Here is a 57,671-nt window from a genome sequence, read left to right on the forward strand (position 1 = left end):
ACATTTACCACACTCTGGGGTATACAGTGGAATCACATGATCGCCCACGGCAACTGACGTTACGCCCTCACCCACCGCTTCCACAATACCACCGCCTTCGTGGCCTAAAATAGCCGGGAAAATGCCTTCCGGATCTTCACCCGACAGGGTAAAGGCATCCGTATGGCACACACCGGTGGCGATAATTTTTACTAACACTTCGCCTTTTTGTGGTGGCATTAAATCCACTTCTTCAATCGATAAGGGCTGGCCTGGGCCCCAAGCCACGGCGGCGCGGGTTTTGATCATTTGCATGTTGTTATCCTTGTTAGCGTAATAGCCTGCATTGTTATGCCCTAAGTGTAACCTGCTTTTTATCTTTTCCATATCAGTATGAATAAGGCTAAAATACAAATCAGTTTTTCATTATTGCAATAATACTGGGGCGTTGACATTACACTGAGCAAGCAGTAATGGATTTCTCCGCAAAGGGCTAAATATGAAACAATGGACCGGCATTAGCGAATTTGTGGCCGTCGCTGAACAACAGAGCTTTACCAAAGCCGCCAAGCAGCTGGCGATGTCGGTCGCACAGGTGAGCCGCAATATTGCTGAGCTGGAAGCCACCCTGGCCATTAAGCTTTTGTATCGCAGTACCCGTAGCGTTAGCCTGACTGAAGAGGGGGATTTATATTTACAGCACTGCCGGCATTTAGTCAGCAGTTTAGAGGAGGCCAATCGCACCCTGGCCAATTTATCAGCTACCCCGCGCGGTTTAATTAAACTTACGGCACCGGTTTATTATGGTGAAACCCATATAGCGCCACTGCTGCATCAATTTTTGTTGCAGTACCCCGACACCGAGCTAGAGGTTCATCTTACTAACGATAAGCTCGATTTAGTGCAAGGCGGCTATGATTTAGCCATTCGGCTGGGCACCTTAGAAGACTCCAGCCTTATTGCCCGTAAATTAACTCATCGTACCCAGTATATCGTGGCCTCCCCCCAGTATTTGCGCCAGCATGGTACGCCCTCCCAGCTTAGTGATCTCACCAGGCTGCAATGCCTGACCGGCACTGTGGGGTTTTGGCGCTTGATGCTAGATGGCAAGCTAATCAGTTACCGGCCGCAAGGCCGCTTAATCTGTAATAGCGGTGTCGCCCTGCGCGATGCCGCCCTACAAGGCCTCGGCTTAGTGCAACTGCCAGACTATTATGTTGCCGATTATCTGGCGAATAGCTCGCTGCACTCGGTATTGGATACCTTTCGCCAACCGGATGAGGGCATTTGGGCACTCTATCCGCAAAACCGCCATTTATCCGCCAAGGTACGGCGGCTGGTGGATTTTTTGGCCGAGCAGCTGCCAGCTGGCCGCCGAAACGCCTAGCGCCATACGCTTGGTTACAATTTTGATTAAATTTATGATTGTGTCTGCAACGTCACTCTGCTTATGATAGTTAAGCTTCTTGGGCTATTTTCAACCTAAGCTATTTATCACAGGAATGCTTTTAATTGAAAGTGTCTCTTTCATAACCATGTCGTTTATTAAACAGTAAAGGATTTCAAATGTTTATTACCAATACCGAAACCGTCCCTGGCAAAAATATTATTGACTGCTTTGGCGTTGTCTCTGGCAGCACGGTGCGCGCTAAGCATGTTGGACGCGATATTATGGCCGGCATTAAAAATGTGTTTGGTGGTGAGCTACGTGGCTATACCGAATTATTAAATGAATCTCGCGATGAGGCCATCAACCGTATGAAAGCGCAAGCCACCGAAATGGGCGCTAATGCCATTGTTAATGTCCGTTTCTCTACCTCTTCGGTAGCGGCTGGTGCCGCCGAAATTTATGTTTATGGTACTGCAGTTAGGGTGGAATAACGCATGATCCCTTTTATTGGCTTTTTAACGTTACTGCTCTTGGGTTATGTTTTTGGCCGCTGGGCCGAGCAACGCCATTTTCACAGTATCGCGGCGCGCGAGCAGCAGTGGGTAAGCCTGCCAAACAGCAATAACCGCGAGCTGCTTATTCCTATGCAGCAGATAGACAAAGCAGAGCTAGTCTGTGGCAGTGTGGTGATCTCCATCGATTACTTTAAACGCTTGCTGGCGATGTTACGCAGTATTGTTGGTGGTCCGGTAGCCAGTTACGAAACCTTGTTAGACCGAGCCCGACGCGAAGCGCTACTGCGGATGAAAGAGCAATGCACCGGTGCAGTACAAATTATTAATATTCGAGTTGAAACCTCAAGCATTCATAATGCGGCCGGTAATGGTATTGGCTCAGTAGAATTACTGGCCTACGGTACCGCAATCTATGGCAAAGCCGTTGATGAAGTGCAACAACTGAGCGCCCTGACCAGCGCTGCCAACTAATACGGTCACAGATCAATATAGCGAATGTAAAATATGGCCTATCAACCCAGGTTACCCAAAACCAACCCGAACATTGGCCGGCAACGGCCTTTGCAGGATCTATTGCTTATCGGTAGCGCCTTGCTGGCGCTGCTATTTTTGTTGTATTGGTTACTTGGCTTGGCTATTGATAAAGCCATTAATCAGCTGTCGCCTGAACTAGAGCAGCAGTGGTTTGCAAACTTTGCAAGCAAGCCTGAACCCAGCCCACAACAAGCCTATTTACAGCAACTTACCCAAGACTTGCAAAAATGCAGTACCGTACCCTATCCGGTTAATGTCCATTTTATTGATAAAGCCATCGCCAATGCCGGCGTAATGCCCGGCGGTACTATGCTGCTGTATCAGGGCTTACTGGAAAAGCTCGACAGTGAAAATGCCTTAGCCTTTGTGCTGGCACATGAGCTAGCCCATTTACAGCATCGGGATCATTTACGTGGTTTTGGCCGGGCCCTGGTGTTGGCGGTACTGACCAGTACCCTAACTGGCAGCAGCAACGCTGGGCAAGTGTTTCTGCCGGCCACGGAACTTGGTATGGCGCAGCATTCACAACAACGGGAATTCGCTGCCGATGCTACGGCTTTAAGCCTCTTACAGTGTTACTATGGCCACACCGGCGGCGCTGAGGTGTTTTTTCAGTCGATGCTGCAGCAAGAGAGTAGTAAGCTACCAAGCTGGTTTGACAGCCACCCCAAGTTACAACTGCGGCTTGATGCCTTACAGCAGCAACGGCAACAACACGGCTATCCACTTGCTGCAGTAACGCCACTACCTTTATTTACAGCTCAGTAAGTGCGCAAAAGAGCCAACTTTTTGTTACAGTTTTTTGCTTTAATATGTTGCGCTAAACAGGTTTAATTCCGACCAAGCGATAGCCGTAACCATTAGGACAAAGCCAATACAGCTGACCTCTTCGCTGCTAAACAACGGAACTGATATGATCTTAAAAAAGCTTACCCCTCCTGTTATTGCTGTGCTGCTTGCCTTGGCTTTGCTGCTTTGGCTAGTGCTGGGTACCCAGTATCAGAGTAAAACCGAAGCGCCCGCGGCAACAGCGCGAGTACCAGCCGGGCTTTTCACAGTACAAAGCCGTGTTAGTGCAGCAAAACCTTACCCGGCGATGCAAAAACTCCAAGGTCAATTGCAAGCCTGGCATAGTATTGAACTACAAGCCCAAACTACAGGGCGTATTACCAAGTTAGTACGTGATCAGGGAGATACGGTTCAGCAAGGCGATATCCTGTTAGAACTCGCAGACGAAGGCCGCAGTGCCCGTTTAGATCAGGCTAAAGCCCTACTCGCTTTGCGGCAAAGTGAGCTAAACAGCGCTAAAGCGCTACAAAAGCAGCAATTCGTATCAGAAACCGAATTAAGCCGGCTCACCAGTGAACTGCGCAATGCCGAAGTAAACCTGGTCGAGGCCCAATTAGCCCTTACCCATAGCAAACCACAAGCGCCTTTTAATGGTATCCTGGCCAAACGGCTGGTAGAGCCAGGCAGCTTTATCCAAGCCGGCACGGCGCTGTTTCATTTGGTCGACATTAGCCAACTGAGAGCCACAGCCCAGATCCCGCAGCAACAATTACCGCAACTAGTGCTGGGACAAGACGTCAAAGTAAAGCTGTTGGACGGTCGTGAATTGCCAGGCAAGTTAAGCTTTATCAGCCCGGCCGCTGAGAGCACAACTCGCAGCTACTATATTGAAGCAACCGTTAGCAACTCCAACTTGCTGCCGTTAGCAGGTGCCAGTGCGACCTTACATATCAGCTTAGCGCCGGTACAAGCCCATGCCCTGTCACCGGCCTTACTTAAATTAGATAACGCTGGGCGCTTAGGCGTATATGCAGTGGTTGCCGAAAAGGTCGTGTTTTACCCGGTAACGCTGCTTAGCGCCGATAATAATCAAGCCTGGGTCAGTGGCCTACCCGAGCAAGTAGAACTGATTACGCTAGGTGCAGGCTTTGTCGAGCCAGGGCAACAGGTTAATGTGAAACCAGAGGGCGCAGAATGAGAGCCTTGATTGCCGCTGCCATTGCACGCAGCAGGGCGAGTTTAATGTTACTGCTGTTTTTATTTGCTGCAGGTATTAGCGCTTATCTGGTTATTCCCAAAGAAGCAAACCCCGATGTCGCCATCCCTATGATGTATGTCTCTATGTCACTGGATGGTATCAGCCCGGAAGATGGTGAACGCTTGTTAGTGCGGCCGATGGAACACGAATTGCGCTCGCTGGAAGGCATTAAAAAAATGACCTCAACCGCCAGCGAAGGCCATGCCTCGGTGATGCTGGAGTTTGATGCCGGTTTTAATGCCGATAAAGCCTTGGCCGATGTACGGGTAAAAGTCGATGCCGCGCGCGCCAAGTTACCTGCCGAAGCGAAAGAGCCCACCGTAAATGAAATTAATGTTGGCCTGTTCCCGGTGTTATCGGTTGGGTTATCCGGTCCGGTTCCCGAGCCGATGCTGGTGGCCATTGCCCGGCAGCTAAAAGAGCAAATTGAAGGTATTCCGGAAGTGCTGGAAGTGGATATTGGCGGCGATCGGGAAGATGTACTGGAAATTATCGTCGACCCACAAGTGCTGCAAAGCTATGGTTTAGATTATCAGCAACTCTTTACCCTGGTATCCAACAATAATCGGCTGGTTGCTGCGGGCAGCTTAGATACCGGCGCGGGGCGCATGGCGTTAAAAGTACCCGGTATTATTGAAAACCTGAAGGACGTGCTTTCTATTCCGATTAAAGTTAATGGTGATACCGTTATTACCTTTGCCGATGTTGCCACGGTAAACGCCAGTTTTAAAGATCCCTTGGGCTTTGCCCGTATTAATGGCCAACCGGCATTGGTGCTGGAGATTAAAAAACGCAGCGGTGCCAATATTATCTCCACCATTGAACAAACCAAAGCCTTGCTCGAGCAAGCTTCAGTGCTGTTTCCGGAAGGTATGCAAATTAACTACATTATGGATCAGTCAAAAGAAGTCGAGAATATGCTCTCTGACTTACTCAATAATGTATTAACTGCGGTGGTCTTAGTGCTGATCCTGATCTTAGCCACCATGGGTATGCGCTCGGCGATACTCGTTGGGATCACCATACCCGGTGCCTTCTTTGCTGGTATTTTAATGATTTGGATGATTGGTTTTACCATGAACATCATCGTGCTGTTTTCATTAATACTGGTGGCAGGTATGTTGGTCGATGGCGCTATTGTGGTCAGTGAGTTAGCCGATCGAAACGTGCAGGAAGGACAAGATCAAAAAACCGCTTGGCTAAATGCCGCAGACAGGATGTCCTGGCCCATTATTGCCTCTACCTGCACCACCCTCGCCGTTTTTGTACCCTTATTGTTTTGGCCCGGCATTGTTGGCCAGTTTATGAAATATCTGCCAGCAACCGTTATTCTCTGTTTGCTGGCTTCCTTACTGATGGCCTTAGTGTTTTTACCAGTAATGGGCAGTTTGGGTAAACCACGCTCTGAAGCTAGCTGCACGCAACCACATCGTGACGGCCCTAATCGCCTTACGTTGGCTTATCGCCAGCTACTGCATCGCTTATTACGTCATCCGGGCTTAACCTTAGCCGGGGCGCTTGGCGGTGTGGTGTTGGTCTATTTTGCTTATGGTAAATTCAATCACGGATTAGAGTTTTTCCCGTCGGTCGAACCAGAATCTGCGCAGGTTTGGGTGCGGGCTCGCGGCGATCTGTCGGTGTATGAAAAGGATACCGTATTACAGCAAGTCGAGCAGCGTTTACTGCATTTACCCGAAGTTAAAGCCCTCTACGCCCGCAGTATGGCCGCAGCTAGTGGTGAGTTAACTGCCGACGTCATTGGCACCTTGCAATTTCAGTTTATTGACTGGCATCAGCGCCGTCGCGCCAGCGAAATTTTGGATGAGATGCGCCAATTAACCGCCGATATCCCGGGCGTTGTCTTGGCATTTCGACAACAACAAGAGGGCCCTGCCGCAGGTAAACCCATAGAGCTGCAAATCAGTGCGCAAGATCCGGCCCTTACCGAACAGGCAGTAAATGCCATTCTACGGCAGATGAGCAGCATGGACGGCTTTGTCGATATAGAAGATGATCGTAGCTTACCGGGTATTGAATGGCGCTTAGAGGTAGATCGCGCCGCCGCCGCCCGTTTTGGTGCCGATGTATTAACGGTGGGTAATGCCGTACAACTGGTAAGCAACGGCTTGTTGTTGGCCAAATTTCGGCCAGTGTATGCCAGCGATGAAGTGGATATTCGGGTACGCTTTCCCGAGAGCTGGCGCTCGCTCAGTCAGTTAGAACGGCTTACCGTAGAAACATCCCGTGGCCAGGTGCCGCTAACTAACTTTGTTACCTTACGCCCGGCCGAAAAAACCAGTGTTATTCGCCGTATCGATAGCAACCGTGCGGTTACCATTAAAAGCGACCTGGCCCCCGGTTTCCAGGTTGCTGAACGTTTAGCGGCATTAAAAAACAGTGGCATTACCCTGCCCGAGGGCGTAATGCTAAAAACTGCCGGGGAAGATGCTGATCAACAAGAGGCGATGACGTTTTTAGTCAGCGCCTTTGTAATTGCCATCTTTTTAATGCTGATGATTTTGCTGGTGCAGTTTAACAGCTGGTATCAAACGCTACTGATTTTATCTGCCATTGTGCTTTCCACAGCAGGTGTTTTATTAGGGCTTTTGATTAACGCCCAACCCTTTGGCATCGTGATGGTCGGCATGGGCATTATTGGTCTGGCAGGTATCGTAGTAAATAACAATATCGTGTTGATTGATACCTACAATCAGCTAAAAGCGCAGGGGCTAGACAGCATTAACGCCGCGCTGGAAACCGGTACCTTACGCTTACGGCCAGTGCTGTTAACCTCCATCACTACAGTGCTGGGCCTAATGCCGATGGTACTGGCGGTTAATGTCAATTTGCTAGAACCCAGCTTGGGCTTTGGCGCTCCATCCACCATGTGGTGGACACAATTATCCAGCGCCATCGCCGGTGGTCTTTCTTTTGCCACCTTGCTCACGCTATTTTTAACCCCAGCACTACTCGTGCTAGGAGACAAAATGCTCAAGCGGTAAGCTTTAATTAGCCAGGGCGTGTTGAAAAACTCAGCCCTTCGCAGCACCATACAACTGTTCAGCTCGCTGAAATAAAATCCAGCTGGTGAGGATATATTTATCCTCAGATCGTGGAATACAGCCCCTGTGGGTATGAGTAAAATAGGCCGGTGCGATCACCATACGCCCTGTTTTAGGTTGGACAACTTTGTTTTGATAATAAAACTCCGTCTGGCCCCCCTCATTTACATCATTCAGATAGAACATGAACAACAATGCGCGGTGTAACGCCTCATTATGAGGTTGCTCAGGGTAGACTTCAGAATGCCAATAATTATAGTTGCCTTTAGCGACATCGTATTTTTGCATTTGCACGGCACCGATGCGAAACAAAGCACGCATGTAATCGGCTACTTTATTGCTGCCTATCTCAGCAAAGTTATCGTGTGTTAAAGCAACCGGCTGGCCGGTTTCGGGATGGCGAATAGTCAGTGCTATCGGTCCAATCAGGGCAAAATGGTATTGTCGAAAATACTGCTCAGCGCACCTGGCGGTTGCTGCAATGATGGTGGCAAGGTGCGACTGAAATGCGGCATGCTCGTTTAAATATAAATCTGTGCTTATCTTTTTGCTGGGATCCACGCCACCACCTGTTCGACCTGGTTGCTTGTGCGCGCTTTTTTCAAAATCAGCGATCAGCTGCTGGCAAAACACAGGATCTAGCGCATTATCGTAAACCTCAATAAAATCAGTCATAGCACACTCGTATTTTGTTTACAGAACTAAGGTCAAAGTCTCTGACCCTTTGATTTCCTCGATACCGCTAATGCAACTGCTTACTGATTTACCTGCTGATAAAGCGTCTCAGTCTGTATCAAAAAGGCTTCAGTACTGGTTGGCGTGGTGATTAAAAAGGCGGCAGGCAACAATTCAGCTTGATACGAGGGTTGTAAAGTGGGCGTAATTGACTGCAGATAAGGTATCGACCAATAGCTGCTGGTTAACAACAGGGTAAGTACCAACTGCACTGCTTTACGCTGCACTCCTGCCAACTTAAAACCATACCAAAACAAAGCTGCCAAAATCAGGGTTGGAATGATTGCCTGCAACGCAATAAATAGCAAATTATTGCTAAAATTAAAGCCAAGCCAAAGCTGTAACTTCTCCCATAACAACCATAAAAGTAAAACGCCAAAGGTTAAACTCACTTGCTGCCTAAAGTGCGGTTCATACGAGCGGAAACGAGCTAATAGCGCCAGAAACGCCGGCCAAAGCAGAAAAAGCATTAAAATAAATGGGATCAGCACCAGTTGTCGATGCCAGCGCTCTGCATTTTCGCCGATAGCCGACAACCAGGTATTATAGGCAAAATCAGCTGAAACCAGCACTAATAAGGTAATAAGCAATGGTAAGGATGCCAACCAGCTTAAACTTTGCCAGCCAGTGGCTACAGGCAGGGTTGGTGCCACTACCGTATCACTGAACAAGATGCGTAATCGTTGCTTACCTAGGGTAAAGGTTTGGCCTTGCGCAGCGATGGGTACCATTTCTACCCGCTGACCCTGACTATTTAGCGTACCATTGGCAGAGTTAAGATCGCGAAGTAGCCATTGTCCGTGTTCATCACGGCTTAAAATCGCATGCTCGGCACAGCTGTGTGGATCCAGCAGAATCACATCATTATCGTAACTACGGCCGATGCGAATATCGCTTTGGCTAAATTTATGGATCCCCGTACTCTGGCCCTGGCTATTTAACAGCTCAATAATTATTGCCATACTACCGTCTCCATAAACTTGCGGGTTAAAGCATCAGCGTTTTCTTTACTCACGCCGGAGAGTGAAAAGCGGCTAATAAAACCTTGTTGTTGACGAGACACTGTGGCTGCTACGTATACCACATCATAAAGCCCGCTATAGGCTTTATAACCCCGCACACAATAAACTACCCGAGTCGCGCGTTCATTTAGCTGCACAACATCACTGTGGCAGCTAAATTCTGTGACATCTTTTGCCGTTGCCCGGTTTTCAGAGCGTGAATTTGCTATTTTTTGTGCATAATGATGGTTAAACTTTAACAGGGGCAAGGCTGAACCATCTAGCCACTCAAACTGCATCTCGATAGAGCCGGTATAAAAATCACGGCTTAAAAAAATCTGTTCTTGTAAGGCACAAGACGCTCTGGCAGAGCGTAGCTCATTAGCGGTTTGACTGGTGTTAGTATGGCCCCAGCAGGTCATAAATGGCGCAATCGTTTCTGGTACCTGACCACGGCCCAGGGCTTTCATCAGCCAATCCGATGCTAAAATAGGGGCCAACATGTTTTGTTGGTTTTCGAGCAGTTGCTCGCGTACCAGCTCGGTAAATTCGCTGTTTGCCGGCGCAGTTTCTGGCGCTACGCCAATTAATGCGGCTACTTGCGCCAATGGCACCACAAAGGCCACCTGATTACCGCGGGTGGCAACGTTGACGCCTACCACATCACCGGCAGCGTTAACGCTGGGACCACCACTCATACCCGAGTTCAGCGAGCCGGTAACATGTAATCGTGGATAGAAGCTTTGCTGTTTTAAGCCGTTATAGGTACCCGGTACAACCACCATACCTAAACCATGTGGATTACCTAAACTAAACACCGCCTCGCCCTGCTCTGGCAGCTTTTCTGCCAGACTAAAAAGCAGCCCTTTGTGCTCGGGGGCTTTCAGTAACGCCAAATCATTAACCACATCTACCGCAATCACTTGCAAAGGATTAAGCGTTTCGCCCATTTTGGCTATGAGTTGGTAACTTTCCGGGGTGTCTAAAAAACTGGAGATCACATGATAATTAGTGACCACCAGCTCAGGCGCAACGTAAAAGCCACTACCAAAGGATGACTTATGTTGGCTTTGTAATTCAACGACTTGCACTTCCATTAAAGCATCTTGGTACTGGCTAAAAACCTGTTGTGCCACATCAGCGCACACAGCTAAAGCCATGAATAGTAAGCAACAGCAGAAACTCCGTAATAACATCCTGACAACTCCCTATATAACAGGACTTTACCTTACCACTAGCGCTTTTAAATACAAAGTCTAATCCACTATTTATTCTGTACTTGCTGCGTTACGGCGATCCCTGGCCCGCTGTTCAAGCTCACTAAAAAAAGTGACTTGTTTATTAACACAGTCAGATGGCGTCAAACGATCCCCTACGCTTGTCGCCAAGCTAAGCTGCAGACTTTGCATCTGCGCAGGAAAATCGACATACAGCCTTGCCAGTATCCTTTCGTATTGATGTTTTGCTGCTTTAGGTAACCCATTAAATGAGGGTAAAGAAATAGGATTTTTGCTACGCGCCTGTTCAATGATGTGTTTTAGTTCGTCAAAATATTGCGGAACTTTGTTAGTGGTTGTTGAGCTGAAATAATGACTTAACGCCAAGGAGAAGTCGGTTCTTGATGTAAAGCTTAAATAAGTATGAGAGGCTGATAAATCGCCGTGCTCAATACCGTAGGCAACATAAGCCATTATTCTGTGCAGGCTAGCCTCTATTGCCGCATTAATAACACCCTGCTTTTTGTATTCCATTTCAGCGTGAATTAACTCATGGATCACTAAATGTGATAGCGCATTGCCAGTGTGCCCTTTTGTAACTAAGCGCTGTGCTATCTCCTGTCGCTGTGTCAAAGAAATTTCGTCACGCGATAACGCTAACAACATAGCGAATTCATTATCAGCACGGATTTGGGAGAGAAGCTCTGCTTTACTGGCGTCGATATAAGGCAGTATATATTGCCCCAACTCATCCAAAGGCAAATCAGGCAGCCAGGGGTGCGGTAACCGAATTTGTCCTCTGGTTAACGCCCAGTCGTTAAGCTCACGTTGATAATAGGCAAATTCATGCTGATCCAGGTCAACAGCGGCAATACACCAGTCGTCTTCAAAGCGCATCTTTTGCTGGACGTTAGGGGCCCTAGCTTCTGGAAAACGACTTTCTACATGATGTTCACTATTTTGCGCTGAAGCCTCCAAAGCATGGCGAGATAATTGTAGCGGCTCAGGCGATTCAATCGCCAGAGAGGGTATCTCTGGCGAAAGCCTTTTAGGGCTTAGCGTAGTTCTATAAAAATAGCTACTGAGGAAGAGCACGCCTATTAACAATAACAAGCTTAAGCTGCCGATGATGATACGCAGCCTCATTTTATTCTCACCCCAAACGCCTAGTTTGGCCTCATAACCCGGTAACCGACGACCGGTAATGCATCGACACCACGACAGCTGGTACGTTTGGCTATTTGCTCTAGCGCACAGCGCCCTTCTTTATTTTCTAAACAGAATTCAAAGCGCGTTTGCGTTTTAACTGGTGTGGTAATGAGCCCTGCTGGCACACTTTGCCACTGCCACTTCTGCAACGCTTGTACCGCTTCTCTGGCAAAATAGCGTGCTGAGGCATCAACAATCTGTACCTCGGAAATTTGATAGTCCGGGGTAATCACATATTCCAGCGTAGCACAGCCGTCTTTGCCATCACGGGCCCCCTCAATAGGATAGCGAGTTTCAATCCGATCCAAAGATTGATACTGGGCTGTCGCTAATAGCCCCTCTGTAACAGCAAGCTCAGTGTATTTTGAGGGAATGGCTGTCGATGCTGACTGGCAAGCAGTTAGTGTGAGTAGAGCAGAGAAGAGTGTTAATTTACCTTTCATGTGATATCCCTATGTTTTTTTATCATTAAACTTACAACTTCTCATTAGATCACCGTTCAAACCCAAATTCGGTAAAGCCAATAAAGTCATAAGTTTACCCCCTAACAGACCAGCACGCAACGCTATATTTACAAAAAACCATTTCGCGTAAAGAAATCTATTTACAATAAAAAACCCGGTTTCCCGGGCTGTTTAACGCAAAGGCTACCGAGCAAATGGCCCTTTGAACGCTCTTTAATCGCTTTAATCGATTGAATTGGAGTTAACGCATGGCGACCAACATACTGCTGGGTTGCTCCAGATACTGCTTCCAAAGATTGGTAAAGCGAGCAATGGTGCCACCGTCAATAATACGGTGATCGCCAGACCAGCTGATTTGCATAATTTGCCGTGCCACTACCTGAGCGTTCGCATCAAAGCGTGGTAAGGCTTGTACCTTACCCAGCGCCACTATCGCCACTTCCGGTTTGTTGATAATGGGCGTCGCCACAGTACCGCCAATGGCACCGATATTACTGATGGTAATAGTACCGCCTTTTAAATCGGCTGGGCTTACCCTGCCCTCGCGTGCCGCTTCGGTAAGCTTGGTCAGGGCATTAGCAATTTCGACAATAGACTTTTGCTCACAGCCCTTCACATTAGGTACTAACAAGCCCACTTTAGAGTCGACCGCGATACCAATATTATGGGCGCTAAAATAAGTCAGCTCGGTGCAATCAGCATTCGGCTGACTATTCATTACCGGGAATTCGTTAATGGCCAGTGATAATGCTTTCATAAAGAATGGCATCATCGTCAGCTTAACACCCTGCTTGGCATATTGATCTTTCAGTTGATTACGCAGGGCAATCAGTTCAGTTAAATCAATTTCTTCGCAGTAGGTAAAGTGTGGGATGGTGGCAACCGAATCACTCATTTGCCGCGCCATGGCCGCTTTAATACCGCGGATTGGCTCAACACGATGGGTGCTGTTTGCGACAGCCACGCTGCTTGTTGCGGCAGAGGTCGCTGTAACCTTCGGGGTCAGATCATTAACCTTCGGGGTCAGATCATGATCTGACCCCGAAGGTTTGGCAAAGGCATGTACGTCGTCTTTAAATACCCGGCCTTTGTCGCCAGAGCCTGGCACTAACTGAATATCGATACTGAGTTCGCGCGCTAAACGGCGTACCGCTGGGCTAGCTAAGGCTTTAACGCCTTTGGCTGCTGCACTATTTGCTGCAGCCTTATTGGCAGCACTGCTGTTAGTGTTTGCTGCGGTATTCGTAGCGGTATTGCTAGCTGCGGTGCTCGTTGCAACAACTTGGGATGTTACTGCGCTTTGCGCTGTAGCTGTTGGGCTTTGCTCGTCGCCCTGACGGCGAATAGCAAACAGCGGTGCATGTACCTTAGCAATATCGCCTTTGGCATAATACAGCTTGCTGACCACACCGGCGTATTTGGCTGGGATTTGTACCAAGGCTTTGTCGGTCATAACATCACAGACCGGCTGATCTTCTTCGATGTTATCGCCTTCTGCCACCAGCCATTCAACAATTTCGCACTCAACAATACCTTCGCCGATATCCGGCAAAATAAAGTCTTCGGTAATATCACGCGATACCGAAGTGCTCTTGGCTATTGTTGCTGTGCCCTCAGTTACGGTTGAACTGATCTGAGGTACAGTGTCTGAAACCGTTACCGGATTTGACGAGCTGCTGTTGTCCACTGTCAGATGCATTTCAAATAACGGTGCATGCACCTTAGCGATATCGCCTTTCGCATAATATAGCTTGCTAACAACACCGTTGTGCACGGCCGGAATCTGCACCAGCGCTTTGTCGGTCATGACATCGCAGACTGGCTGATCTTCACTGATTAGCTCGCCTTCTTTGACCAGCCATTCAACTATTTCACACTCGACAATACCTTCGCCGATATCGGGTAGAATAAAATCCTGTTTCATCGAAAACTCCTTAGAAATTAACCGAACGCATAATGGCTTCGAAAGTTTTCAGATGATCGGCCACGTATTCTTTCTCAAGGGCCAACGGATAAGGTGTATCTAAGCCACAGACCCGCTCAATGGGGCTCTCTAAATGTAAGAAACACATTTTCTGAATGGTGGCAGCAATTTCGCCGGCAAAACCACCGGTTAACGGCGCTTCATGGTTAATGACTAAACGGCCGGTTTTCTTTACCGAAGCGGCTACGGTGTCGGCATCCCACGGCAGAATACTGCGAAGGTCAATCACTTCGCACGATACGCCCTGTTCAGCGGCCATGTCCACGGCCTTTTGCACGATTTCCATCTGCGCGCCCCAAGCTAATACGGTAACGTCTTTACCTTGTTGCAGCACTTCAGCTTTACCAATTGGCAGCTCATAATACTCTTCTGGCACTTCGCCGGTAGAGGCACGGTAGAGTTTTTTCGGCTCGAAGAAAATCACCGGATCCGGGCAGGCAATAGAGGCTAATAACAAGCCTTTCGCCTGATAGGGATCGCGCGGAACGACAATTTTTAACCCCGGGGTGTGGGCAAAATAGGCTTCTGGGCTTTGGCTATGATAATGCCCACCGGCAATACCACCACCATAAGGGGTACGAAACACTAAACCACCAACATTAAACTCATTACCAGAGCGATAACGGAACTTAGCGGTTTCATTGACGATTTGGTCAAAAGCCGGAAAAATATAGTCAGCAAACTGAATTTCTGCCACTGGCTTCATCCCTTGCGAAGCCATACCATTAGCAAAACCAGCAATGCCCTGCTCAGTTAACGGCGTATTAAAGCAGCGTGCTCTACCGTACTTTTCTTGCAGTTTACTGGTGGCACGAAACACACCACCAAAATGGCCAACATCTTCACCAAAACAGACCACGCCATCGTCTTTGGCCATCGCCAAGTCCAGCGCATTATTAATGGCCTGTAACATATTCATTTTTGCCATTATTCGAATCTCCCGGCAGTAATTGGATAAGCATCCGGGTATTTACGGATATGCTGTTTTAATTCGTCCAGTTGTTGCTGTAATGCTGGGATAGGCTCGGCGTAAACATCAGAAATTAAATGCTCAATACCTGGCTTAGCGACTTTTTCGGCCACTTTTAACGCGTCTAAAATGTCCACACGCAATTGCTCGGTTTTAGCTTTATCGGCCGCTTCATCTAACCAGCCTTGTTGCAATAACCAGGCTTTAAAGCGGGCGATAGGATCATTTTTGCGCCATAGAGCTTCTTCTTCTTTAGAGCGGTAACCACTAGGATCATCCGACGAAGAATGCGCACCTAAACGATAGGCGATAGATTCAATTAATACGGGTTCATGATGCTTCAGTGCATGTTCACGGGCCATTTGTGTAGCTTGGTATACGGCCAGAATATCAGCACCATCTACCCGGATAGTTTTCATACCATAACCAACACCACGACAGGCAATACCGTCACCCACAAACTGCTCGTTTGCTGGGGTAGAAATGGCATAGCCATTATTACGGCAAAAGAAAATCACCGGAGCCTTGTGCACGGCAGCCATATTCATGCCGGCATGAAAGTCACCTTCAGAGGCTGCACCTTCGCCAAAATAACACAGGGTGATGGCATCAAGACCACGTAGTTTTTGTGCATAAGCATAACCACTGGCTTGTGGAATTTGCGTGCCAAGGGGTGAAGAAATGGTCATATAATTGATAGCATTGCTACCATAATGCACCGGCATCTGGCGGCCTTTGCCTAAATCCAGCTCGTTAGAAAACAGCTGGTTCATAAACTGTTCTAAAGTAAAACCGCGATAACGCAAGGCGCCCTGCTCACGGTATTGCGCCATAATCATATCGTGCTCAGTTAAGGCGGCAGCGCTACCTACGGTAGTGCCTTCTTCACCTAAACACTGCATATAGAAGCTGATGCGGCCCTGGCGCTGTGCGGCTAGCATGCGCTCGTCTAATACCCGGGTAAACACCATGGTATCGTACATCTTTAATGCGGTTGCTTGGTCTAACGTTGGTGCCTCTGCCCCGTCATACAGGCTACCATCGTCTTTCAGGATCCTTAAGGTCGGTATTTTTAACGCGTCACCGCCGGTAAAGGCAGCGCGATGCACCGTGGTAATGGTGGCGTTATTTGGATTGGTCATAAGGCGTCTCTTGGTTGTTAACTTGGTTTTTGATTTGGTTGTTAGCTTGGCTATTAACTTAAGCGCAATGTCGTTATTATCTTATTTTTTGCGCCTGACTTTACCTTTACGTAAACTGCATTGCAACAATACACCGGTATAAAAAAACCTGACGGCGCTTTGCACTGTCAGGTTATATTTACTGAGCGTAAAGTTTAGCGCTTAAATTAACTGCTTAGACACATCCTTTGGTATCACCATTAACATAGCGCGCTGACCTATCGCGACCTTAGCGTTAGGAAAGATTAACGCTTCCCCTTCCCGCTCTACCCGATATTCTAAATCACCATCGGTTGCCAGTAAGGTACCCATGGGGTAGCTGGTAAAGTTTTCGACGTCATCAGCAAAATGCAATTTAAAATCTTGGGTTTGTTTATTAATGGCACGATAAACTTCATACAGGTGAAAATGTGCTGCGGAAAATGGCGGAAGCTCAGCAAGGGTTGCGGTGAGCAGCGCCCTTAAGGTTTGCGCGGTTTTGGCAAAGCGCGTCATATCATTTTGACCAAATGGCTGTACTTTACCCAGTTCAATAGTAAAGGCATCAGCACCGTGCGTATTTGAGGCATAGTAACTAAAGGTGCTGGCCGCCGTTTGCATCAACAACACTGTTGTCACCTCACAGGCCGCCAGAAACTGCAACTGCTGCTTGCGCCAGGGTTTACCATGTAAAAAAGGATAAACAGCAAATTTCTCAAAACGAGAACCACGAATAGCAGTATGTAAATCGTACAAATAGCGTTGGCGCTCCCCCTCAGATTGCTGATAAAACCGGCTGACATAGTGCTCTAAATCTTTAGCTCTTTTCCGCTCAGCGTTTATCACGCCAGCACCTTTGCTATGATGCCCCGAAAATAAGCGGTTTAGGTTCTCAGTTACTTCACGCTTGCCGAGGTTAATCGCCGCCGGATTACCAATTAGCACTAACAAGCGCTCCGCTAACAGCAGTTTGCCGGTAAGAATATCTTTTACTATCTCAGCACAAATCTCGATTGGCGCAGTCTCATTGCCGTGCACACCGCAGCTTAAAATAATATCTTTAGTCCCATAGTTAACCGGCTGAAAAGCGATCACACCAGTATCCCAAACTTCGACAGCGGTGCCATTGTCCAGCGTAAAATGACACGGCGATAAGCCATCTGGGTTAGCCAGGGTAAGCGCTAAAAAATCACCGGTGTCGCGTAACTGCTGTTCAATCATCACTCCTGCTCCTGAAAAGATACCAACTGTATTTTGATATAAAACAGAATCATAACCTGAGATACCTTTTATACCAAATAAGCTTGAAACAAATTAGCGACTCATAAATAGCAAAAAACGGCAGGGATTAATCCCTGCCGTTTTAAATTATGGCGTAACCTGCTCGCTAACGATGCTAGCGAGGGATGCCACAAGATTTTAGCTGCCAAACGCGAGCAACATAATCTTCAATAGAACGATCTGAAGTAAACTTACCGACACAGGCCGTGTTAATAATGGCTTTTTCTGCCCACAGCGCTTTATCCCGATACCAGGTATCCAGTTTCTGCTGCGCGGCCAGATAAGATTCAAAGTCCGCTAACACCAGATACGGATCACCACCGTCTAATAAGCTGCGCTTAATAGCAGCTAACTCACCCGGTTTACCTGGGGTAAAGTAATCGGTTTCCAGCCAATCCAGAATGGCTTTTAACTCTGGATTATTATGATAATGCTCATAGCTGTTATAACCTTTCTCGTGTAAGGCTTTTACTTCATCCACGGTTAAACCAAAGATAGCAATATTGTCCTCGCCGACTTCTTCGGCAATTTCAATATTTGCACCATCCAGGGTACCGACAGTAAGCGCACCATTAAGTGCTAATTTCATATTGCCAGTACCTGATGCTTCTTTACCGGCTGTGGAGATTTGCTCCGACACGTCTGCCGCAGGGATCATCTTCTCGGCTAAGGTTACCCGGTAGTTTGGCATAAAGACCACTTTAATACGGTTTTTAACCCGCTTATCGTGGTTTATCTTTTCCGCTACCTTATTAATGGCATAGATGATCTCTTTGGCCAGCTTATAGCCCGGTGCCGCTTTCGCGCCAAACAAGAACACCCGAGGCACCATATCGTAATCTGGATTTTGCAAAATTCGACGGTATAACGCCAGAATATGTAATAAATTCAGATGCTGACGCTTGTATTCATGTAAACGCTTAATTTGAATATCAAACATCGCTGCCGGATCAACATCAATGCGGGTCAGCTTTTTAATGACTGACGCAAGGTCTGCTTTATTTTGCTGTTTAATGGCCATAAAGCTATCTTGCAGCTGCGGATCTTTGGCATGCTCGGCCAATTTTTGCAGTTTTTTCAGATCAGTAGGCCAATCAGTACCTACTTTCTCATCCAGCAACTTCGCTAGCCGCGGGTTACAGGCTTTTAACCAGCGCCGCGGTGTGACACCGTTAGTGACGTTGGTAAATTTATCCGGCCACAGCGCAACCATTTCCGGAAACAAATCTGATTTCACTAACTTAGAGTGAATTTCTGCCACGCCATTAACTTTGAATGAACCGACTACCGACAGGTGGCCCATCCGGACCATAGGTTCGTGGCCTTCTTCGATGATTGAGAGTTTGCGTTTTTTCTCATCATCGCCAGGCCACAACACATCAACCTGCTCAACCAGAAAGCGGCGGTTAATCTCATAAATAATTTCAATATGGCGCGGTAATACTTTTTCAAATAAACGCAGCGGCCATTTTTCCAACGCCTCTGGTAACAAGGTGTGGTTGGTATAGGCAAATACCTGCTGGCAGATAGCCCAGGCATCATCCCAAGCCATCTCAGCGCGATCGACCAAAATACGCATCAGCTCAGGAATAGCAACAGCTGGGTGCGTGTCATTTAGCTGAATCACCACCTGCTTGGCAAATTGGCTCCAGTCATCGCCATGACGGCGCTTATAACGACGGATAATGTCTTTTAAGGAACACGAGCAGAAGAAATATTGCTGGATTAACCGCAGCTCTTTACCCGCATCGGTTTCATCGTTCGGGTAAAGCACTTTCGAAATGTTTTCCGCTTCCACGTTTTCGCGCGCAGCATCTATGTAGCCACCCGAGTTAAACACGTCCCAGTTAAAGAAATCACTGGCGCGGCTCTCCCATAAGCGCAGCACGTTTACCGAGCTGCCGTCATAACCGACAATAGGAATATCCCAAGGTACCCCTTTGATAATACGGCCAGGGTGCCAGACTTTTTTCATCTGACCTTGTAAGTCATACACGGTCTCAACATACCCGTATACAGCAATTTCTTGTACAGATTCCGGCCGGCAGATTTCCCAGGGGTTACCATATTCGCGCCAGCTGTCTGGTCGCTCAATTTGCCGACCATCCTGGAAGCTTTGCTGGAATAAACCATTCTCATAGTGAATGCCATAACCAATAGCCGGGTAATTTAAGGTCGCCAGCGATTCGATAAAGCAGGCGGCAAGACGGCCTAAACCCCCGTTCCCCAGGGCCATATCTTCTTCCTGATCTTCCAAATCAGCGATATCAATACCCAGTTCTGCTAAAGCAAGTTTCGCCTGGCTATATAAGCCAAGATTGTGCAGGTTATTGCTGAACATGCGGCCCATCAGGTACTCGAGGCTAAAATAGTGCAAAGCCCGGGTATCTTGCTCATAATGAGTGCGTTGCGTGGTACGCAAACCATCAAAAACCTGCTCATTAACAGCGGCACAGGTGGCACGCCACCACGCCTGATGATTGGCTTTATTGAGATCGGTACCAAGAGTAGAGTGTAAATGTTTAACGATACGTTCTTTTAACTGCTCAGTCGCAGTTACCGAAGCCGTGGCGGCTTTCGCTGTTGAGGTCTTTTTCATTGCCAATCCTAAAGTTTTTCCGCGCTGATAGCGACTTTAAAGCACATTTGTAGAAAAATTACAAAAACAATACCTCAAAATCGCTCTTTTGGCAAAGATTACCCGCCACTTCGTAATTTAATTACATAAATTACCCAATAACCAATAGCGCTTACAACTTACTAAAGACATCCGCTACAAAAGCTTTGGCATCTTGCTCTAATTGCCCCAGATGAGCTTGATCGACAAAGCTCTCCAGATATATTTTATAAGCATTTTCCGTGCCTGATGGCCGGGCAGCAAACCAACCATTCTTGGTAACCACTTTAACACCGCCGATACTGGCATCATTGCCTGGCGCCTTGGTCAATACCGCTAAAATTTCATCACCGGCCAGAGTTTTGGTGCTAACACTACTGACATCAAGGTTTTTCAAGGCCGCTTTTTGCGCCGCGCTAGCGGGCGCATCTAGCCGCCGATACAAGGGTGAACCCAGCTCACGGGTTAATGCCTGGTACTGCTGATACGGATCTACACCGGTTTTTGCCAACATTTCTGCGGCCAGCAGGCCTAAAATAAAGCCATCTTTATCCGTTGACCACACAGTGCCATCGTGGCGTAAAAAGCTCGCACCGGCACTTTCTTCACCGCCAAAGGCAATATCACCTTTATACAGACCGTCTACAAACCATTTAAAGCCAACCGGTACTTCTTTTAAAATACGCCCTTGCGCGGCCACTACCCGGTCAATTAACGCACTGGATACCAGGGTTTTACCTATGGCGAGCTTTTCATCCCACTTGGGCCGGTTAGCCAGTAAGTAATTAATAGCCACCGCCAGGTAATGATTCGGATTCATCAAGCCGCCACTGCGGGTAACGATGCCGTGGCGGTCAAAATCAGGATCGTTACCAATAGCAATATCAAACTGATCTTTTAGCTGGATTAAACTGGCCATCGCATAGGCAGATGAGCAATCCATGCGAATTTTGCCGTCTTTATCCAGTGACATAAATGAGAACGACGGATCCACTTTATTGTTGACCACCGTAATATTTAAACCATAACGCTCGGCGATTTTCGGCCAAAACGCGATACCGGAGCCACCTAAGGGATCGACGCCAATGCGGATACCGGCTTTTGCTATGGCAGCCATATCAATCACATTTTCTAAATCATCGACATAATGCTGAATGTAATCGATATGCTGGCAGTACCCTGATTGCAGCGCCAGGGTATAAGGCATCATTCGCACCCCTTCCAGATCGTTGGCCAGTAAGTGATTGGCACGCTGTTCAATCCAATCTGTGACGTCAGTATCTGCCGGGCCGCCATGTGGTGGGTTATATTTAATACCGCCATCTTCCGGTGGATTATGGGATGGCGTAATGACGATACCATCGGCTAGCTGGCTGGTAGCACCCTGGTTCTGGGTTAAAATGGCGTGAGAGATCACCGGTGTTGGGGTATAGCCTAAGCCTTTTTGGATACAAACCTGAATATTATTGGCAATTAATACTTCTAACGCACTGGCAAAAGCCGCCTCTGACAGGGCATGGGTATCTTTGCCTAAAAATAATGGGCCTGTGATACCGTGCTTTTTACGGTAATCTGCTACCGCCTGACAAATCGCCAATACATGCGGCTCGTTAAAAGAGCAGCTAAGCGCACTACCACGATGGCCTGAAGTACCAAAACTGACTTTTTGCTCTGGATGCAAATGCACATCCGGTTCCAGCACATAATAGGCCGTCATTAAGCGGCAGACATTGGGAATAAGTTCGTTGGGAACCGGCTGACCTGCCAGCGGATGTAATGACATAACTTTTCCTTAAATTAGAGTAAATCGCGAATACGTTCGGCATCTTCAGCACTATAGCCTAGTTTTATGGCAGTTTCTGTTAGCATCATCTTTTTGCGCGTGGTATTAGAGTTCGTAATCACCCAGAATTCGGTGTTGGGGATTTGTTTTGGATTGGTGCTGGTGCCGGTTTCGTTTAACTCGGCAGCCGAGTTACCAAAATACAGGCGATTGCGGCCTTTAATATCTAACACCTTATGAAACTGCTTTTTATGTACCCGCGCTAATACCGACAGTAAGTACAAAAAGCGCCCAACAATATTCTGCTCGGTTTGCAGATCTGCTGGCGTAACTAAATCAAAGATATTGCCTACTTTGCTCTCTTTTACTGCTTTCGCATCCGTTGGCACAGCAGCATCTTTACTCGCAAGGTTTTCTTGATTATCGCGGTTTGTTTTAGTCGTTATTTCTGGCGCGATATTTTTAGGCTCAGCGGCACTGGCCGCGGCCTTCACTGGCGCTCCGGGTAACAAACGACGCAGGATATCGGAAGCACTTTCCCCAATTTTCAGAGTTTGGCCTGCGATGTATTGGTATAAATCGTCATCTATTTCAATGGTTTTCATAGGTTTAATCCGTAACGTCAAATTCGCACCATTATATACCCAAGTGAGTTCAAGATGCGAGTTTCAGAGCGCCTGAGCGGGGCTAACGTCCATCTTGTGAAGTCACTCGGTTATATAACGCAATTGCCACTGACGCCTGTAAGCAATTTTGTTAAAATAGCGCAAATTTAGCAGACAGGATAACTATGATTTTACATTATCAACTTAGCGGTTCTGGTCCGGCGGTGGTATTAATCCATGGCCTCTTTGGCAGTTTTGAGAACTTAGGCAGTATTGCCAGAGCCCTTAGCGATGACTTTCAGATTATTAATATTGATGTGCGCAATCACGGTCGCTCTGCGCATAGCGATGAAATGAACTATCCGCTATTGGCAACAGATTTGGCCGATACGCTAGCGCATTTGCAGATTAAACCCTTCGCACTGGTTGGTCACTCTATGGGCGGCAAAATAGCTATGGAGTATGCATTACGTTATCCAGATAGCGTGGCACGCCTGGTGTTAGCTGATATCGCTCCGGTTAGCTATCATGCAAGACACCAAAGCATTTTTGCCGGGCTTAATAACGTTGACTTCGCACATTTGTCTAGCAGAGCCGAAGCAGACAAGCGGTTAGCACAACATATTCACGAGCCTGGTGTACGGCAATTCCTGCTAAAAAGCCTGGATAAAACCGACAACGGCTTTCGCTGGCGCTTTAACCTGGCAGCGTTACATACCCACTATGCCGAGTTAATTGGTGCACCACAGGCTGGCGGGCAATTTAACGGCCCAGCGCTTTTTATAAAAGGCGGAGACTCAGATTACATTTTACCAGAGCATCGACCGCTGATTGTGCAACACTTCCCACATGCGCAAGCGAAAGTGATCCAAGGCACCGGGCATTGGCTACATGCAGAAAAACCTGCCGCCTTTAACAAGCTGGTACGGGATTTTTTATTGAGCTAGCGCAGAATTTTTTCTGCGATTTATGCTATAGTGCGCGCACTTTTTTCACAGCGAGCCAACACATGAGCATAGAGCAGTTTGAAGCAATTGGATTATGGCTGGGATTGGGCGCACTGTATTTCTTTATTGTGCTGGCCATCCGGGACGTGCTGAAAAAAAGTCAGGCACCAAAGATGGGACAGTTTTTCGTTTGGTTGGTACTGTTTTTATCACCTTTGGTGTTTATCGTTAAAACTATTGTGCAGTATTTTTTCGAATAAAAGGGCGATTGATTCATGGCTAAAATTGCCACTGATCGCACGACTATTGATTTGTTTGCGCTGGAAAAACGCCCCGGCAGACCCAAAACCAACCCGCTGCCACGGGAAGAACAGCTAAAACTGAACAAACGTAATCAAATTAAACGCGATCGTGTAAAGGGGTTAAAACGTATTGAATGTAAAGTGCCAGAGCAGTTATGCGAAAAACTGGATCAGGCGGCCCTTGAGGCAAACATGACACGTAGTAACTTTATTGAATATCTTTTAGAACAGGCTTTGGCCAGGTAAGAAGGCTTATAACATGGCAACAGTTGGTATTTTTTTTGGTAGCGATACAGGTAACACCGAACATATCGCCAAGATGATCCAGAAAGAACTGGGTAAGCAGCTCGTTGAAGTGCGTGATATCGCCAAAAGTAGCAAAGAAGATATCGCTACTTTTGATTTACTGCTGCTTGGTATCCCCACCTGGTACTATGGTGAAGCCCAATGTGACTGGGATGATTTTTTCCCTGAGCTGGAAGGCATCGATTTTAACAACAAACTGGTAGCCATTTTTGGCTGTGGCGATCAAGAAGATTACGCCGAGTACTTCTTGGATGCTATGGGTACATTACGCGATATTATCGAGCCCAAAGGTGCTATTATCGTAGGTCACTGGCCAACTGCCGGTTATAACTTTGTGGCCTCTAAAGCCCTGGTTGATGACAACCACTTTGTTGGTTTAGGGGTTGACGAAGATCGCCAGCCAGAACTGACTGAGCAAAGAGTTAAACAGTGGTGTAAGCAAGTTTACGAAGAGATGAGCTTAGCCGAGTTTGCTAATTTATAATCGCTAGCTAGCATTACACTTTACAAAGGCCGCTTGCGGCCTTTGTTGTTGCTGCCTAACGGTATTTTGGCTTTTTGCGGATGTAAACAGTGCGGTTTACCTCGCAAACCACATTATTCTCGGCATCTTTGATATGCACCAAAAACTGCGGAAAATACTTATCGCCCTGTTCAGTCTGATCTTTAATCTCGTTTACTTTGTCGTCTGATAGCCAAAATTCGGCGGTAAGTTTGCTAAGACCCGGTTTGATAAAATTAATATCAGCTTGTTTATCCCAAACAATATATTCCCGTCCCAAGGCTCCCATTAACATTAACGGATAAATCGGATCCGTCATCGCAAACATCGAGCCACCAAATTGGCTACGGTTGATGTTTTTAGTCCAGGGCCGCGATTTTAACTCAACTTTGCAATAGCGGTAATCATCGCTTAATACCGCAACCTTAATACCGCTAAAGAAAAAAGGCGGCCAAAAATTTAAAAGATGGCGCATCACCGCCGGTTTAAATGCCCAACGCATAAGACTCTCTGGTAAGACCTGTTTTAGGCATTGTACCTAAGCTAGCTTAAGGCACAAGCTTACCTCGAAAAAATCTTTGCTTGTAACTCAGAAGCACGCAGCTTTCTCAGCATTGACTATTAAAGTGCACAAAGCAATTGAATATATAACTAATGCCTTTATAATCCCTGTAAGTTCACGTTTAAAAAAGAGTACTTATGAACGACCATAATACCGAATTACGCAAAGCAGGCCTTAAAGTTACCCTACCACGGGTGAAGATTTTAGAAATTTTACAAGATCCAAAACATCAGCATATTAGTGCTGAAGATGTTTATAAAATCTTACTGGAGTTGGGTGAAGATATCGGTCTGGCTACGGTGTATCGGGTACTCAACCAATTTGACGATGCAGGCATTTTAACACGCCATCATTTTGAAGGCGGCAAGTCCGTATTCGAACTGACCGGTGCCAACCACCATGATCACCTGGTCTGCCTGAAATGTGGCAAGGTCGTCGAGTTTGAAGATGATATGATTGAGCGTCGTCAGTTGGAAATAGCCAAAACCAACGGCATTAAGCTAACCCATCACAGCCTCTACCTATACGGTGAATGTGAAGACACCGAGCAGTGTAAAAAGAACTCTCAAGGTCACTAATAAAAAACCTCCAGCTGGAGGTTTTTTATTACATAAACAAAGAGTACAGCTTAATGGTTTGGACTAACACGGGCCATTAGCAAGGCATTGATATAATTACCGTACTGAAAAGCGTAGTCGGTTAATTCGGCCTCAACTTCAAAACCAAACCGCTCATAAAGCGCTACAGCCGGCTCATTAGAGGTGTAGACCAATAACTCGACACGGCGTAATGCCAGCCAATTATCGGCCATATCCAGTGCGGCTCGCAACAACGCCGAACCAATACCCTGCCCTTGATAGGGTTCCGAAACGCCCATACCAATTTCAGCCACATGGCGTCTTCTGGGGTTTTGCATCACCTGTAATCCGAGCTGGCCCACTACCATACCTTCTACTTCTGCGACCAAATTATAAAAACCGGCTTGTGGCATAAATAAGCTTTGCCATTTTGCTTCCGGTTGATAAGGTAATTGCAAGGTATTGGCATAAACCGACGATTGATCATAAATGGCTTTTACTGCGGCTAAATCAGCAGGTTCAGCATGGCGGATCACGGCTAACATAGAGAGGCTCCTTAAATGATAACCTCATCTTAAAATTGCCCCTATAAAAAAGCCAGCAAAATTGCTGGCTTAGTCTTAAGATAGAAAGCAACAGCTTACAAGGCTGCTTCTAACTCTGGCAAAATGGTAAATAAGTCACCCACCAACCCGTAATCAGCAACCTGGAAAATAGGGGCTTCGGCGTCTTTATTGATGGCGACAATCACTTTTGAGTCTTTCATACCTGCCAGATGTTGGATAGCACCAGAAATACCAACAGCAATATAGAGGTCGGGCGCAACAATTTTACCGGTTTGACCAACCTGCATATCATTGGGCACAAAACCGGCGTCTACCGCAGCCCGAGAGGCACCGATAGCGGCATTAAGCTTATCAGCAATACCGTTAAGCAAGGCGAAATTTTCACCATTTTGCATACCGCGACCACCAGAGATAATCACTTTAGCGGCGGTCAGTTCCGGCCGCTCTGACTTCGTTAGCTCTTCGCTGACAAAACGTGACACACCAAGCTCTTTAACAATATCCAGTTTTTCGATAGCAGCGCTATTACCTGTTGGTGCCGCCGCGAAGGCCGAACTGCGTACCGTTAACACCTTAATGCTATCGGCAGACTGCACGGTAGCAATGGCATTACCGGCGTAAACAGGACGGACGAAGGTATCGGCGCTGGCGATGGCAATCACATCAGAAATTTGGGCCACATCCAACAAAGCAGCTACTCGTGGTAGCATATTTTTGCCAGTAGTAGTTGCAGCAGCAAGAATATGGCTGTAACCCTTGCCTAGCTCAGCAACTAAAGCGGCGACATTTTCTGCCAGCTGATGACCATAGGCCGCATCATCAGCGACCAATACTTTAGTTACACCCACTACCTCTGCAGCCTGTGCAGCGGCAGTCTGGCATTGTTCACCCGCCACCAGCAGATGAACCTCAGCCCCCAGCAAGCTGGCGGCCTGTACAGTTTTATAGGTATCGGCTTTTAAACTGCTGTTGTTGTGCTCGGCAATTACTAAAATCGTCATGAGATCACCTTTGCTTCATCTTTTAATTTACTAACCAGTTCAGCGACATCACTTAGTACAACACCGGCCTTACGGCTTTCAGGCGCTTTTACACTAAGTGTTTGCACCTTGGACTCCAGCGCCACACCGAAACTGTCAGCGGCGGTGACATCCAAAGGTTTCTTTTTCGCTTTCATGATATTAGGCAGTGACGCATAGCGAGGCTCATTTAAACGCAAATCGGTAGATACCACTGCGGGCAGGGTTAACTCCACCGTTTGTAAACCACCGTCTATCTCGCGGGTTACCTGTACTTTACCCTCGGCGACAACCACTTTTGAAGCAAAAGTACCCTGCCCCATGCCGGTTAAGGCGGCCAGCATTTGGGCGGTTTGATTATTGTCTGAGTCGATGGCTTGTTTACCCATGATCACCAGCTGTGGTTGCTCATTGGCAACGACCTTCGCCAATAACTTGGCCACTTGTAAGGAATCCAGCGTTAATTCTGTATCCAGTTGAATAGCTCGATCAGCGCCAAGTGCTAAGGCAGTACGTAGTTGCTCTTGCACTAACTTATTACCGATAGATACCACAACAATTTCAGTGGCAATACCGGCTTCTTTTAACCTTACCGCTTCTTCTACGGCGATTTCACAAAACGGATTTAGTGCCATTTTAACGTTGGCTAAGTCCACACCACTGTTGTCCGGCTTAACCCGAACCTTAACGTTGTAATCGATAACCCGTTTTACCGGTACTAGAATCTTCATAATGGCCTCATCTGAATGCGTATGCTTATCGCCCGAAAATTAAAAATGCTACCTATTTGCCGTGATGTGCAATATTAAGAGGCAATAACTTTAATTTTTTTGCAGATAAACAGCCTGCTTTACGTGCAGGTAAAGTATAAACTAACGACTGTTCGACAATCTACTTCCTGTTGACGTTAACGTCAACCTGCAATATTCTGATACGCTAAGATTATTAGCATTAGCTGTAAACAATAACATCCATAGCGGCGCAGTAACTTAACACTTCGTCGGTTAAGTACAGTGTGATACAAGATGCTATAGGCAAACATGGCAGCATAAGGGGTTAAAAGTGGAAAAAATCGAAAGAGAAGCAATGGAGTACGACGTTGTTATCGTCGGGGCAGGCCCATCCGGTTTATCTGCTGCTATTCGTTTAATGCAACAAGCAGCCGCGGCAGCCAAAGAAATCAGTGTATGCGTGGTAGAAAAAGGCTCAGAAGTCGGTGCGCATATTCTCTCTGGCGCAGTATTTGAGCCACGGGCCCTCAATGAATTACTGCCCGATTGGCAACAGCAAGGTGCCCCCTTAACGACTCCTGTTACCCATGATGATATTTATTTATTTAAGGACGCTAATTCAGCGCGTAAATTGCCTAATCTGCTGGTGCCAAAAACCATGCATAACAGCGGCAATTATATTGTCTCTGCGGCCAACTTATGTCGCTGGTTGGCGGAGCAAGCCGAAGCGCTCGGTGTAGAAATTTTCCCCGGCTTCGCTGCCAGTGAGCTCATTCTTGAAGACAATGTGGTAAAAGGCATTGTGATTGGCGATATGGGGCTAGACCGCGAAGGCAAGCCAAAAGACAGCTTTACCCCGGGGATGGAACTACGGGCTAAATATACGCTCTTTGCTGAAGGATGCCGCGGCCATTTAGGCAAGCAGCTTATTCAGCACTTCCAACTCGATACAGATAAATCACCGCAGCACTATGCTATTGGCTTTAAAGAAATCTGGGATGTGCCTGCAGAGCAACACCATGCTGGTCTGGTAGTGCACTCTGCTGGCTGGCCGCTGACGGATGCCAGTGGCGGTGGCTATTTATATCATGCCGAAGGACAACAGGTGGTGTTAGGCTTAATTGTTGATCTTAACTACAGCAATCCATACCTTAACCCGTTTGAAGAGTTTCAGCGCTATAAACAGCATCCTATCATTAGCCAGTATCTGCAAAATGGTAAACGTGTCGCTTACGGTGCCCGCGCTATTGCCAAGGGTGGCTTAAACAGCTTACCTAAAATGACCTTTAACGGCGGTATGTTGCTCGGTTGTAATGCTGGCACCCTCAATTTCGCTAAAATTAAAGGCAATCACACCGCGATGAAATCGGGCATGCTGGCCGCTGAGGTTGTGGCCGAAGCCTTACTGGCGGGCGATGAAGGCGGTAAAGATTTAACGGCTTATGCTACACACTTTACCAATAGCTGGCTCTATGACGAGCTATACCGCTCACGTAATTTTGGCGCGGCAATTCATAAGTTTGGCACCTTTTGGGGCGGCGCCTACAACACCCTTGATCAAAACCTATTTGGCGGCAAATTGCCGTTTACCCTCAAAGATCAGACACCCGATTATGCCATGTTAAAACCGGCCAGCAGTGCGCAAGCCATTAGCTACCCCAAACCGGATAACAAACTAAGTTTTGATCGCTTAAGCTCGGTCTATCTATCGAATACCAACCACGAAGAAGAGCAGCCCTGCCATTTGAAACTAAAAGATAGCAGTGTGCCGATAACAGTAAACCTGGCGAAATTTGCCGAACCCGCACAGCGCTATTGCCCGGCAGGGGTGTATGAAATTATCGAAGAGCAGGACAAAGGGCCACGTTTACAAATAAACGCCCAAAACTGCATTCACTGTAAAACCTGTGATATTAAAGATCCCAGCCAAAACATCACCTGGGTAACCCCTGAGGGTGGCGGCGGCCCTAACTATCCTAATATGTAGTCGTTATATTAAGCACAAAGCCGCTGTCTAGCGGCTTTGTTTTGGAAAGCGATTGCCATTTAATGCTGTAACACTGCAAGCCCCTGCTGCACTGTCCTCTTTATGCGGGGACTGGCATCAAAGCTAAAAGCACCACTTCTTAGCATTTGTAATACATTTTGCTGCAACCAATAAAGGGGGTCATCTGCGGCATCATTAGGGCTTAATTGTAACCAGCCCGTTTTACCCGCAGCTTTTACCTGATACAAGGCTTTATCTGCTAACGCCAGGGCTTGGGTCCAGCTCCAATCACTATTTTTAGCGAACGGATAGCTGACCACACCTATTGAGCAACTAATTTTTGCGAGCTGATGCTCACTTATCAGCCAAGGTTCATCTTGCATGGCTTGTAACAAACGATCTAAAAATATCCCAGGCGGTTCATTACTCTCCAAGATAAGCAAAAATTCTTCCCCCCCCCATCGGATCAGATGATCTGATTGACGAACCAGTTGCTTTAAAAGCAATGCCATCTGTTTTAACACGGCATCACCCGCTTGATGACCAAATAAGTCGTTTACCTGCTTAAAATTATCTAAATCTATTAGCAAACAATGCAACGCCCTGTCTTGACGTTGGACGCTGGCTAGTAATGGCCCGACTATTTGCTGCAAATAATGGCGATTATGTAATCCGGTTAACGCATCGGTGATACTTTGCTGCTGTAAGCGTTGGTTAAGAGCAGCAAGTTGTTGATTGGCGGCATCTAACTGTTGGGTGCGTTCTTGTACCATCAACTCTAATTGTTGCTGTTGATGCGCCAAACGTTTAAGCCATATCCAGTAAAACAGATATAACATCACCAGTACCAATAAGACCAGGAGCAGATAAAACCAGCTTTGTTCGTACCAATGGGCTTTTAATAACAGCGGTTGCTCAACAACATCGCTCCAGTCGCCCTCGCCTTGATAACGCACCTGCACTTGAAACTGAAATTTACCGGCAGGCAAATTAGTATAAAACGCCTGGCGACGATCATTAACTTCAACCCAATCTTGCTCGTAACCTTTTAAACGGTAACGAAAAATCAGCGCTTTTGGCCGGTAGTACACTGGTGCTGTAAAACTAAAAACCAGATCGCGCTGCGCTGCAGCTAACTGCAACACAGGGGCATTAGGCAAACGCTGTCCCGCCGCAACAACCTGTTCGATAATGGCGGCGGGGGTGATGATCTCCTGCCGCAATGCCGGTAAATCAATACTGACCATGCCATTTAAGGTAGGCAGATACAATTTATCCTGCCACACCAAACCCTTACTGTTACCTGCACCGTTACAACAGCGAAAGCCATCTACGCCAGCTTCAGCACCACTGTCATCGATGATAACCTGTGCAACGACTTCACCTTGCTGCAGTACTTGACTCTGTAAGCGGTAAACACCGTTAAAGTTAGATACCACCACACCTTGTGGCGTTTCAGCTAAAAACAATACATCTGCCGTGGGTAAGCCATGCTGTGGCAACACTTTGTACCAACCACCCTGACCATCTTCATAAGCAAAGCCATGCTGAAAAGTCCCTAACAGGATCCGACCATCAGCCAGCTCTGTAATAAAGGATACATACACGTTGGAAAGCAAGGGATCCGTGACCTGCCGCAGGCGACCTTGCTCTAATACATAAGCTCCCGCTGAAGTACCCAACCATAACCGATCCTGGCTATCAGTAAATACCATCCGGATCCGGGCGGGGCCCCCCTCAAAGAGCGCTGACATTAACTCTGGTTGCTGACTATTTGCTGCTAGCCGGTATAAACCATCGAAAGTACCAATCCAAATAGTGCCATCGGCGCTTTGAGTTACACCATTAATTTGAATATGATCCAGACTGGGATAACGCGTTATCTCAGTATAGTCGGCACTGATACGATTAAGTCCCCGGCGGGTACCTGCCCAAATGGCGCCGTCATAAGCGCGATACAATGAATAAACGACTGGATGTGACAGCTCGCTGCCACTGAGCAAGGTAGTAAAGCGCTCGCCATCAAAGCTGGCTAAACCACCGTTATAGCCAACTAACAACTTATCAGTCGTTGCCTGTAAGGCCCATACGTATGGATCAGGTATACCAGACGCTACCGCGTGGTTAGCTGTGGCATCGGCTCGCAAACGCATTAAACCATGCGTTTTACTGCCAAACCATAAATAGCCATCTTTACTCTGATAAGCACTAACCAACCAAGGCACGCCTTGTGCAGCACTGATATCAAAGCGTGCCAGGAGTTTTCCGTCCTGTAACTGGAACAACTCATGATAAGTCGCAATCCAGGTTGTACTTTGTTGCTTAAACAGCAGTAACACTTCATCCTGGATCTTAGGCTCAGCTAAACTTACCTCACCACTGTTGCTATGGTATTGCCATAATCCCTGTGCCGTGGCTAACAACAACCCTTGTTGATTAACTTGAATTGCCTTAATCAACCAGCCAGGCTGCTGCTGATCATAAATTATTTGGTATTGCTGTGCCGCCGGTAAATGCTGCTGCCAGAGAGCGAGATAGCCCGGACCGCCAATCCAAAGCTTCTCGCCATCGGCCAGTAAACTGGTTACTGGTCTTGTTGGGATAGGCAAAACACTGAGCTGATCATTTTGCCAAAGCAACAATTGCTGTGCGGCAATAAATACCTGCGCCGCGTTGTTCTCAACAATGGCTTCAACACTGCCAACACTGTCACCATTTAGTGTCAGCTCGCTAAAAACCTGCTCGCGGCGTAAGATAAGTTTGTCGGAGCTGCCGATTAATAAATCGCCTGCAGTGGTCGCAAAGAGACTACGTAACAACGGGTTGGTAAAGAGTGCTGAGTTTGCGGCATTAAAGACTTTAAATTGATTGCCATCAAACTGAGCTAAACCTCCTTCAGTCGCAAGCCACATATAACCCTGTTGATCTTGCGTGATGGCAACTACGGAGATTTGCGGCAAACCATGCTCAGTGTTCCAGACTCTTCGATGTAGTTGATCATATGGTTTAAGCAGCGACTGCTGTGCAGTTAGCTGATTAGCTTGGCTGTAACACGGTATCAGACTTGCAGCCAACACCAGCAATGCCATTAACAGCAACGGGTAACCTAAGATGCGCGGTGCTATCACCTTTACAGCCATCTTAAGGTAACGCCGCGCCACGGGCAGCAACATAAAGCTGATACCAGTGCTCACGCGTTAGCATGATAACAGGGGCTGCTGCACAAGCTCGAATTCGCTGTAAATTTGTTGAGCCTATAACAGGTTGGATTGCGGCAGGATGCCGCATTAACCAAGCCAGCAGTATAGCTTCACTGCTACATTGATACTCTGCAGCGAGTTGTTGTACCACTTGGCTTACCGCCTGTTCAGTTTGAGTTTGCCCGGCAAAGCTCGGACTAAAACGCCCTTGCGCCAAACTACCCCAGCTTTGCAGCTGTACCTTATTTAGCTGGCAGTATTCCAAAGTGCCATAACCAAAATGCCGCTCGGCGCCTGCTGGCATACCAATTAATACGCCTTCTTCCAACCAGTGATGCGCTGCCAGACTCATTTCTAATTGGTTAACCCGCAGCGGTTGCGACAGCTGACTTTGCAGCAATTGCATTTGCGCCCAGCCCATATTCGACACACCAAAGTGCCGTACCTTACCTTGTTGAGTAAGCACGTCAAAAGCGGCTGCCACTTCTTCGGCCTGCATTAACGGATCAGGCCGATGTAATAGTAGTAAGTCCAGATAATCCGTTTCTAAACGGGCCAGGGTGCCATTTACCGCGTCTAAAATGTACTGTTTTGAACAATCGTACTGCCCTGTTTGCCCCGGCTGTGCTAGTTTAATGGCGCATTTCGATTGGATATAAAGTTGCTGCCGCTGCGCAGGAAATTGCTTCAGGTAACGACCAAATACCGCTTCAGCTTTATTAAAGGTATAAATATCCGCGTGATCAAAGAAATTAATACCACTCTCTAGTGCAGTATCAATAACCGAAAAAGCCAAGTGTTCATCAGCAGCAGATATTGGCTCGGCATTCCAACCACCACCAAGCCCCATACAGCCCATAATCAGGCGGCTGGCTTGCGGTAATAGCGTATGGATGGGTAGCATTTGGGAAGTCTGAGTTGTTGTTGTCATAAGTATATCCCTAAGATTTGTCGCTATTTTAACCTGAACACCGGCTTACACCAACGGCTTTCTCTTTATTAGTAGCAACATTGGTACCGATATGCCACCCCAAACAACACCCTTGCTTAACAAACCTTGCCCTAACGCCGCTGGCCACTTACACTATTGCCCCCTGAGTACCTAGCCAACATTGACCAAGGCCACCATGACTGAACCTAACTTAACCCGCTTAAACAAATTTATCAGTGATACGGGCTTTTGCTCCAGACGTGAAGCCGATACCTATATAGCCAATGGTGAAGTCACGGTAAATGGCCAACCGGCGCAAATGGGCCTAAAGGTCAGCGAACAGGATAAGGTGCTAGTAAAGGGGCAGCCACTACGCAGCAAACCGAAGCGGGTGTATCTGGCTTATCATAAACCGGTAGGCATCACCTGCACCACCGAGCGGCATATTCAGGGCAATATTATTGATGCGGTAAAGTACCCAGAGCGGATTTTTCCGATTGGCCGCTTAGATAAACCGTCAGAAGGTCTGATTTTTCTGACCAATGATGGCGATATCGTCAATAAAGTACTGCGGGCAGGCAATGCACATGAGAAAGAGTACGTAGTAACGGTAAACAAACCTATCTCTGAACAGTTTATCCGCAAAATGAGCCAGGGTGTGCCCATTTTAAATACCGTTACCCTGCCTTGCGTGGTGACTCAGGTATCACGTAATACCTTTAAAATTATCTTAACGCAGGGCCTTAACCGGCAAATTCGCCGCATGGCCGAATACTGTGGCTACGAGGTCGTTAAGTTAAAACGTACCCGTATTATGCATATCCGCTTGGCCGAGTTAAAACCGGGAAAGTGGCGGCTGCTGGATAATATAGAAATTAAAATGTTAGAGCAGCTAGTGCAGGACTCAAGCAAAACAACGATGACGGCAACTTCCCAGGATGACTTTGAAGAATAACATTTAGCAGCGGTAGCGCTTACCCGCCAATCCCAATCTAACTATCTATAAATAACGGTAAGCGCGTTAGCATAAAAACGCCATAAGGCCTAGTCACAGCTTCACGGCGCTAAGGCGCCGCGGCCCACGTAAAACTCCTCCCGGTTTATTGAGACAAACAGCACCTTTGGCGGCACGCTAAACTCATCAAATGATAATGATTATCATTGACTATCGCATTTAATGATCGTAGCATGCCGCTCTATTTAACTAACAGGAGTGTGTTATGAGTCTTCCCCGCCTGAGCCTGCTTGCCAGTGCTATCGCCCTGTCTTTTAGCCAAACACTTTTCGCTAATCATGCAATTGAAGTAGAAAACCTTGAAGTTATTGTCGTAAGCGGTAATCGCACCGAGCAACCGTTAAAAGATGTGGCTGGTAGCATCGCAGTGCAAGCTGCGGAAGAGCTGGAACTACAACAAGTTACCGATTTTAGCCAACTGTTCCGTTACGATCCTTCTATTCAGGTGACCGGCAGTGTCGGTGGCGCGCAGAATTTTTTAGTGCGCGGCATGGGCGGCAACCGGGTACTGTTGATTAAAGACGGGATGCGGGTCAATGAAGGTTATGGTGCTAATGGCTTAAACGATATTATCGGCCGCGGCTTTTTGGACACTGCCACCTTAAAACAAGTGGAAGTAGCCAAAGGCGCTAACTCTTCGTTATATGGCTCAGATGCCCTGGCTGGCATAGTGGTCTTTACCACTAAAGATCCTGTGGACTACTTGAAAGACAGCGCAGATTTTGGCGGCAGCTTTACTGCTGGCTACGCCGACTTATCCAGCCAGTATCATGGTGGTGTAACCCTGGCACAGCGTATTAATAACAACTTCAGCCATATGTTAAGTGGTACCTTACGCCGCGGCGAAGAGCAACAAAACCATGCCAGCAGCTTAGAACCCTTTGATATCGACTCAGATAGCGTTTTATATAAAGCCGTGTATCAGCTAAATAGTACCGATAAACTCAGCTTTAGCGCCGATTTTTATCAGCAGGATACCGCTGGCGAACGGGCTAATGGTTTACTGGCCTATTTCCGTAGCTTAGCCCAGTATGGCTATAATATTGTTGCCGAATCGAATGACAGCAAAAAGAAAAACCAATCGCTGCGGTTCAATTATCGCTCAGAAGCCGAGACTCCGCTGTTTAATTACTTAGATCTCAGCCTATATAGCAATAACAGCAAACAAACCGATGTGGAATACGGCAAGCTGGATATTAATGCACCGATGTTCAATACCTTCCAAATCCGCCATATGTGGCAAAACAATCTGTATGAACAAAATACTCACGGCTTGTTATTGAGTGCCGCTAAAGAACTTAATGCGCAACATCAGCTGGCCTATGGCCTCGATATTGAAAAAACCGATACCCAGCGCAGTCAGTACGAATATCGTACTGTTGAAGGTGTTAGCAATCCACTACGGGATGACGTTACTCATAAATTTCCGAAGAACGATATCTTACGCTATGGTGTTTACCTAAACGACACCATCAAGCTGGCCGATCGCCGTTGGCGTATCACCCCAGGTCTTCGCTATGATCGCTTTGATATGGATCCAAATGGTGCCTTAAAATTAGATGGCAGCGCCTTTGAGAAAATAACAGACGACAAGGTTTCTTTTAATCTTGGCACCCTGTATCAATTAACCGATAGCCTGAATGCGTATGCGCAATATGGTCAGGGTTTTAAAGTACCCGCCTACGACTTAGCCTATATCGAACACGATCTGCAGCCTACCGCCAGCTATCGCTATACCATAGTACCCAATAGCGACTTAAAACCAGAAACCAGCCATACCTATGAGCTGGGTATGCGTGGCCAGTTAAATCAGCTGAGCTTTAGTACAGCCGTGTTCTATAATCGTTTTACCGACTTTTTGGAAGTAGCCTTAATCGATAGCAAAACGGTGCTAAACGGTCAGGGACAGTTTCAGTATCAGCATGATACCTTCCACTATCAAAACGTAGACAAGGTCACCATTAAAGGCGCGGAGTTAAGTCTCGATTATGCCGTTAATGCCAGTTGGAGCCTATTGGCTGCGGTGTCTTATCAATACGGTAAAAACGAGCAAAGCAAAGACTATATTAACTCGATCAGCCCACTCTCTGGCAGCACGGGCATTAGCTTTGCAGGTGAAAAACTGCAATCACAGTTGATGGCCAGCTGGGCAAAACGCATGACGAAAGTGAACGAGGGCACCAGACAAAGCCCAGGCTATTTCACACTAGATTGGCTAAACAGCTATCAGGTAACGACAGACTGGAAACTGCATCTGGCCGTGCATAACCTGCTGAATAAAGAATATGTGCGCTATAACAGTATTGCCGGTCATGCCGTTGATAGTGATTTACGTGCCTACACCCAGCCAGGTCGTAATCTGGGTATCAGTACCAGCTATCAGTTTTAAGCCTTACACTGCCCGGCAACGGGCAGTACTTTCAAGTATCAAGGCTGCAAAGGGAGAAAAGTTATATTTTCCTTAACCAGTTGCTGCAACGCTAACGATGGGTATTCTTTTAGCTGCATAGCAGGCGCTTGGCTTGGTGTTTTCAGATCATGTTGTAGTACGGCCTCGTCTTGTTCTATAAAAAATGCCGCCAGATTATATTGCTCGGCGACTTTTAATCCTTCAGTTGCGCCAAGGCAAAGTAGTGCCGTAGACCAGGCATCTGCTTCAGTCAGATCATCATGAAACAACGTCACAGATACCGTGTTGTGCGTAACAGGGGCGCCAGTTCGGGCATCCAGGATATGGCTATAACGAATACCATTTTGATCATAATAATGGCGATAAGTACCAGACGTCATAATAGCTAAAGGTTCATTCTGGTTGATCTGCACCAATTTGTGCAAACGCTGATTTCCGGGTAAAGGCCTTTCAATGCCAATACGCCAATTGCTGCCATCGGGTTTATGGCCAGCAGTTTCTAATTCACCACCAATTTCTATAAGATAATTTTTTATGCCATTGGCTCTAGCTATTTCTACCAGTCGCTGCACGGAGTAACCTTGCGCAATAGAAGATAAATCTAACCTGACAGCATCGGTTTGCTTTTGCAAAGTTGTCTGGTTGATTATGCTGATCTGTTGCATGCCCAAATCTGTTCGCTTTGCCGCAAGCACTGCAGACTCTGGTACCGTTAAAGCGGCGTCCCGGAAGCCCCACAAGCGAAATAACGATGCTATAGTTAAATCGTAACAGCCGTTAGTCGCTGCACTGATCTGCTTGGCAATTTGTACCAGTTCAACGATCTCAGTACCCACCTCCATTACAGCATGAGCATTCAGCGCATTAAATTGCTCAATCACTGAATCATCGCGATAATTTGACATTAACAGATCGATACGCACCAGCTCTTCCTCTATGGCGCGTTGCAAGGCAGCACGATCGGTATGCTGCTCCAGCCAGAAACTTACGTTATAACTTGCCCCCTGAGCTTTACCAGAAAAATGCTGCACCAACGGAGCTTGTTGGCAAGCGGCAAGCAACAGCACGCCAGCACCGATAAAGTATCTGGCTGAATTGGAAATGAAGCGACAGCTTAACTGCGCAGCGAAACAACGCATCTTGCCAAGAGATCCCAACCTAGCCATCAAAGCTTTCACCATCGTCACTACACCTTTAACCGATAACCCACACCGGGTTCTGTTTTTAGAAAAGTAGGCGCCGCTGGGTTGTCTTCCAACTTTTGCCGCAATTGCGCCATATGTACCCGCACGTATTCTGGCCGGTCGATATAGGCCTTCCCCCAAACCTGACTCAATACAAAATTATGCGTAAGTACCTGATCAACATGCCGCATTAACAACAGCAATAACTGAAACTCGGTTTTAGTCAGATGCACCTCCGCACCGGCCTTAATAACACGATGCAATACCGGGTCCAGTTGTACTTCACCAAACGCAAATACTTGAGCCTGATGCTGAGTTTTACGCAAATTAGCCCGAACTCTGGCCATTAACTCATTCGCACTAAAGGGCTTAGTAACATAATCATTCGCACCATTATCCAGTGCCTGTACTTTATCCTGCTCGCCATGACGCGCTGAGATCACAATAACCGGCACCTCAGTCCATTGCCTTATCTGTTGCAGCCAGCTTTGCCCATCTAGATCGGCCAGGCCTAAGTCTAAAAGCACCAAATCAACGCGTTGCGACACCAAATGCTGCATAGCAAGCAGCCCTTCACTAAAGCTCACCACCGGATGCTGATGCGTTTTTAGCAAGGTGACTAAAAAGCTTTGCATGGCCGGATCATCTTCCAGCACTAAGATCGTTTCAGCCATGTTGTTCCTTATTATTTGTAAGCGGCCAGCATAAGCTGGCTATTACCTGCGGACCACTCGCGGGCTGCTGCAAGGTAAATTGTCCCCGATGTAATTGCATTACCGCCTGACAAATAGGAATGCCCAAGCCTGTGCCAGCATCAGAAGCCATTTTACGTTTCGTTTGTATCGCATTAACCACTTGGAGCACCTGCTGACCTTGTTGCTGAAAATAGCGGATCTCAATAGGCTCAGTGCCGTGACGTAAGGCATTTTCCAGCATATTGGAGAGTGCAATTTCCAATAGCGTTAAGTCGCCCGAGCAGCTTAGTCGCACAGGCAACTGCATTAACCATGGGTGTTGGCTAAGCAAAGCGGCTCGCCGGGCTATAGCCCCAGAGACAACTTCACCTGGGGTAGCACTTTGCCATGCCAGTTCACCCTGCATTTGCTGTACCCGGCTAAGTTCCATTACTTTGGTAAAGTGTTCATTAAGCAATTGACTTTGCTGATATATATTACCAGCTTGCTGATGAATATCTTCTGCACTTAACGTAAGGCTGCGATCAGCTAATAAGCTGGATGCCCCCATAATAGTGGCGAGTGGTGTACGTAAATCATGCGAGATGGATCTTAACATCATCGCCCGGCTATGCTCTAACTCTGCCGTAAAGCGCGCCTGACGACTGCTATTAAGCAAGTGCTGTCGCTGACGAAAATGCTTGTGCGTGCGCGCCAGTTGTAACCTTAGCCGCCCTGATAAGCGGGCAATAAAAATACCCAGTAACAGCATTACGGCAAAGGTAGTAAGATAATCGACCTGATGAATGTATAAGGTGTAATAGGGTTCAACAAAAAACCAATCAAACAACAAAACACTGATTAGGGTGCAGATCACCGCCGCTCGCTGTCCTTCTTTCTGGGCAACAAAGGTTACCCAAAGCAGTTGCAACATAGCGACATCAGAGGGCGTTAACCAGTCTCTGGCGGGAAGTAATACCAATACAAATAGTACAGGGGCTACCAGGGTAGGAAGGATCCAGCGCAAACGTTTGCCATCGAATTTTATCATGGGCAACATAGTCACTCCCTTAGTTACGCCAATACATTGGGCTAAATAACAGCAGTAGCGTTAATATTTCCAAACGCCCTGCTAACATGCCAACACTTAACCACCATTTAGCGCCGTTTGGTAAACTGGCAAAGTTACCCGCTGGCCCTACTGTATCGCCAAGCCCTGGCCCCACATTGCTAACCGCAGTAGCAGCACTACTGAGAGCAGTAACAAAATCCAGTTCATACATAGCCAGCACCATGGCTAAGGCAGCGATGGTAGCAAAATAAATAAAACAAAAGGCTAAAACCGCCCCCAATAATTCATCATCGACTTTTTTACTGCCATAACGCTGCGTCCACACCGCTTTGGGATGAATAAGGATTTTTAACTGTTTTAGGAGTAAAAAACTGGCAAGCTGGGTACGAAACACTTTTAAACCACCCGAGGTTGAGCCAGAGCAGCCGCCACTAAAGGTCAGATAAAAGAACAGCACAAAAGCAAAGTTCCCCCAAAGGGTATAATCTTCAGAAGCGTAACCGCAGGTTGTCACTACTGAAATCACATTAAACAGGCTATGGGTTAAGGCACTAAACCAATCCCGCTCATTATGCCAGTGTTGATATAAGGTTAGCCAGATAACAGTAATGGCAATAACCCAACAAAAGGCCCGTACTTGCGGATCTTTTATTAAAATCCAACGATCGCCCCGCAACATCCCGACATAGAGCACAAAGGGTAACGCCGCCAAAAACATCCACAAGCTGCTTAGCCAGAGTAACCAGGGTTTGTCATTAAAAAAACCAAAAGAGGCATCGTAGTTAGCAAAGCCGCCGGTCGCTACTGAAGTCATACCATGTGTTACGGCGTCAAAGCCACTCATCCCCCCAAGGTAGTAACTGCTCATTGCCAGAGCCGTTAGCAATAAATAAACTAATAGAATAGACGAGGACAAGCTGCTACTTCTGGGCAAAATTTTCTCAGAAATATCGGAGTTTTCGGTTTTAAACAGTTTCATGCCACCAATTTTCAGTACCGGCAAAATGGCTATTGCCATTACAATAATACCAATACCGCCAATCCACTGTAACATGGCGCGCCAAAACAACACCCCTTTGGGTAACTGTTCCAAATTACTTAGTACTGTGGAGCCTGTTGTTGTAACCGCAGAAACCGTTTCAAACCAGGCATCTGTTAAACTTATCTCTGGTAAACTCAGGTAAAGTGGAATGGCTGCGAAAAAGCACAATAACAGCCAGCACAAGGTTGTTAGTAAAAACAAATAACGTTTTTTGATCTGAGCGGCAGGCCCGCTTTTTCCCTGCAATATGGCTGCTGTTAACGCGGTAATTACAGCCGAGATTAAAAATTGCCAGAACACCTTATCTTGCAGCCCAAAACTAACCACAGCGGTACTCAGTTGTACCAATGCCAGCATAAACAACAACCCGGCCAGCACTTTATAAAAAAACTGCCGGTTAGCGTGTGGGCTGGCCGGCGTTAACTGACGGTATTCCACTATAACGTCCGCTCTACCAAAATACGTAGACCAAGCTTACCCAAAAGACGGCGGCCGGGTTATCAAGCTTTTCTTAAATTTAGACAGCCAGATATAAAGTTTTTATAAAGATTGGCTTATCTTTGCTGACAAAGCCTGCAGATGCGCCTTTAATAGCCGCGACTTGCGTTTAAGGAGCGTTGTTATGGCACAGTTTGCCGTTATTGGTTTAGGTCGTTTTGGTTCAACTGCCTCATTAGAGCTGTTGCGGCTTGGTCATCAGGTATTAGGCGTAGATGCCGATGCCAAGTATATTAATCGATTGGCTGACAAACTCAGTTATGCAGTGATTGCCGATGCTACTGATGAACAAGCCCTCGCCGAGCTGGATTTACTGCGCTATGAAGCGGTATTAGTGGCAACAGGAGAAAACCTCGAGGCCAGTATTTTATGTGTGCTGCACTTAAAAAACTTAGGGGTACAGCAAATCTGGGTAAAAGCCACCTCGAAATCGCATCACACCATCTTATCCCGCCTTGGTGTCAGCCGCATTATTCACCCGGAAGAAGAAATGGGTATAAAAGTGGCGCAAGCGTTGAATTACCCGATGGTAAACCAGTATCTGACGCTCGGGAATAACCAGTACCTGGTTGAAATTGCGCTGATTGCGCGGCTCGATGGTATAACGCTTAGCGACCTACTGGGTGACGCCACTCACTTTACCAAAGCGGTTTTAGTCAAGCGGCGAGAGCAACTGTTTTCTCCGGTCGCAGAGAATTTTGTCCTTAAAAGTGGTGATAGTTTGGTATTGGCTGGCACCTTATCCATTCTGAAAACACTCGCGCCACGGCTGGTTTAACATGAAAAATTGGTTACCCGAAAACCTGCCGTATGTACGGTTACCCACGGCTAAGGTTAGCCGGATCAGTTTAAGCCCACCTGCGGTACTAGCCTTTGGCTTTTTGGGGCTTATTTTGCTTGGCACCCTGCTGTTGCTACTGCCTTTTGCCACAACAGCGCCGATCACGCTGTTACAGGCACTCTTTACCGCCACCTCTGCCGTGACGGTCACCGGCTTAGTGGTGGTAGACACTGGCAGCCAGTTTAGTCAGTTTGGGCAAATGGTAATTGCGTTATTAATCCAGGCTGGCGGTTTGGGTTTTATGACTTTTGCGGTAGTGGCGGCCATCAGTCTTGGCGCCAAAATTGGCTTATCGCAACAAAAAATCGCGCAAGAAGCGCTTGGACAAACCTCACTGGCGCAAGTTACCACCATTGCTAAAGCGGTATTGCTTTATGCTCTGGTGATTGAGCTTATTGGCGTATTGTTGCTAACGCTAACCTGGTGGTCAGAACTGGGTTTTGCCAACGCTCTTTATCATGGCTTTTTTTACACTATTTCAGCCTTTAATAATGCCGGCTTTGCCCTTAGCAGCGATAGTCTGATGCCTTATGCAGGCAGTATTCCGGTAAACCTGATTATCACCAGCTTATTTGTTATCGGCGGTATCGGCTTTATCGTATTGATTGATGTGAAAAAACACCAGCGCTGGCAGTTACTTAGCACCAACACTAAAGTTATTTTACTGGCAACGTTGCTGATTAACCTCTGTGCTTTTAGCCTTATTTGGCTGTTAGAGGCCAATAATCCCGCGACCTTGCAACAGTTGTCCATTAAAGATCAGGTCTTAGCCGCCTGGTTTCAGGCAGTTACCCCCAGAACCGCCGGTTTTAATACCCTGGATTACAGCAGTATGACCGATGCCAGTAATATTCTAACCCTATTATTGATGTTTATTGGTGGCGGTTCACTTAGTACCGCCAGCGGTATTAAGCTTGGCACCTTTGTCATTTTATTGATGGCCACCTATGCCTTTTTACGCCGCCGCGACGAAGTGACCGTATTTAAACGCACTGTGCCTACCCCGCTGGTATTAAAAGCACTGGCGCTGGCATTGGTGTCGCTGATTGCTATTTTTATCAGTATTTTTTTACTGACCATTACTGAGCAAGCACCACTGTTAGATGTCGCCTTTGAAGTGGTGTCGGCACTGGGTACTGTCGGCTTATCTCGGGGGCTAACCGGCGAGCTAAGTACCTTTGGCCAGCTATTGATTATTGTGCTGATGATTACCGGCCGGCTTGGCCCGCTAACACTGGCTTATTTTCTGGCCACACCAAAGCGCAAGCGGATCCGCTATGCCGATACCCGTATTCAGGTGGGCTAGGTAACCAATTTAAACAGCTACCCCATTGGCAGCTGTTTAAATTTATTAGGACTTTAACTGAGCACAATAATCCATTGCCGGTATAGCGGGCACAAACCAAATCAGATCCGCGACGGCGGACGCTGGCGCATCTGCCGTTAATGCCTTTGGCAAATAATCTTGGGGATTGGTACTTTCAGTCACACTGACCAGTAAGATACTTAGTACCGGCTGTTCCTCTAACCATAGTGGTACGCCGATATCTTTACGTACATGCTGGCCACCGGCAATCAGTACATTTACTTTGTTACTTTGCTTATTAGCCAGCATTTGCCTGGCCATTTGCTGATCGCGGGCAATTTGCATTCTGGCGGCGGGTCTGGCCCGTTCGGCAGTAAACATGCCGCAATGGCTCTTTACAATTAACTCAGCTAAATAGCCAGTATGCTCGGCCGAATATTCGGTGACCGAGCCGGTATTTTGCCGCAAAGCCGTTTTTTCGCTATCATTGTAATCTGCTGCGACAACTCGAACGGCATGATCTAGCGCAAAACGTACCTGTGCCTGATAGTTTGCAAAAGGCCAGCCGCGCTCGGGCCAGTTTAAGGCTTCAGGAGAGCTTTGCGCGCCCTGTGTTAATTGTGCATCCAAGGCCGCTTGTTGTTCGGTATTCAGCATTTCCATGGCAACGGCCCCTAAGCGCTGCTCTGCCGCTAGTTGCTGTAATACCCAAAGCTGTAATTGATGATGATCGGGATGATCGTGTTGCTCTCCCAGCAATAACCAACTGCCCGCCGGCAACCCGGCTAACACCGCGCGGGCAGAGACCTGCTGCGCCGAACTTACCTGATAAAGCGTTCCAACCAGAGGATGCTCTTGCCGCTCAGGCGCTTGCCAAGGCGGCATCGCAACTGCAGCAGAGGTTTGCGCCTGTCCGTTAAGCAGAGACGGCGCCTGAGCCACTTGACTACACCCTGTTGCCGCCAGCAGCATAACACCGGCAAGTACGGCCAGCTTTAGGCGTGCAGATTTCAGGCGGCGAGATTGTTTATACATATTTTGCTCCAAACGATGATTTAGGTTAAGTGATATCTTCAGGTTAAATAACACCTGGTGTTAAGTCACCTCTGCCAAGGGCTGGCACATAAAACAGCGCTCTTGTTATTACCACATCTATCAACGTACCGGAGTCATCTGGACAAACTGGTCAGACCGGTACCGGAGTTGCGGGATAAGTGCAGCTTGCCCTTGGTGCAGACACAGCGCTAGCTTAAAACGCACAACAAAACATTGCAAATAAGAATTATTTCTATTATCATCCGCAAATGTTTTGTTGTGAGCTTGTATTGTTATGTGTAGCCCGCTTTACCGCTTTTTATCAAGATCATGCACGCCCCTGTTACTACTCACGCTAGTTGCAACTTTGCCAATCCAGGCCAAAGAGCAACTAGCCAGTGCCGGCGGCACCCTCACCGATATTATCTTTGCACTGGGTGCCGACGATAAACTGGTGGCGGTAGACACTTCCAGCACTAGCCCGGCAGCTGCCGCCAGCAAAGCCAGCATTGGCTATTACCGTAGCTTATCAGCCGAAGCAGTGATTGCGACTGGCGCCAATAGTTTGTGGGCATTGGAAGGCAGCGGGCCAGAAGCCACGCTAACCCAGTTAGCCAATACCGGTATTAAGGTGCAACGTTTTAGCAAGCCGCGGGATTTAGCCGAGTTTTATCAATTTATTACCCGGCTTGGGCAACAACTTGATAAAAGCGCCGCAGCCGATGCACTTGTTAGCCAAATTAAACAAAGCTTGCCCGAGCTACCGGCAAGCGCCACGCCTGCCAGTGCACTTTTTATCCTGCAAGCCTCCAGCCGCGGCATTATCGTGGCTGGTAATGGCACTGTACCGGCGCTGCTGTTTAGCCACAGTGCTATTCAAAATCTGGCCAGTCATAGCGGCTTTAAGCCCATCTCTGCCGAGTTTTTAATGCTCAATCAGCCGGATTTACTGGTAGTGCCCGATCATGTGGCGCAAAGTGCCGGCGGCCTCAGTGCATTTTGTCAATTGCCTGAACTGCGCATGTTACAAGCTGCCAAAGAATGCCGGGTGTTAGTGATGGACTCTCTGTTATCGATGGGGATGACCAGTCGGATTGGTGAAGCGGTGCAGCAGTTATATCAATTTCGTCAACAAACCGTACGATAACGATGGCAAAGTTTGCTGTTATTCTTGTACTGCTGGTACTGGCTATCTTACTGTGTGGCGTGCTAGCGCTTAGCAGCGGTGCCGTACTCAGCGATTGGCGTCTGGCATTTTCCTGGTGGTTACCCTTATCAACACAGCCCTTTACTGAACTGCAATTAACGGTCGTAACAGAGCTAAGACTCCCCCGTTTACTGCTGGGCTTAATGGTCGGTGCTGTGCTGGCGCAAGCTGGCTGTGCTATGCAAACCTTGTGTCGTAATCCACTGGCCGATCCCTCACTGATTGGTATTGCCGGCGGGGCAGCTATGCTGGCGTTGCTGGTGATTGCTATGGGGCCACAATTGGGCTTAACCGGGCATTATTGGGTAAGTGCGGCGGCCTTTAGCGGTGCCTTAATCACATCCTTGCTGGTTTATCAGCTCTCCCGCAGTAGCAATGGTGTTAATGTTGCCACCTTACTGCTTTGTGGTGTGGCGATAAACGCCTTGGCGGCAGCGGTTATCGGCTTACTCAGTTTTTATGCCTCGGATGACGCACTACGCTTAATGAGTTTTTGGCAAATGGGATCACTCGCAGCGGTTACCTGGCAGCCGCTGCCACTGGCGTTTCTCAGTTTAGGGTTGTGTAGTGCCCTACTTTGGTATCGGCGTAAAGCGCTCAATTTATTATTACTGGGCGAACAGCAAGCTCGCTATTTAGGGGTTAATGTGCGGCGCTTAAAACGGGAGCTTATTGTCTTAGTTGCACTGGGTGTAGGCGCAGCAGTAGCACTAACCGGTATTATTGGTTTTATTGGTTTGGTTATTCCGCATATTGCCCGTTTATTGGTGGGTGCCGCTATCCCGCGTTTAATGCCGGTCGCCATGTTACTTGGTGCGCTGGTGCTAGCACTGGCTGATTGGCTGGCACGGATGGCGCTGCCACCGGCAGAGCTGCCGATAGGTATTATTACCGCCTTACTGGGCGCACCGTTCTTTCTGTATTTATTGCTAGAACAAAAGCGGAGGCTCTATGCTTAAACTGCAGGAGCTTAAGATAAAACGCGGGCATAAAACGGTAATTGATCACATTCATGCCCATTTTACGCCAGGTCAGTTTATCGCCCTGCTAGGTGAAAATGGTGCGGGTAAATCGACCTTATTACATGCCCTCTGTTTGGATATTCCCTTTCAAGGTCACATCAGCCTGTTTGCGCAGCCGCTTGGCTCTTGGTCTGCTGAGCGTTTGGCAATGCAGCGGGCGGTATTACCACAACAACCTATTTCACCCGCAGGTTTAACGGTTGAAGAACTGGTCTGTCTTAGCCGTTTTGGTTATCGGGAAGGCCTGGATACGTCAGCCAAAATTGCTGATAAGTGGCTGGCTGCGCTCAAGCTTCTTGAGTTAAAAGGGCGCGATCTTAGCCACTTATCCGGCGGGCAATTACAACGTTGCCATATTGCCCGCTGTTTAGCACAGCTGGATAATCAACTCACTACGCCCAAATTACTGCTATTGGATGAACCCACCGCAGCGCTGGATGTGCATCAGCAACACCGCTGTCTGCAGCAAATTAAAACCTTTGCCACGGCCGGTAATCTGGTGATTGCTGTACTACACGATTTAAATTTAGCCGCGCTCTATGCCGATCAGGTGTTATTGCTTGATCAGGGCCAGATTAGTGCCCTTGGCACACCTGAACATGTGCTGGCTGAGCAGCCGCTTAGTAAGCTCTATCAGACCAAAATGCATGTTTGTCAGCATCCGCGACTGGCCTGCCCGATGATTTTTTCTGAACCTCATACCGAACTTTAAGCAGTACCCGTGAATTTTAGGAGCCATTATGCAAGAACGTCTTAACGCCACCAAAGCCGCCCGCCAGCTAGCTTTGCAATGCCAAAGTGCCGTATTCTCTACCCTATCCCATAAACTGCAAGGCGCGCCCTTTGGCTCAGTGTCGACCGTGATGCTGACCGATGAAGGCGACGTGATCTTTTATGTGTCAGACATTGCCCAGCATGCCCGCAATTTAGAACATGATAACCGCTTAAGCATTACGCTTTATCATCAAGCCAGTGCTGGCGATCAAAATACCGAAGCGCGCTTAACCTTAAATGGTCATGCACAAAAGTTAAGCCATCAGCAAGCCGCAGACTATGAGGCGCGTTACTTTCGTTTATTTCCAGCGGCAGAAGCCTATAAACAGGCACATGATTTCTACTTTTGGAAAATGCCGGTGGAGCATATCCGTTTTATCGGTGGTTTTGGCGAGATTTTTTGGTTAACTCAGCAAGAGTGGCTGCAACCCGCACCAGCGTGGCAAACGCATGATGAACTGTCGATGATCGTGCATATGAATGATGACCATGCCGATGCCTGTGCCTTAATTGCGGCGCAGCACAGTGGGCAAGCAGGTGCCGCAACTATGGTCACAGTGTACCCCGATGGCTGTCACTTTATGCAGGCAGAGCGCCTGTGTTTCGTACCTTTTGTTACGCCTTGCGTTAATGCTCAAGAGGTACGTAAAGCCTTGGTGCAGTTGACCCAGCAAGCCAGAAAAGCGGCGGCGTAACTAGAAAGCAGCGGCAACAAATCAAAGGATCAGGTTGGTTGATTCTGAAAATCAATGAACCTGGCCCTTTGATCTTATTGATTTCTTTGATTTTAGTTACGGCAAAGACCGGCTTCCCAGTCTTTCCAGACGGGTTGTAAGCCGGCTTGTTGCATACTGCGGGCGACTTCGGTAACCGGACGTTGATCATCGGTACTGAATTGCTCCAGGCTTTGTTTTTCAGTGGCGTAGGCACCAGGGGACGTTTTTGAACCGGCGCTGATACTAGTAATGGCTAAGGGAACAACGCTGTCACGAAACAGTGCCGATTCACGGGTCGATAGGCTAAGCTCCAGCTCTGGATCAAATAAGCGCCAAGCGCAAATTAGTTGTACCAGTTGTCGATCAGTGATGTGCTGTTGTGACGGCTGCTGTGATTGGTGTTGTTCCAAGATTTGCTCAGCAAGGCCCCCCGCGCAGGGGCGTAGCCGTGGAAACGCCATACTGTAACGGCTGCGCCAATAATGCTGCTGTAGAAAGCGCAAATGTAACGCCAAATAGATTGAGTCTAGCCGCCAGTCGCCTAATCCCAGTAAGGCGCCAAGACCAATTTTATCCACACCAGCCTGACCTAGCCGCTCGGGGGTGGCGAGGCGCCAGTCAAAGTCCATTTTTTTACCGCGTAAATGATGCTGTGCATAACACACCCGATCATAGGTTTCCTGATAGACCAGTACACCATCTAAGCCATATTGCCGAAGCTCGGCGTAATCTTGGCTAGACAGCGGCTGTACTTCTAACAGCACATAACTAAAGTAACGCTTTACCACCGGCAGTACCTGTTTAAAGTATTCCTGCCCCACTTTTTTCTCATGCTCACCCGCCACCAATAGCACCGTAGAAAAGCCCTGCGCTTTAATAGCCTGACATTCTTGCTCGACTTCTGCCAACGTCAGGGTGCGCCGTTTTAGCGCATTACTCATCGAAAAGCCGCAGTAGCTACAGTCATTGGCGCATAAATTGGATAAATACAGCGGAATATAAAACTGTAAGGCATGACCAAAGCGCTGCCGGGTTAGTTGCTGCGCCTGCGTGGCCATTTGCGCTAAAAAAGGCGCTGCAGCAGGCGAGATTAAGGCGGCGAAATCGTTAAGATCACGGCGGCTTTTAGCTAAGGCGCGGTTAACAGCGGCGGCATCTGCTTGCAGTATTTTCTGCTGCCAGTATGCGCTGTCTTGTTTTGCCAGTAGCTGGCTAAAACCGCTAGGCTCGAGCTGCAAAGGCTTGGCTTGCTGCTGGCTCATCGCTTCAGCGCGGCTTACCTTACTGTTTATTGCCACATTGTTACTCATAAGCTCTCCAAAAACGCCGTGAGCGGGCTACTGGCCACCGCCTGTTGCTGCCTTGTGGCCAGGCCCGCATAGTGTGCTAAGGCCCCGGCTTCGCAGGCCAGTTTGAAGGCTTTGGCCATGGCAATAGGATCGGCGGCGCTGGCAATCGCCGTATTGACCAGTACAGCACTGGCTCCTAGCTCCAGCGCTTCTGCGGCATGACTCGGCGCACCAATACCCGCATCGACAATCACCGGCACCCGACTTTGCTCGATAATAATGCGTAAAAAATCACGGGTTTGCAGGCCCTGATTCGAGCCGATGGGCGCACCCAGCGGCATTACCGCTGCACAGCCGGCTTCTTCTAAACGTTTACATAACACCGGATCAGCGCCACAGTACGGCAATACCACAAAGCCTTTGGCCACCAACAACTCTGCGGCTTTCAGTGTTTCAATAGGATCAGGCAGTAAATAACGTGGATCGGGATGAATTTCTAATTTCAGCCAGTTAGTTTGCAGTGCTTCGCGTGCCAACTCAGCCACAAATACCGCTTCTTCGGCAGTGCGCGCACCCGAGGTATTAGGCAGTAGTTTTACGCCAAGCGCCGTCAGCACCGGTAAAATTTCATCCTGTTGTGCCACTAAATCGACCCGCCTAAGCGCCATCGTCACCAGCTCGGTGTCACTGGCCAGTAAACTTTGTTGCATCACGCTGGCACTTTGGAATTTGCCGGTGCCGGTCAGTAAGCGTGAAGTAAAGGTGTGTCCCGCAATCTGGTAGTACATGCTTAGCCTCCCGCTATAGCCATAAAAAGCTGGATCGTATCGCCATCTTTTAGCGGCTGAATGTCCCAACGACTGCGTGGGATCACCTGTTGGTTAATTGCTACCGCGATCCCTGCTCGTAATTGTTGCTGACTGGCTAAAAACGTCGCCAGTGTCGTTGGGCTAACAAGCTGATAAGGCTGTTGATTAAATTGGATCTGCATATTGTTCTCATTCTGTAAAAGGTTTATACCCTTCATCCTTGAAGATACGAGGGTGTTGGCAGCCTTCACTTACTTAAGCGTCAGTCCGACTCAGTCACATAGTATGCTATGCTCCTGGGGATGCGTTGAATTGCCGCCTACCCGTATCTTCAATGATTTTGGGTATAGCCTTGGTTTAATCCGCGCTAATGCTGTAAATTGAGTGACTCTGCTTTACTGGCTACTGATTACTAGCGGCTAAGCCCGAGTTAAGCGTACAAACCGGGCAAGCCGGATCCTGTTGCAGCTGTAACTGACTACTTTGGCCATGCAGGCCATCAAAACAGTGCAAGCGACCAAAGGGCATATCGCCTATTTGCAACAGCAGCTTAAGTGCCATCAGCGCCTGCTGACAGGCAATAGCACCAACCATTGGCCCTAAAATGCCGCTGTTTAAACAGCTGGGGCTGTCTTGCCAGTCAGGGTATAAACATTGATAGCAGCCTTGCCCCTGCCAGGGTTTTAGCGCCAATAGCTGCCCTTGCCAGCCGCTAGCCGCGCCGCTAATCAGTGGTACCTGCCGTAAATAACACGCCTGATTAATGGCTAAGCGGCTACTGGTGTTGTCAGTGCAATCCAACACCAGATTGACCTCAGGTAACAGCGCCAGCAGATCAGGCAAGCTTAAGCGACGAGCCAGGCTGGTAATGACAATATCCGGGTTTTGTGCCTGTAAGCGCGCTTTCGCGCAATCAACTTTAAGCTGCCCCACCTCTGCGCTGCTGTACAATAACTGCCGAGGTAAATTGCTTACACTTACCCGATCATCATCGGCTAGCAGCAGGTGGCCAACCCCCGCCCCCGCTAAATAGGATGCCACCACCGTGCCCAACCCTCCTAAGCCAACAATCAGCACCTTGGCCTTAAGTAATTGCCGCTGCTGCGCTTCCGTGACTTCAGGTAACAGCAGCTGCGCGCTGTAGCGCAGTTGCTGGGCGGGCGTTAGATCTAACATACTGGGTCGACCTCGTTTATAGCCTGCGCCAGTTGCCTAACTTGTATCTCCTGTTTAGCTTTTGCCAAGAGCGCCATAAGCGCCCGAGTCGCTTGCTCAGGATCCGCCGCTTCGGTAATGGCCGTTACCACCGCAATACTATTTACACCTGTGGCCGCCACCGCCGCTAAGCGCTCGGCAGTAATGCCGCCAATAGCTACCGTTGGATAAGGTGCAGCTAATGGCAGATACTGCGCTAAACGGGCTAAACCCTGTGGCTTGGACGGCATTTGCTTGGTTTTAGTCGGGAATATATGACCAAGCGCAATATAGGATGGCTGCAGGGCTTTGGCGCGCAATAGCTCAGCATAGCCATGGGTCGACACGCCCAATCGAATACCGGCTAGCTGTAATGCAGTAAGATCGGCAGTAGCTAAATCTTCCTGCCCCAAATGCACGCCATAAGCGCCCAATTCCAGGGCCAGTTGCCAATGATCATTAATAAATAACTGCGCCTGATACTGCTTACCCAGCGCAATGGCTGCGGTGATCTCAGCAGTCAGCTGTGCTTTCTCAGCAGCCGTTTTAATCCGCAGCTGGATGGTGTTAATCCCAAGCTTTAATAAACGTTTTAACCAAGCAACTGAATCAACTACTGGATAAAGCCCCATCTCGGCTTGCCCTAAAGGGGTAAAGGCCGCGCACTTCGGTTGTAAATCGCTTAAGGTCGCTCCCTGATAAAGCGCTTGCACCTGCGCCGTATTAAGCCAGCTAGGAAAGTGATCGACGGCAATAGGCAGTGGCAAATGACTTAAGGTGCCAGCCCCCTGCCCCGTTGCATAGGCCGCACTCAGCCCGCGGCTAAGATAGGCCTTGGCTAGAACAATGGCATCGTCTAGCGGATAACCTAATGCCAGCGCACTGACAATAGCGCTAGATAAGCTGCACCCAGTACCATGATTATGCAAAGTGTCGATTCTGGGACTAGCTAACCAGTATTGCTGCGTGGCCGATGCCAGATAATCCAGTGCCAGATTTTTACAACCACTGGCATGACCACCTTTAACCAGTACCGCTCGCACCCCTTGTGCCAGCAAGCACTTTGTCGCTGCGATGATCTCATCAGGGCTTGTTACCGGTAAGCCGGTTAAGGCGGCTAATTCCGGCAGGTTAGGCGTCAGCAAACTGGCATAGCGATATAACTCTGGCAGCTCAGGAAGCGCCGGCACTACGTCAAAACTTTGCTCTAGCGTTAACGCATCACCACAGCTGGCAATTAACACCGGATCGACGATTACCGGTATGCTCTGCTGTGAATTCTGAGCTAACGTCTCTGCTAAGCTCGCGAGTAAGGCGGCCAGCTGCTGTTGTTGCACGCGGCTAGCCACTAAGCCAATTTTAATGGCGACCGGCGGCAAGTCGGTAAGCAGTGTTTGCCACTGCGCCGCCAGCATCTGTTCCGATACCTGTTCTACCAGCGCCACTTCTACTGAGCTTTGCGCCGTGATTGCCGTGACCAGACTACAGCCATGCACGCCAAAGGCGCGCATAGTCAGTAAATCGGCCTGAATACCCGCGCCGCCACCCGAGTCAGAGCCAGCGATTGACCAGACTATGGCTTTTTTAGCTACGCTAGGCGCTTTTGACGATGAGCGAGTGGCCTGTGTCGTCACTGCCTGTTGCTCAAAGTGTGGCGGCATAATCACGCACATCCTGGGTAATTTTCATTGAGCAAAACTTAGGCCCGCACATTGAGCAAAAATGCGCGCTCTTGTTGGACGCTTGCGGCAAGGTTTCATCGTGATACTTGCGGGCGGTTGCTGGGTCAAGCGCCAAATTAAACTGATCGTCCCAGCGAAACTCAAAGCGTGCCTTTGACATGGCATTATCGCGAATTTGCGCACCAGGATGACCTTTGGCCAGATCCGCGGCATGGGCCGCTATTTTGTAAGCAATCAGCCCCTGTTTGACATCGTCTTTATTCGGCAGCCCTAGGTGCTCTTTTGGTGTCACATAACAGAGCATGGCGCAGCCAAACCAACCAATAAAGGCCGCACCAATGCCCGAGGTGAAATGATCATAGCCCGGTGCAATATCGGTCGTCAGAGGCCCCAAGGTATAAAACGGCGCTTCATGGCAGTGTTTTAGCTGCTCGTCCATATTTTGTTTAATTAAATGCATCGGCACATGGCCCGGGCCTTCAATCATTACCTGTACATCGTACTCCCAGGCGATTTTGGTCAGCTCCCCCAAGGTCGCCAGCTCGGAAAACTGAGCCTCATCATTGGCGTCATAAATGGAGCCCGGACGCAGACCATCGCCTAAGGATAACGACACATCGTAGGCGGCACAAATTTCGCAAATTTCCCGAAAATGCTCGTATAAAAAGTTTTCCCGCTGATGGGTTAAACACCATTTGGCCATAATAGAGCCGCCACGCGAAACAATACCCGTCAGGCGCTTGGCGGTCATCGGCACATAAGCCAGTAACACACCAGCATGGATCGTAAAGTAATCAACACCCTGTTCGGCTTGCTCTAACAAGGTATCGCGAAAAACGGGCCAGGTCAGATCTTCGGCTACGCCTTTGACTTTTTCCAGTGCCTGATAAATAGGCACTGTGCCAATCGGCACTGGGCTATTACGGATGATCCAGCTGCGGGTTTGGTGAATATCCCGGCCAGTGGACAGATCCATTACCGTATCAGCGCCCCAACGGGTAGCCCAGACCAGCTTTTCCACTTCTTCTTCAATGCTGGAGGTCACTGCCGAGTTACCGATATTGGCGTTTACTTTAACCAGAAAATTACGGCCGATAATCATCGGCTCCGCTTCAGGATGGTTAATATTCGCCGGAATAATGGCCCGACCTGCAGCCACTTCGACGCGAACAAACTCGGGAGTAATGTGTTCAGGTAAGGCTGCAGCATAAGGCTGCCCCGGATGCTGTTGCTTTAACAAGGCACTTTTTACCTGATCGCGCCCCATATTCTCGCGAATAGCGATATATTCCATCTCAGGGGTGATGATGCCGGCCCGGGCATAGTGCAGTTGGGTCACAATTTTGCCGATCTGCGCTTTCAGAGGTTGCCGATTTAACCGGTGTGGTACTGGCGCTTCGAGCTGTTGCTGCTGACTAAAGCGCGAGCTTAATCCCGTTAATTGTTCAGTATCTTGACGCTCTAAAATCCAAGGTAAGCGCAGCGGCGCTAAACCATCTTCGACACTGATATTGGCAAGCGGATCGCCATACGGGCCCGAGGTATCGTACACCGGCACGGCTTCATTCGGCTCTGTAATCAGCGCCTCGGGAGTCCCCCCTACCACTGTATCGGCAAGTTCAATCTGGCGCATCGCTACCTGAATATCTGGCCGGCTGCCCTGTAAATAAAACCGCTTGGAATTGGGATAGGCTTCGCCTTGCAACTGCCCAATATAATCTCGCGCCGCTTGGCGCTGCGCGCGACGCGACGATACCCTGGACTCGACGTCGATTGACGCAGCTTGAGCTTGAGCGGTTTGCGGTTCTGGAATAAATAATTCTGTGGTCGACATAGCAATCTCACCAAAAGTTAAGGGAAAATGCTTGTCAGGAGTGTTGGATAGGACTAAGTAAAATGCAAATAAACCGGGGCTTAACCTGCGATACCCTTTTACAACAAGCTATTGCGTTATCATTCGCCAATCGTTTGCTGTGTTCAGGCAGCTACCCAAAAACCAGCAACGCTGCCATAACGGCCAGTTGCTAACTTTAAGATATCACTTAACCACTACTTGTTCCCTTCGCAGGTATTAGCCTGATCAGGTTCAACGGATCCCGCACAGCGGTCTCAGCATTAGAGATAGACTCCCTAAGGCACTCCGACAAGATATAACTATTAAATCATAGTTGTAACGTAAATTACCTTTTTATAAAACCACAGATTGATTGAAAAGAAAAGTAAGCTTTAGAAAATTCATCTAAACACAGCATCACCATAAGCTTAGTCGTCATCACTTATTCCAAGCTATGCGTTAAGTTACGCCGCTTAAACCGGTTGCTCACTTAAATAAATTAATAAGTCGGCTAAGGCCATAGGCCTGGCGTAGTAATAGCCCTGAACCCTGTCGCACCCCAATTCTTGGCACAGCTTTGCCATCTCAGGCGTTTCAACACCTTCAATCACCACTGTTTTGCCAATCTGCTTACAAGTACTCACCATCATCTCTACAATTTTCCGCTGTTTCTCATCGTTTTGCAGATCTTGCGTGAAAGAGCGATCTAACTTTATGCTATCCGCTGGCAGGCGGTATAAATACGATAAACTGGAGTATCCGGTACCAAAATCGTCTAATGCCAATAAACACCCAAGCTGTTTTATCCGCTCAGGTAACAAGAAAGCATTACTTTGCCCCTCAAGCAATGCACTTTCGGTGAGTTCAACACAGATCCGCTGTGGTGCTATGGCAAACCTTGCTAAAGCTTGCTCAAGAAAGCTCACATAATCGTATCGCCGTAATTGTTGTGACGACACGTTTATAGCCGCGCTAAGACCCGCCAATTGCGGTTGCTCTGCTAAATCACGAAGTACGATTTCCGTAACTTGTTCGCCTAACTGAATAATTTGCCCAGTTTGCTCCGCAATGGGAATAAACTCCGCTGGCGATACAAAGCGTCCCTGATCATGCCAACGCACTAAGCTTTCTATCGCGACTACCCGACCAGAAATAAAATCGATTATCGGTTGATAAAACACCTGCAATTGCTTTACATCCAAGGCGGCTTGCAAGCGATTGCGAATGGCCATAATGCTACGATAATCTTCAGCCATCGCTTGCTGATAAAAACGAAAGGTGTTACCACCAGCTTGCTTGGCGTAACTCATGGCGACATCAGCTAGCTGAGTTAATAACTGTGAACTTTTGCCAGCTTGCGTATTAATCACAATACCAATACTGGCCGTCAAATAAACATTAAAACCTGTTGTTGAGCTGGGGCCAGCAATACTTTTCAATAACTGTTGAGCTAAACGCTCGGCATCTGTCGCATGACAAGCCGGGAGATAAACTAAAAATTCATCTCCACTAAAGCGAGCTAATAACGTCTGTTCGCCCACCAACACCCGGATCCGGCTGGCAATTTCGGTGAGCAATTTATCACCAACATCATGACCGAAACTATCGTTTATCGGTTTAAAGCCATCCAAATCGATAAAAATCATCGCCTCGGGCAAAGCATCAGCCAGCGGCACCGCAACCTCTGTCGCCTGGTAAAAGGCATCACGGCGTAACAAGCCGGTAATATCATCAAATTTTGCCAAACTCACTAGCTTAGCTTTCTCCCGCCGTAATTGTCGGGTACGATCTGCCGCCAACACAAAAGTACAACAAAATACCAAGGCAACCCAAAGCACCACCTGATGTAAACGAGACCTTGCCTGGAGCGAACTAATGTCACT

General features: G+C 47.9%; 50 protein-coding genes, 1 pseudogene and 1 riboswitch (2 of these 52 only partly in view). Of the genes and pseudogenes, 20 read left to right on the top strand and 31 right to left on the bottom strand.

Going from position 1 to position 57,671, the window contains the following annotated elements:
* Window positions 1-294, bottom strand: partial view of an S-(hydroxymethyl)glutathione dehydrogenase/class III alcohol dehydrogenase gene (locus IE163_RS11360; protein ID WP_189433095.1) — the 5' portion only. 825 nt of this gene lie to the left of the window's left edge; 294 of the gene's 1,119 nt are visible here — the first part of the coding sequence; the start codon lies at window positions 292-294; its stop codon lies off the left edge, out of view.
* Between the two features lie 184 nt (window positions 295-478).
* Between IE163_RS11360 and IE163_RS11365 the strand changes: the two genes are divergently transcribed.
* From IE163_RS11365 to IE163_RS11390, 6 genes are all read left to right on the top strand, one after another.
* Window positions 479-1,366, top strand: coding sequence for a LysR substrate-binding domain-containing protein (locus IE163_RS11365; RefSeq protein WP_189433096.1), 888 nt, complete (start codon window positions 479-481; stop codon window positions 1,364-1,366).
* A gap of 179 nt (window positions 1,367-1,545) precedes the next feature.
* Window positions 1,546-1,860 (top strand): YbjQ family protein, encoded by a 315-nt coding sequence (locus IE163_RS11370; RefSeq protein WP_189433097.1) that lies wholly within the window; start codon window positions 1,546-1,548, stop codon window positions 1,858-1,860.
* 3 nt (window positions 1,861-1,863) lie between these two features.
* Window positions 1,864-2,355: a YbjQ family protein gene (locus tag IE163_RS11375; protein ID WP_189433098.1), complete on the top strand. Its 492-nt coding sequence runs from the start codon at window positions 1,864-1,866 to the stop codon at window positions 2,353-2,355.
* Between the two features lie 33 nt (window positions 2,356-2,388).
* Window positions 2,389-3,186 carry a M48 family metallopeptidase gene (locus IE163_RS11380; protein ID WP_189433099.1) on the top strand — a complete coding sequence of 266 codons (798 nt, stop codon included), beginning with the start codon at window positions 2,389-2,391 and terminating at the stop codon, window positions 3,184-3,186.
* Window positions 3,187-3,331: 145 nt separating this feature from the next.
* Entirely contained in the window at window positions 3,332-4,405 is a 1,074-nt protein-coding gene (locus IE163_RS11385) for an efflux RND transporter periplasmic adaptor subunit (protein ID WP_189433100.1), read from the top strand.
* Complete coding sequence (locus IE163_RS11390) at window positions 4,402-7,467, top strand: efflux RND transporter permease subunit (protein WP_189433101.1); 3,066 nt, start codon at window positions 4,402-4,404, stop codon at window positions 7,465-7,467. The genes IE163_RS11385 and IE163_RS11390 overlap by 4 nt, the downstream gene beginning before the upstream one ends.
* A gap of 30 nt (window positions 7,468-7,497) precedes the next feature.
* On the opposite strand, the gene IE163_RS11395 is transcribed toward IE163_RS11390, so the two are convergent.
* The 12 genes from IE163_RS11395 to seqA form a co-directional block, all read right to left on the bottom strand.
* Complete coding sequence (locus tag IE163_RS11395) at window positions 7,498-8,202, bottom strand: 2OG-Fe(II) oxygenase (protein WP_189433102.1); 705 nt, start codon at window positions 8,200-8,202, stop codon at window positions 7,498-7,500.
* Window positions 8,203-8,282: 80 nt separating this feature from the next.
* A complete protein-coding gene (locus tag IE163_RS11400) occupies window positions 8,283-9,224 on the bottom strand; it encodes an FHA domain-containing protein (protein ID WP_189433103.1) in 942 nt (313 codons plus the stop codon).
* Window positions 9,215-10,423 (bottom strand): S1 family peptidase, encoded by a 1,209-nt coding sequence (locus IE163_RS11405; protein WP_229833539.1) that lies wholly within the window; start codon window positions 10,421-10,423, stop codon window positions 9,215-9,217. Before IE163_RS11405 ends, IE163_RS11400 begins: the two co-directional genes overlap by 10 nt.
* 108 nt (window positions 10,424-10,531) lie before the next feature.
* Window positions 10,532-11,626 carry a hypothetical protein gene (locus IE163_RS11410; protein ID WP_189433105.1) on the bottom strand — a complete coding sequence of 365 codons (1,095 nt, stop codon included), beginning with the start codon at window positions 11,624-11,626 and terminating at the stop codon, window positions 10,532-10,534.
* 20 nt (window positions 11,627-11,646) lie between these two features.
* On the bottom strand, window positions 11,647-12,132 hold the full coding sequence (locus IE163_RS11415) for an energy transducer TonB (protein ID WP_189433106.1): 486 nt from the start codon (window positions 12,130-12,132) through the stop codon (window positions 11,647-11,649).
* Between the two features lie 262 nt (window positions 12,133-12,394).
* The gene (locus tag IE163_RS11420) at window positions 12,395-14,077 is read right to left on the bottom strand and encodes a dihydrolipoyllysine-residue acetyltransferase (protein WP_189433107.1); all 1,683 of its coding nucleotides are present in this window, start codon (window positions 14,075-14,077) and stop codon (window positions 12,395-12,397) included.
* Window positions 14,078-14,087: 10 nt separating this feature from the next.
* On the bottom strand, window positions 14,088-15,065 hold the full coding sequence (locus IE163_RS11425; protein ID WP_189433108.1) for an alpha-ketoacid dehydrogenase subunit beta: 978 nt from the start codon (window positions 15,063-15,065) through the stop codon (window positions 14,088-14,090).
* A complete protein-coding gene (locus tag IE163_RS11430) occupies window positions 15,065-16,249 on the bottom strand; it encodes a thiamine pyrophosphate-dependent dehydrogenase E1 component subunit alpha (RefSeq protein ID WP_189433109.1) in 1,185 nt (394 codons plus the stop codon). Before IE163_RS11430 ends, IE163_RS11425 begins: the two co-directional genes overlap by 1 nt.
* 201 nt (window positions 16,250-16,450) lie before the next feature.
* Window positions 16,451-17,488: a succinylglutamate desuccinylase gene (gene astE, locus IE163_RS11435; protein WP_189433251.1), complete on the bottom strand. Its 1,038-nt coding sequence runs from the start codon at window positions 17,486-17,488 to the stop codon at window positions 16,451-16,453.
* Window positions 17,489-17,663: 175 nt separating this feature from the next.
* Window positions 17,664-20,147, bottom strand: a complete 2,484-nt coding sequence (locus IE163_RS11440) for a glycogen/starch/alpha-glucan phosphorylase (protein ID WP_189433110.1) — start codon at window positions 20,145-20,147, stop codon at window positions 17,664-17,666.
* Window positions 20,148-20,298: 151 nt separating this feature from the next.
* Window positions 20,299-21,948, bottom strand: coding sequence for a phosphoglucomutase (alpha-D-glucose-1,6-bisphosphate-dependent) (pgm, locus tag IE163_RS11445; RefSeq protein WP_189433111.1), 1,650 nt, complete (start codon window positions 21,946-21,948; stop codon window positions 20,299-20,301).
* 14 nt (window positions 21,949-21,962) lie between these two features.
* Window positions 21,963-22,553 (bottom strand): replication initiation negative regulator SeqA, encoded by a 591-nt coding sequence (gene seqA, locus IE163_RS11450; RefSeq protein ID WP_189433112.1) that lies wholly within the window; start codon window positions 22,551-22,553, stop codon window positions 21,963-21,965.
* Window positions 22,554-22,738: 185 nt separating this feature from the next.
* Between seqA and IE163_RS11455 the strand changes: the two genes are divergently transcribed.
* The 4 genes from IE163_RS11455 (at window position 22,739) to fldA (ending at window position 24,592) form a co-directional block, all read left to right on the top strand.
* Window positions 22,739-23,500 carry an alpha/beta fold hydrolase gene (locus IE163_RS11455; protein WP_189433113.1) on the top strand — a complete coding sequence of 254 codons (762 nt, stop codon included), beginning with the start codon at window positions 22,739-22,741 and terminating at the stop codon, window positions 23,498-23,500.
* A gap of 62 nt (window positions 23,501-23,562) precedes the next feature.
* Window positions 23,563-23,760 (top strand): DUF2788 domain-containing protein, encoded by a 198-nt coding sequence (locus tag IE163_RS11460; protein WP_189433114.1) that lies wholly within the window; start codon window positions 23,563-23,565, stop codon window positions 23,758-23,760.
* 15 nt (window positions 23,761-23,775) lie between these two features.
* Entirely contained in the window at window positions 23,776-24,048 is a 273-nt protein-coding gene (gene ybfE / locus IE163_RS11465) for a LexA regulated protein (RefSeq protein WP_189433115.1), read from the top strand.
* 13 nt (window positions 24,049-24,061) lie between these two features.
* Window positions 24,062-24,592, top strand: coding sequence for a flavodoxin FldA (gene fldA, locus IE163_RS11470; protein WP_189433116.1), 531 nt, complete (start codon window positions 24,062-24,064; stop codon window positions 24,590-24,592).
* 55 nt (window positions 24,593-24,647) lie between these two features.
* Here fldA and IE163_RS11475 read toward each other — a convergent pair whose 3' ends face one another.
* A complete protein-coding gene (locus IE163_RS11475) occupies window positions 24,648-25,112 on the bottom strand; it encodes a DUF4442 domain-containing protein (RefSeq protein ID WP_189433117.1) in 465 nt (154 codons plus the stop codon).
* A 197-nt stretch (window positions 25,113-25,309) separates the two neighbouring features.
* On the opposite strand from IE163_RS11475, the gene fur reads away from it, so the two are divergent.
* Window positions 25,310-25,750 (top strand): ferric iron uptake transcriptional regulator, encoded by a 441-nt coding sequence (gene fur / locus IE163_RS11480; protein WP_189433118.1) that lies wholly within the window; start codon window positions 25,310-25,312, stop codon window positions 25,748-25,750.
* Window positions 25,751-25,800: 50 nt separating this feature from the next.
* On the opposite strand, the gene IE163_RS11485 is transcribed toward fur, so the two are convergent.
* The 3 genes from IE163_RS11485 to IE163_RS11495 all read right to left on the bottom strand — a co-directional run bounded on the left by IE163_RS11485 (window position 25,801) and on the right by IE163_RS11495 (window position 28,066).
* Window positions 25,801-26,295: a GNAT family N-acetyltransferase gene (locus tag IE163_RS11485; protein ID WP_189433119.1), complete on the bottom strand. Its 495-nt coding sequence runs from the start codon at window positions 26,293-26,295 to the stop codon at window positions 25,801-25,803.
* A 95-nt stretch (window positions 26,296-26,390) separates the two neighbouring features.
* Window positions 26,391-27,317 carry an electron transfer flavoprotein subunit alpha/FixB family protein gene (locus IE163_RS11490; RefSeq protein ID WP_189433120.1) on the bottom strand — a complete coding sequence of 309 codons (927 nt, stop codon included), beginning with the start codon at window positions 27,315-27,317 and terminating at the stop codon, window positions 26,391-26,393.
* The gene (locus tag IE163_RS11495; protein ID WP_189433121.1) at window positions 27,314-28,066 is read right to left on the bottom strand and encodes an electron transfer flavoprotein subunit beta/FixA family protein; all 753 of its coding nucleotides are present in this window, start codon (window positions 28,064-28,066) and stop codon (window positions 27,314-27,316) included. The genes IE163_RS11490 and IE163_RS11495 overlap by 4 nt, the downstream gene beginning before the upstream one ends.
* Before the next feature lie 340 nt (window positions 28,067-28,406).
* On the opposite strand from IE163_RS11495, the gene IE163_RS11500 reads away from it, so the two are divergent.
* On the top strand, window positions 28,407-30,053 hold the full coding sequence (locus IE163_RS11500) for an electron transfer flavoprotein-ubiquinone oxidoreductase (RefSeq protein ID WP_189433252.1): 1,647 nt from the start codon (window positions 28,407-28,409) through the stop codon (window positions 30,051-30,053).
* Between the two features lie 59 nt (window positions 30,054-30,112).
* On the opposite strand, the gene IE163_RS11505 is transcribed toward IE163_RS11500, so the two are convergent.
* Complete coding sequence (locus IE163_RS11505; RefSeq protein ID WP_229833540.1) at window positions 30,113-33,247, bottom strand: ligand-binding sensor domain-containing diguanylate cyclase; 3,135 nt, start codon at window positions 33,245-33,247, stop codon at window positions 30,113-30,115.
* Window positions 33,195-34,184, bottom strand: coding sequence for an aldo/keto reductase (locus IE163_RS11510; protein WP_373297893.1), 990 nt, complete (start codon window positions 34,182-34,184; stop codon window positions 33,195-33,197). Before IE163_RS11510 ends, IE163_RS11505 begins: the two co-directional genes overlap by 53 nt.
* 196 nt (window positions 34,185-34,380) lie before the next feature.
* Here IE163_RS11510 and IE163_RS11515 point away from each other — a divergent pair.
* Together IE163_RS11515 and IE163_RS11520 are read left to right on the top strand one after the other, a co-directional pair.
* A pseudogene (locus IE163_RS11515) lies at window positions 34,381-35,100 on the top strand (pseudouridine synthase); the annotation flags it as partial.
* A 304-nt stretch (window positions 35,101-35,404) separates the two neighbouring features.
* Window positions 35,405-37,588, top strand: coding sequence for a TonB-dependent hemoglobin/transferrin/lactoferrin family receptor (locus tag IE163_RS11520; RefSeq protein WP_189433123.1), 2,184 nt, complete (start codon window positions 35,405-35,407; stop codon window positions 37,586-37,588).
* Between the two features lie 38 nt (window positions 37,589-37,626).
* Here the strand turns inward: IE163_RS11520 and IE163_RS11525 are convergent, their stop codons facing one another.
* The 4 genes from IE163_RS11525 to IE163_RS11540 are packed head-to-tail and all read right to left on the bottom strand — an operon-like array spanning window position 37,627 to window position 42,019.
* On the bottom strand, window positions 37,627-38,790 hold the full coding sequence (locus tag IE163_RS11525; protein ID WP_229833541.1) for an FAD:protein FMN transferase: 1,164 nt from the start codon (window positions 38,788-38,790) through the stop codon (window positions 37,627-37,629).
* Between the two features lie 5 nt (window positions 38,791-38,795).
* Window positions 38,796-39,467 carry a response regulator transcription factor gene (locus IE163_RS11530; RefSeq protein ID WP_189433124.1) on the bottom strand — a complete coding sequence of 224 codons (672 nt, stop codon included), beginning with the start codon at window positions 39,465-39,467 and terminating at the stop codon, window positions 38,796-38,798.
* The gene (locus IE163_RS11535) at window positions 39,460-40,527 is read right to left on the bottom strand and encodes a DUF4118 domain-containing protein (protein WP_189433125.1); all 1,068 of its coding nucleotides are present in this window, start codon (window positions 40,525-40,527) and stop codon (window positions 39,460-39,462) included. Before IE163_RS11535 ends, IE163_RS11530 begins: the two co-directional genes overlap by 8 nt.
* Before the next feature lie 10 nt (window positions 40,528-40,537).
* Window positions 40,538-42,019, bottom strand: a complete 1,482-nt coding sequence (locus IE163_RS11540) for a TrkH family potassium uptake protein (RefSeq protein WP_229833542.1) — start codon at window positions 42,017-42,019, stop codon at window positions 40,538-40,540.
* A 184-nt stretch (window positions 42,020-42,203) separates the two neighbouring features.
* On the opposite strand from IE163_RS11540, the gene IE163_RS11545 reads away from it, so the two are divergent.
* Together IE163_RS11545 and IE163_RS11550 are read left to right on the top strand one after the other, a co-directional pair.
* A complete protein-coding gene (locus tag IE163_RS11545; RefSeq protein WP_189433126.1) occupies window positions 42,204-42,857 on the top strand; it encodes a potassium channel family protein in 654 nt (217 codons plus the stop codon).
* Window position 42,858: 1 nt separating this feature from the next.
* The gene (locus tag IE163_RS11550) at window positions 42,859-44,226 is read left to right on the top strand and encodes a TrkH family potassium uptake protein (protein ID WP_189433127.1); all 1,368 of its coding nucleotides are present in this window, start codon (window positions 42,859-42,861) and stop codon (window positions 44,224-44,226) included.
* Window positions 44,227-44,271: 45 nt separating this feature from the next.
* Here the strand turns inward: IE163_RS11550 and IE163_RS11555 are convergent, their stop codons facing one another.
* Entirely contained in the window at window positions 44,272-45,261 is a 990-nt protein-coding gene (locus tag IE163_RS11555; RefSeq protein ID WP_189433128.1) for a ChaN family lipoprotein, read from the bottom strand.
* Between the two features lie 367 nt (window positions 45,262-45,628).
* Here IE163_RS11555 and IE163_RS11560 point away from each other — a divergent pair, with 367 nt between their 5' ends.
* The 4 genes from IE163_RS11560 to IE163_RS11575 are packed head-to-tail and all read left to right on the top strand — an operon-like array spanning window position 45,629 to window position 48,959.
* Entirely contained in the window at window positions 45,629-46,408 is a 780-nt protein-coding gene (locus IE163_RS11560) for a heme/hemin ABC transporter substrate-binding protein (RefSeq protein WP_189433129.1), read from the top strand.
* A gap of 2 nt (window positions 46,409-46,410) precedes the next feature.
* Window positions 46,411-47,427 (top strand): FecCD family ABC transporter permease, encoded by a 1,017-nt coding sequence (locus tag IE163_RS11565; protein WP_189433130.1) that lies wholly within the window; start codon window positions 46,411-46,413, stop codon window positions 47,425-47,427.
* Complete coding sequence (locus IE163_RS11570) at window positions 47,420-48,202, top strand: heme ABC transporter ATP-binding protein (RefSeq protein ID WP_189433131.1); 783 nt, start codon at window positions 47,420-47,422, stop codon at window positions 48,200-48,202. Before IE163_RS11565 ends, IE163_RS11570 begins: the two co-directional genes overlap by 8 nt.
* Before the next feature lie 28 nt (window positions 48,203-48,230).
* Complete coding sequence (locus IE163_RS11575) at window positions 48,231-48,959, top strand: HugZ family pyridoxamine 5'-phosphate oxidase (protein ID WP_189433132.1); 729 nt, start codon at window positions 48,231-48,233, stop codon at window positions 48,957-48,959.
* 92 nt (window positions 48,960-49,051) lie between these two features.
* On the opposite strand, the gene thiH is transcribed toward IE163_RS11575, so the two are convergent.
* The 7 genes from thiH to IE163_RS11610 all read right to left on the bottom strand — a co-directional run.
* Complete coding sequence (thiH, locus tag IE163_RS11580; protein WP_189433257.1) at window positions 49,052-50,242, bottom strand: 2-iminoacetate synthase ThiH; 1,191 nt, start codon at window positions 50,240-50,242, stop codon at window positions 49,052-49,054.
* Window positions 50,243-50,286: 44 nt separating this feature from the next.
* The gene (locus tag IE163_RS11585; RefSeq protein WP_189433133.1) at window positions 50,287-51,057 is read right to left on the bottom strand and encodes a thiazole synthase; all 771 of its coding nucleotides are present in this window, start codon (window positions 51,055-51,057) and stop codon (window positions 50,287-50,289) included.
* 2 nt (window positions 51,058-51,059) lie between these two features.
* Entirely contained in the window at window positions 51,060-51,260 is a 201-nt protein-coding gene (gene thiS, locus IE163_RS11590) for a sulfur carrier protein ThiS (RefSeq protein WP_189433134.1), read from the bottom strand.
* A gap of 220 nt (window positions 51,261-51,480) precedes the next feature.
* Window positions 51,481-52,254, bottom strand: coding sequence for a HesA/MoeB/ThiF family protein (locus tag IE163_RS11595; RefSeq protein ID WP_189433135.1), 774 nt, complete (start codon window positions 52,252-52,254; stop codon window positions 51,481-51,483).
* Window positions 52,248-53,933: a thiamine phosphate synthase gene (gene thiE / locus IE163_RS11600; protein ID WP_189433136.1), complete on the bottom strand. Its 1,686-nt coding sequence runs from the start codon at window positions 53,931-53,933 to the stop codon at window positions 52,248-52,250. Before thiE ends, IE163_RS11595 begins: the two co-directional genes overlap by 7 nt.
* On the bottom strand, window positions 53,917-55,788 hold the full coding sequence (thiC, locus tag IE163_RS11605) for a phosphomethylpyrimidine synthase ThiC (RefSeq protein WP_189433137.1): 1,872 nt from the start codon (window positions 55,786-55,788) through the stop codon (window positions 53,917-53,919). Before thiC ends, thiE begins: the two co-directional genes overlap by 17 nt.
* 206 nt (window positions 55,789-55,994) lie before the next feature.
* Window positions 55,995-56,107: riboswitch (TPP riboswitch) on the bottom strand.
* A 154-nt stretch (window positions 56,108-56,261) separates the two neighbouring features.
* Window positions 56,262-57,671: the 3' portion of a putative bifunctional diguanylate cyclase/phosphodiesterase gene (locus IE163_RS11610; RefSeq protein WP_189433138.1), read on the bottom strand. It continues 1,293 nt past the right edge of the window; the window shows 1,410 of its 2,703 coding nt (coding positions 1,294-2,703); the start codon falls outside the window, past its right edge — the gene reads right to left on this strand; the stop codon is at window positions 56,262-56,264.

This window comes from Alishewanella longhuensis (genome assembly GCF_014653435.1).
GTDB lineage: Bacteria > Pseudomonadota > Gammaproteobacteria > Enterobacterales > Alteromonadaceae > Alishewanella > Alishewanella longhuensis.

What these genes read in the sequence shown, in the direction of transcription:
- IE163_RS11365 (WP_189433096.1), top strand. Translation starts at nt 479, where the DNA reads ATGAAACAATGGACCGGCATTAGCGAATTTGTGGCCGTCGCTGAACAA.
- IE163_RS11370 (WP_189433097.1), top strand. Translation starts at nt 1,546, where the DNA reads ATGTTTATTACCAATACCGAAACCGTCCCTGGCAAAAATATTATTGAC.
- IE163_RS11375 (WP_189433098.1), top strand. Translation starts at nt 1,864, where the DNA reads ATGATCCCTTTTATTGGCTTTTTAACGTTACTGCTCTTGGGTTATGTT.
- IE163_RS11380 (WP_189433099.1), top strand. Translation starts at nt 2,389, where the DNA reads ATGGCCTATCAACCCAGGTTACCCAAAACCAACCCGAACATTGGCCGG.
- IE163_RS11385 (WP_189433100.1), top strand. Translation starts at nt 3,332, where the DNA reads ATGATCTTAAAAAAGCTTACCCCTCCTGTTATTGCTGTGCTGCTTGCC.
- IE163_RS11390 (WP_189433101.1), top strand. Translation starts at nt 4,402, where the DNA reads ATGAGAGCCTTGATTGCCGCTGCCATTGCACGCAGCAGGGCGAGTTTA.
- IE163_RS11395 (WP_189433102.1), bottom strand. Translation starts at nt 8,202, where the DNA reads ATGACTGATTTTATTGAGGTTTACGATAATGCGCTAGATCCTGTGTTT.
- IE163_RS11400 (WP_189433103.1), bottom strand. Translation starts at nt 9,224, where the DNA reads ATGGCAATAATTATTGAGCTGTTAAATAGCCAGGGCCAGAGTACGGGG.
- IE163_RS11405 (WP_229833539.1), bottom strand. Translation starts at nt 10,423, where the DNA reads ATGGCTTTAGCTGTGTGCGCTGATGTGGCACAACAGGTTTTTAGCCAG.
- IE163_RS11410 (WP_189433105.1), bottom strand. Translation starts at nt 11,626, where the DNA reads ATGAGGCTGCGTATCATCATCGGCAGCTTAAGCTTGTTATTGTTAATA.
- IE163_RS11415 (WP_189433106.1), bottom strand. Translation starts at nt 12,132, where the DNA reads ATGAAAGGTAAATTAACACTCTTCTCTGCTCTACTCACACTAACTGCT.
- IE163_RS11420 (WP_189433107.1), bottom strand. Translation starts at nt 14,077, where the DNA reads ATGAAACAGGATTTTATTCTACCCGATATCGGCGAAGGTATTGTCGAG.
- IE163_RS11425 (WP_189433108.1), bottom strand. Translation starts at nt 15,065, where the DNA reads ATGGCAAAAATGAATATGTTACAGGCCATTAATAATGCGCTGGACTTG.
- IE163_RS11430 (WP_189433109.1), bottom strand. Translation starts at nt 16,249, where the DNA reads ATGACCAATCCAAATAACGCCACCATTACCACGGTGCATCGCGCTGCC.
- astE (WP_189433251.1), bottom strand. Translation starts at nt 17,488, where the DNA reads ATGATTGAACAGCAGTTACGCGACACCGGTGATTTTTTAGCGCTTACC.
- IE163_RS11440 (WP_189433110.1), bottom strand. Translation starts at nt 20,147, where the DNA reads ATGAAAAAGACCTCAACAGCGAAAGCCGCCACGGCTTCGGTAACTGCG.
- pgm (WP_189433111.1), bottom strand. Translation starts at nt 21,948, where the DNA reads ATGTCATTACATCCGCTGGCAGGTCAGCCGGTTCCCAACGAACTTATT.
- seqA (WP_189433112.1), bottom strand. Translation starts at nt 22,553, where the DNA reads ATGAAAACCATTGAAATAGATGACGATTTATACCAATACATCGCAGGC.
- IE163_RS11455 (WP_189433113.1), top strand. Translation starts at nt 22,739, where the DNA reads ATGATTTTACATTATCAACTTAGCGGTTCTGGTCCGGCGGTGGTATTA.
- IE163_RS11460 (WP_189433114.1), top strand. Translation starts at nt 23,563, where the DNA reads ATGAGCATAGAGCAGTTTGAAGCAATTGGATTATGGCTGGGATTGGGC.
- ybfE (WP_189433115.1), top strand. Translation starts at nt 23,776, where the DNA reads ATGGCTAAAATTGCCACTGATCGCACGACTATTGATTTGTTTGCGCTG.
- fldA (WP_189433116.1), top strand. Translation starts at nt 24,062, where the DNA reads ATGGCAACAGTTGGTATTTTTTTTGGTAGCGATACAGGTAACACCGAA.
- IE163_RS11475 (WP_189433117.1), bottom strand. Translation starts at nt 25,112, where the DNA reads ATGCGTTGGGCATTTAAACCGGCGGTGATGCGCCATCTTTTAAATTTT.
- fur (WP_189433118.1), top strand. Translation starts at nt 25,310, where the DNA reads ATGAACGACCATAATACCGAATTACGCAAAGCAGGCCTTAAAGTTACC.
- IE163_RS11485 (WP_189433119.1), bottom strand. Translation starts at nt 26,295, where the DNA reads ATGTTAGCCGTGATCCGCCATGCTGAACCTGCTGATTTAGCCGCAGTA.
- IE163_RS11490 (WP_189433120.1), bottom strand. Translation starts at nt 27,317, where the DNA reads ATGACGATTTTAGTAATTGCCGAGCACAACAACAGCAGTTTAAAAGCC.
- IE163_RS11495 (WP_189433121.1), bottom strand. Translation starts at nt 28,066, where the DNA reads ATGAAGATTCTAGTACCGGTAAAACGGGTTATCGATTACAACGTTAAG.
- IE163_RS11510 (WP_373297893.1), bottom strand. Translation starts at nt 34,184, where the DNA reads ATGACAACAACAACTCAGACTTCCCAAATGCTACCCATCCATACGCTA.
- IE163_RS11520 (WP_189433123.1), top strand. Translation starts at nt 35,405, where the DNA reads ATGAGTCTTCCCCGCCTGAGCCTGCTTGCCAGTGCTATCGCCCTGTCT.
- IE163_RS11525 (WP_229833541.1), bottom strand. Translation starts at nt 38,790, where the DNA reads ATGGTGAAAGCTTTGATGGCTAGGTTGGGATCTCTTGGCAAGATGCGT.
- IE163_RS11530 (WP_189433124.1), bottom strand. Translation starts at nt 39,467, where the DNA reads ATGGCTGAAACGATCTTAGTGCTGGAAGATGATCCGGCCATGCAAAGC.
- IE163_RS11535 (WP_189433125.1), bottom strand. Translation starts at nt 40,527, where the DNA reads ATGTTGCCCATGATAAAATTCGATGGCAAACGTTTGCGCTGGATCCTT.
- IE163_RS11545 (WP_189433126.1), top strand. Translation starts at nt 42,204, where the DNA reads ATGGCACAGTTTGCCGTTATTGGTTTAGGTCGTTTTGGTTCAACTGCC.
- IE163_RS11550 (WP_189433127.1), top strand. Translation starts at nt 42,859, where the DNA reads ATGAAAAATTGGTTACCCGAAAACCTGCCGTATGTACGGTTACCCACG.
- IE163_RS11555 (WP_189433128.1), bottom strand. Translation starts at nt 45,261, where the DNA reads ATGTATAAACAATCTCGCCGCCTGAAATCTGCACGCCTAAAGCTGGCC.
- IE163_RS11565 (WP_189433130.1), top strand. Translation starts at nt 46,411, where the DNA reads ATGGCAAAGTTTGCTGTTATTCTTGTACTGCTGGTACTGGCTATCTTA.
- IE163_RS11570 (WP_189433131.1), top strand. Translation starts at nt 47,420, where the DNA reads ATGCTTAAACTGCAGGAGCTTAAGATAAAACGCGGGCATAAAACGGTA.
- IE163_RS11575 (WP_189433132.1), top strand. Translation starts at nt 48,231, where the DNA reads ATGCAAGAACGTCTTAACGCCACCAAAGCCGCCCGCCAGCTAGCTTTG.
- thiH (WP_189433257.1), bottom strand. Translation starts at nt 50,242, where the DNA reads ATGAGCCAGCAGCAAGCCAAGCCTTTGCAGCTCGAGCCTAGCGGTTTT.
- IE163_RS11585 (WP_189433133.1), bottom strand. Translation starts at nt 51,057, where the DNA reads ATGTACTACCAGATTGCGGGACACACCTTTACTTCACGCTTACTGACC.
- thiS (WP_189433134.1), bottom strand. Translation starts at nt 51,260, where the DNA reads ATGCAGATCCAATTTAATCAACAGCCTTATCAGCTTGTTAGCCCAACG.
- IE163_RS11595 (WP_189433135.1), bottom strand. Translation starts at nt 52,254, where the DNA reads ATGTTAGATCTAACGCCCGCCCAGCAACTGCGCTACAGCGCGCAGCTG.
- thiE (WP_189433136.1), bottom strand. Translation starts at nt 53,933, where the DNA reads ATGCCGCCACACTTTGAGCAACAGGCAGTGACGACACAGGCCACTCGC.
- thiC (WP_189433137.1), bottom strand. Translation starts at nt 55,788, where the DNA reads ATGTCGACCACAGAATTATTTATTCCAGAACCGCAAACCGCTCAAGCT.